The sequence below is a fragment of the Natrialbaceae archaeon AArc-T1-2 genome, assembly GCF_030273315.1.
Lineage (GTDB): Archaea > Halobacteriota > Halobacteria > Halobacteriales > Natrialbaceae > Tc-Br11-E2g1.
The window spans coordinates 1-57671 of the sequence record NZ_CP127176.1; the positions used below are offsets into that span (position 1 = coordinate 1).

The window sequence follows — 57671 nt, forward strand, 5'->3', positions numbered from 1 at the left end:
AATAAATTGTTTTAGAAGACATTCTTCTATCCCTGTTTAAATATACAGGGAGTAATGAAAGTCATGTTCTCATATGAAATTTGAGTACAAATGATGCAACGCACTTTGAAACTCCGGAATGGATACTAAGATCGGACTATCCGGACTAATCCCATCGATCTGGATACTGATGGTCGCCTCAATATTCGATAGAGGTCCTCAGCGGGCCAGCTTTGATCTCAAAACCGCTCTGGCCGAGGGATATGGACAGCCAGACAGCTGTAGCTTCCTATTCAGAAATATCCTCTTCGTCGAGTTCTTCATTCACAAAGTCGATCAGTTTCTGCAGTCGGTCGTTGAACTCATCCTCAAACTCAGTGTGGAGTGCGTCATCGTACATCCGAAGAGTTCGTCCCAACCCAATCGCAGCGAGCCAGTCTCGGAACTGATCGCTGTTCATGTCGTCGACGGACATACTCAGTGAATCCGTGTTCGATCCAGCTGCCCAGAGATGAAGGAGATCGAGATCATTGACCACCGCAAGACGAGCGAAATCCGCAAACGCGGCACTTATCTCTCGGGATAACTGCGTATAGGAAACAGAATCACGATCAAGTTCTCGCTCTCCGTTCAGTAGTTCATTGACGTATGAGAGCGATCGCAGTGACAGGAATCCATCCCTATCGACTGCCATCGGTGGATTGCTCTCCGACTCTGCAATCTCAGACAGTGCCTGTCCACAGGATCCGCAGTAATGGTGGACCGCCTTGACCTGGCCTCCGCAATTCGGGCAGTACGGCATACTGTGAGGTACGAGTCATAGATACTGAGACTTTGCTGGTGCGGGTAGTGTCGTATAGGAGCGAGAAGCATGGTCTGCAGAAGATTGAAGCTCGGCGGCGGTGGGTGGAAGACTATATCTGAATCACGAACGAAGTCGTGATGTCGGTATAGATGCCCTTCATCGCCCAATCGTCTGTCGAAGAGGGAAGCACTACAGTTCTTCCAGAAGAAGTGGAGGACGGTACTGACGTTGTCTGCCCAGCCTGTGGAGGTTTGATGCGACCTCGGGGACCATTTGATGATGGACGCGCCCGCCATTTCTACCACGTCACCTCTGGCTCAGGCCCCTCGACGGTCAATTGCTCCGGAGGAGAGTCGGATCCTCACCGGAAAATGAAATCCCTCGCAGTATCGGCCCTTCGACAACGGTTTGATCAATACATTCGCTGTGAGCCCGAGGGCACAGTGGAGATCCCAAACACACCGACGCTTGCTAATTCCCGCCGTGCTGATGCCCTCGTTGAGTTTGCCTCTGATAACGCAAACGACTACCTAGGACGTGGGTTGATCGTTGAGGTACAATACGCACACGAAGACAAGGACCTCGCCGCGGTCACACACGATTATCTTTCAGCTGGATATAGTGTCTACTGGGCGAGTCCTGACGATTTTACCAATGATCGATTCCGGATTAAGGAGATGGTCATCGCATTTGATCAACGAGCCGAGAACGCCTTTGCAGCATCGTGGGCAGCCCCTCCAGATATTGATCCTCCTGAAGAGTATTTAGAGCGGTTCATAAATTCTGAACCCCTCACATACGACGACCCGAATCCAGGCTGTAACCACACCTGGGAATACGGTGGGAGTGATCTCCACGACCGGAACTTCTGCAAGCACTGTCGACTTGAGCGCTGGAAAGACACTGTTGTAGATGCCCACATTTACGATGAATCAACGATCAAGACGAATACTGATCTTGCCGATAGTGCTGCTCAAGCGGCGTTTGAACAGCGAAAAAAGAGGGAGAAGAACCATCAACACGTCTGGGAACCGCGAGGCAAGAATCGCTATCGGTGCCGATGTGGCGCCCGTCTCAAAGAGCACAATGGAGAGGAAATCATCTCAAATGATCCCTTCGAGGACTTCACTGAGATGACGACCACAGATCCACGGTACTGCGACCACATTTGGGAACGCGAAGATGGATGTATGCGCTGTATTTCTTGCGGCCTCGAGGATCCGTTTTGATCGGTATTCCTATTAGCCCGGTTCTTTGCCGATGTTCTCATCGATGTCTGGTCGCCTCTCGTTTGCGCCTACTCGTTATGTAATGGGTCAAACGAAGACGGTGATCACGGTTCCAAAACCTCCAGCTTTGCTTGCACTGACCTACTGGCTGGGGGAGATTACTTGTTTATCCAGATATTCTGTGGAGATATGCCCTTTCGCGGTCGTCTTGATGGTCACCCTGTCGTCCCCGCCATCGTCGACGATGGAGAAGCCGTCACGTGTCCTGTGTGCGGTGACACTATGTATCCGCGATCGGCGCCGGGGAAGGCTCGACACTTCTACCACGTATCGGATGCCGCTGGCCAGCGGTGCTCGAGCGGCGGCGAGTCAGAGGCACACGCGCGAGCGGTCGCACGCGTTGAGGTCGCCCTTCACCAGCAGTTCGGAGAAAGCGCCCGCATCGAGACAGAGGTAGACGTCGACGTGTCCGAGGTACCGACACCTGTGACCGAACGCCGGACCGACGCACTCGCGACGTTTATCGATTGGAATCCCTATTTTGGGGAGGGACTCGCCGTTGAGGTGCAGCACAGCCACGAGGACAAGGATGTCCAGCAGGTGACGCATGACTACTTGGCTGCAGGTTACTCAGTCGTCTGGATACGCGCAGCAACTGTCCTTCTCGATACGTTCGACTACGACACGATTGGTGCCGAGTTCGAGCGTGACGACGGCTCTGGATATTCTCAGCGGACGAGCAAAGCACACCAATATACGAACTGCCAATCGCTCCTATACAGCGGAGAACACGCGTGGGAGCGAGTGCCGCCCTATGCTCACCCCCGTGGACAGGACGACCTAATCACGTACGATATCTGTGCCGGCCAGGGTTGTGAGTTGCGCCGGGTCCACAAACCCGACGGCAGTTACACCTTCACCGAGAGCGACGAGTACGGTCCGGACTTCCCCCTGAAAGCGCTCAAGAATGCGATTGTACGTGAATACGACCATGAACCGTTCTGGAAATGGGCAGGAAGCCAGTACCATTCCGCACAGGTGGAGAAGCTACTTGCTACACGACCTGAGATAGACCGCTGCTGGGGTCCGAAGGGGTTTCACGAATGGGGGCGTCGAGAAACGCTCTGGACAAATCACTCCGACCAGCCACTCATCGAACTCCATGAGTGTATGTACTGCCCCGTTCAGTTAGTGACGAATCACCGAGGGCGTTCAGGGCACAGTACCTTCTGTCTCTACGGTCGGGAACCGGACATCGACTGGGACGACGTGTACTTCCAGGCCAGCCCTCCCGAGTGTGATCATTATCTCTACGACGAGGATGCGATCGAAGATTACTGCCCTAAGTGTGGTGCGACGATGGAGACTCCCGATACAACGCTCCGCGACCACACGAGCTGGATTCCTCCGTAAGCGGAGAACCAGTCATTCATCCAAGTTCGGCTCGCCTGCTCGTACACTTACGGATTCAGCGAATCGACTTTGTGGAGTGCTTCTGTCGCCACGTCACCGAGTTCGCCAGCCTCGATATGCGAGTATCGCTCCCGAACCATCTCCTCTGAATTGTCGAGATATCGGGCCGCCACCGTGTATCCGAAGGCCCGGACGAGGACCTCTCCCATTCCCCGTCGGCCGCCGTGCGGTGCGAGATAATCGTGTTTCGGATGGTCGATATCGATCTCCGCGGCCTCCGAGAGACGTTGAAGAATCGACCGGGCGCCGTCCGTCGTGATCGAGGGCGGCCGGATGTCTTCATTGAGAGCCAGCAACAGGTCACGGGCGTACTCATTACGTCGTTTTTCGACCGCGCCAGACCGCATTCCTTGGTTGGCTAGTTCGTTCTGCACGAGCGTCGCGAGCGTCCGCTGGTCGAACGTCGGAAACACGGACCAGCGCTCCGTTGGTGGATCCATGAGCTGACGATAGCTCCGAAGCGGAGTGATCACCGGATCGGGGAGACTCGCAGCGTCCCACTGCTGTTTCTTCCGATAGACATCCATACTTCCGTCCTCAAGCGAGATCTCCTCCCACCGGACCCCGCGGCGGCGCGGGTCGTTCGGGTCTCGAAGGAGTTCACCGACGCGGACGGCGGTGTACGCAAGGACGAACACGAAGGCGCGGTCACGGGCCGCCTTCAGCGCCTCGTAGCGCGCTCGCTGCTTATCAAGGGGATCAGTATCCTCCGGGAGGGTCGTGTAAGTCTCGATAGCGTCGCGGGCTCGCTCGTTGACGTGCCGGGTGAGGACGTGGCGCTGCTCGGACGTCCAGGCCTGCTGGTCGCCGGGCTTGCGGCCATCGTCCTCCGGCAGCGGCGCCATCGCACTCGCCCGCTGGGCGTAGTGCGCTTCGAGATACCCCTCGTCGACACACCAACCACACCACGCAGAGAGATAGCGGTAATAGGTTTGTACGGTATTCTGCTTGAGTCCCCGATCGCCGGCGAGATGCCGGGCATATTCCCGGAAGACGCGTTCGTCGAGGTCCTCGAAGGTCGGCTCGCGGTCGACATCGTCAGGGACGATCCCAGTCCAGTCGTCGTCGCCGCGGTCACCGGCGGCCCACTCGGCGAACCGCTCGAGCTCGCGTGCAGCGTTGCGTCGATAGTTCCCGCCGTCGCCTCCACGGCCCTTCCCCTTGTCCTGGAGATACCGCTCGAAGGAACTCTCGAGTGACTGATCGGTGCGTTCTCGGGGTGTCATGGTTCCTCGTTCGCGTACTGGTAGGTCGGACGGACGTCCTTGAGGAGCGCTTCGACGATGTCCCAGAGGATCAGGGAGGGAGTCTCGCGTTCGAACGTGATCCCCCAGCGGTCCCCCGTATTGGCGACTGAGTACTGGAAGTGCGTCCGTCCGAGATCGGGGTGGTCCTCGTCCTGGTGCCAGCCAGCGTGAAAGCCTGTGTTCGGGTCGGTGTAGTTGATACGGAACCAATCGTGTGGCTCCTGTCGATACCACTTGACGGTCAGTTCCGGCGAATCAGGGCCCGTTGGGGGATCCAGACGGGCCGGATCGAAAGTCGCCCGCAGCTGCTTTGCCTCAATATCGTCTGGAACGTACTCGACGGCCGTGATCTGTGGCACGCGGTCAAGGACGTCTCGCTTTAGCTGGGCGTAGAGGTTCGCGTTCGGATCACCACCAGGATGCGGGACCGACATCCGTTAGCTGCTGGCCTCAGCAGGCTCTGTCGTCGGAGCGAGGAAGTCCCACTCGCGGATGGCGAAGCCGACAATCTGGATACGCCGTTGAAGGTGCTCCCACTCGCGGGCAATCTCACGGCGACGGTCTTCCTCGTCACCGTCAAGGGACTCGTTAGCGAGCGTCCCACGAAGCTGATTTGGTGATTCAACGCCGAATTCATCCTCCCAGTCGCGAATCTGCGTCTTCATATTGGCGAGCCGGTCCGTAAGCTCCTCGACAGTGTGTCCGCTATCTCGGAGGCGCATCGCCTCCTGCATCGCTTGGCGGCGGTAATCAGGATAATACGTTGTGTGAGTACCGCTTTCGTCACGGTGGAGGATGCCGTCGTCGACGAGTCGCTCGAGGACGCGCTTCGTTGGTTCGTGTGACCAGCCCGCTTCGGAGGCGATCCAGTTGGCCGTCTGTGGCTCCGACAGTTGCCGAGCAACCATCCGCACGCGGTCTTCACCCGTGGTCTGGCGTTCGATCAGGCCCTCGGAGTTCGATTTATCTTCGGTCATACAACATCGTTCGGGCTTTGTCTTAATATAGGTTGAGGTCATTAGTTCTATATCGAATCGACTTCTTCGCCATCGCCCCGATCTCAGCTGAGGGTAGCCAGAGCAAACTCGGTGCCCGGTCTTGGCGGCTCTACCCCGGGGGAAGCGCCGTTGTGAGGCGGTTGCAGCATTCGTGCTTCACCGACGGCGTCGGGGTACTTCAAAGTGGTCGTGATTACGAGAATAATCAGGACCATTTGATGTAATCGGCCTATCCCCTTGATTCGGGGGTTTGGAGCCTTCTAGCGGTGAATTCCTGCACTAATGAAAGCTATATATTGCATGTCGCTATACAAAATCTCGGAACTCATTCTGCGCGAGGTCACCCGTCACCGAGTTCCGAAAGGCGGGCCTGAATTTCCTCAGCATCCGCATCAGAGAGTGCCTCAGCACCGAACTGAACGAGTAGCGGGTAGAAGTGGCGGTTCTTCTTGAATTCGTCCTGGTCTGCCTTTCGGAGCTTTAGCTGGGACTCGAGGTAGGTATCCTCCATTTCGTCGAGGACACCGTCGGGGATGTAGATCGTCCGCCCGTTCCACTCGTCCTTGATGTTCGTCTTCGTTTTGCTCGTTTCGTTCGTTTTACTCGTTGAAGTCGCTTCGTTCGTTTCAGTCGATGAACTGGTTTCCACCGGTTCACTCACCTCACTCGTTTCGCCGGAATCGGCCTCATCGTCCTCTCCTTCATAGTTGCCCTCGATGCCGGAAGCATCGCCCCAGCCGTCGGTCATGCTTCCACCTCCTCAGGCGCGGTCTTCTCGAACGCCTCGTCGAACAGGTCGGCGATCTCGTTGAACAGGTCGCGTGCATCCTCGACGCGCTGGTTCTCCTTACCGAAGCCGAAGACGGACACCCCTTCGCCAATCGACTGGGAGAGGTCGGTCCGTTTCCGGATCTCGAACACTGGGAGGGAGTACGCCGACTTGATCTCCTCGATGGTGCCGCGGTGTTCGGCGTTCTGCTCGACACGGTTACAGACAATCGCGAGCCGATTGATGTCTCCGTACGCCTGTTCGAGGGAGCTCAGCTGCTTTGCGAAAATCTGGAGGCTGTTAGCGTTGAGCTTCTCTGGAATGACGGGGATGACGACGTTGCCGGTCGCGACGAGGGCGTTATCGGTGAGGACGTTCAGAGATGGCGGCGTGTCGACGATGATGTAGTCGTAGTCCCTATTGAGTTCGTCAAGAACCATCTCCAGTCGTTCTCGACTCTTCGGCGCTTCAAGCAACGTCTGGATGTTCTTGTTGTTCGCGAGCTTCTCGCTCGCGGGGAGGATGTCGAATTCCTCGTGTTCGACGATGATGTCATTCACCGACTCCATTTGGTCGAAGTCGAGAACGTCGAACAGCGTTGTGCGGTCGGTATCGTAGTACAGATCGTTGTAGCCAAGCGAGCAGGTGAGCCCCCCGTGGTAGTCGATATCGACCAGGAGGACGTCGTGACCTCGGGCGGCGAGTGCGCCGCCAGTATGAATGACGTCGGTTGTTTTCCCCGCGCCTCCCTTCTGATTCGCCACCGTGATTCGTGCGGTATTGGTGTCGGTCATTTTCTTCGTTTCTCTCGTTATGTTCGTTCTGTTCGTTTTGGTCGTTTAGTTCGGTGCGTTCGGTGAGGTTATTTCACTCGGTGAGAGGATTACTACGATGTTAAAACCAACTGTTCGTTTCGGTCGTTGAAGTGAGTTCACTCGTTTCAATCACTTTCTTCGTTTTGCTCGTTTTGTTCGTTTCCGATACTGAGCGATCATAGACAAACCAGTTTGTCTTGAGAGTTCAGTTCATTACCCTCATTCAGCTCATTCTCTTCGTTCCATTCGTTTCTATCGTTTCTATCGTTTCGGCAAAGGTGGTCGTCACCTTCTGTGGGGATTACGAAGCTGGATAGGATAGTCAGTTGAGAAGGTTTCTACAGGTGCTCACAAAGCCGACTTCTCAGAGGGATTAAAGCGATCGGACGGACAGACGTTTCTCGAACTCTTGGTCAGTCTTCTCTCGAATTTCTTGGCGTACTTCATCTTGATCGGATTCAATCCCGAACTCGTCCTCGAACGAATCGAATCCAAGCGTCGACAGAATATCCAGCAGGATCTCGATTCGTCGATCCTGCAGAGTCTCATAAGTCCAGAAGGAATTGAAATACGCCACTACATCGGCGTCCACATTCGAAACATCACCGCCATCGTGCTTCTCACGGAGTTTGTCGAGGGGTTCGCGATCGACGTTGCCATATTCGGCCGTGAAATACCGATTGGGGTAGATACTCGCGAAACCGTCGATCTCGGAGTAGTACTGCGTCATCTTCTCGGCGAGTGGCCGGTTGCTCGCTCCGATATTATCGGTATCACGGAGCAGGAGGAAGTTCCCGATATCGTCGATGAAACCCTGCGTGATGAACTCCAAGATGTTGTCTTTCAGTCGCTCCTCCTCTTCATCGAGATCCGAGCGCTGTACCAGTTCGATATAGCGCTCGATCTCTGACGCGATCTCGATATCCGGCTCCGAATCGAGTTTGAAAAACTCGCGAAGCCACGTAGGGTCTTCTGGGTCGCTGACGGGAGTCTGGGGTAGGACGTGTTCGAGATGGATGTTCCCCATATTCAGGTCTCGCTCGACGGCATGACTACCGTCGTCGAAGTGATCCTGGGCGATCTTCCCGAAGAGCAGTCGCGCCGTTGCAGTACTCCAGGACTGAGTCTGAACGACCGTATCGATGAACCGATCGCCAAACAGCGTTGGCGTAGAGGAACGCATCTCGGTGATGAGGTACTCTCGAGAAGCCTCGTACACACTGTCTGGAGTGGCGTCGGCGGTTGGTGCGAGGTTGAACTCCTCGACAGCCTCGATGAAGACCTCGCGGAAAATACTCGGTCGTTCAGAAATGAGGAGGCGTCGCAGGTTGAGTTTCTCGATGGTCTCTAATACGCGGTAGAACTGTGCTGCTTCCCGTTCCGATTCAGGATTGGTGTGATAGTAGAGCGCCAGGACGAATGGCCGCCACTGGTCCATCTGTTGGTTATTGAGGCGAACAAGGATTTCCCGGCACTGCTCTCGGTGACTGGCTAAGTCAAGGTCCTCAGCGGCGAGCTCCGTGGTTGTGATATCTTGATAGTAGTCGACGAGGTCGTGCGCGTAGTCGAGGAAGGCCTTCGCTTCATCGAGATTCCGGAGGCGCGGGACGACATCCGAGTCGATGTTCCGAGTGTCAAAGGCGTTGGTCAGTTCGGCGCTCGCGTCACCAATCCTGTCGATGCCATCGTCGACGATACTCAGATAGATCGAGAGGTAGTCGTCGATAGCGTCACCATCAGTTGCAAACGCCACAACGAGGTCTTCCCACTTATCGACGTACTCGTCTTTCACGTCGGTATCGAAGAAGGCGTTCACGACCGCGGCCCTAATACGGTCGATCTTCGTCAGATCGACGCCACGGTCATTCAAAATCTCGAAGATCTGCATCCGGAAGTCCGATTCCGCCTCTCGAATCAGGTACTCCCCGACATGGTAGGAGTTGTAGACGTAATTGAGGATATTCACAAGCGCACGCACTGTCTCGTCCGGCGTCTCGGCGTCGGCGACGACATCGCTGATCTTCTCGTTGTAGAACTCGTAAGCGTTCAACAACCGCCGATGTGATCGATATAGTTTGAAGAACGCCCCCAATGAGAGAGAGTTCGTATCTAAGTCCGCGAGTTCATCGTCCGTGGTACCGAACCGGTCCAGACATTCCGAGACTTGCACTGCGTCGCTGTTGTTCCCGTGAATGCTGAAGTCGGCCTCATTCTTGAGGTAGTCCACCTGGGCGGACGGCCCCATCATGAGGGCTTTGAAAAATTTAGCGTCGTGTTTGTTCAGCGTGAGCCGGGGCTCACGTTTGCCGAACGACTCCTCGACATAGAGGATATCGGTGATTCGCCCGATCCCGTAGTCCCGGAACTCCGCCAGGGTATTGTCCTCGATAGAATCCGGATCGATGTCCTCGAGGTGCTCCATAAGGACGCGCAACAGCAGGTGTGTCGTCGTTAGCCGCTGTTGGCCGTCGATGACCTCGTACACCTGTTTGTCGTCGTTGACCGCGAAGTACATCGAGCTGAAGAACACGTCAGACACCTCGCGTCGGTCAGCGACCAGGTCGGCATTAACGAACTGATCGATGTCCGACCAATACTGTTCGTGGTGGATATTCTTCCACGAGTACAGTCGCTGGTACTCTGGTACGTTGAACTTCTGATCGGTGAGAACCTCCCCCAGAGTCCGTTTCTCCATCTCGAAGTTCTCGGCCGTAATCGGCCGAACTACTTTCCCATCACCGACATTCCGGGTATCGAGATCTCTGCCATCGTAGTCGATGTATTTATCATACAAATCGTCAGCTTCGTCCGACATTATTGACTACTGTTTATAGTCCTTCCATTTACCGTTGTGGGCGGGTTTTCGGGGCGAGTGAGGTCAACCCAGAAGGTTGGCGAGTTCGTGGAGATTCTCTTTGAGATTACGCTCGAACTCGGTAGAGACGGTAATGAACTCGCCGTCGTCGCTGTGTTCCTTGTACTTTCCCAACGATAGAGCGAGCTCCCCACTCGGAGTTGCAACGAGCTTGAAAATAACTGAAGTGCTCTGCAATCCGGTTTCGAGCCACGCCTTTTCGATATCTGCCCATTCGCCAGCGGAGGTATCTGCTGAATCAACCTCGTAAGCCAAGCTGTGAACCTTACCCCGATTCCGAGAGTGTCCAATCTGAACCGGAGCGAGAACGTGTTCAGTACCGCGGATCTGCTTCCCGAGCTGAAGCATCGTCCGCCCGTCAGGCGTCTCGGTGAGTTTGAACCACTTCTGGTACGGGTCATACGAGGCACTCAACCACCAGAATCCGAGGTCGTTCCAGTCCGATTGGCCTCCCTGATCGAACTTCCCGTACTCCCATGCTCGACGAAGACCCTCGCTGTGTTCAGCTAGATATTCTCGTGGGAGGACGACGTCTATCGAGGGATTGGCTGGCTTTGGTTGTCGTAGCCAGTGGATGACGCCGTGATACCCGTCGCTGAAGTCGTGTTGGACCGCGTGAGGCCAGGTCGGAAGAATGCCAGAGAGATCGACGTTGAATCCGGAGAAGTCCGCTTCTCCCAACCAGAGGACGCTGTACTCTGCAGCGAGATACTCAGCGGTTACATTGTCGACATCCTTATCCTCGTGTTTGTGCTGTACTTCGACGCCGATGCCACGGCCCTCAGGGAACCGAGGCTGTGGAAACTCGACGAGAATATCCGCACGCCGGTCACCCAACTGCTGTTCTAGTCCTATTGTGGCGTCAGGATACTCGGTCGTGAGCTTCGAATACGCGATCGACTTCATCCGCAAATGGAGTGGAGATTCACCGCCACAGTCAGTCTCCTCTTCAGCAGCGTGGTAGAAATGCCGTGCGACGAACGACCCCTTCCGGCGATGGGAATCGCGAATTTTCAATTGATCGCCGCACTTCGGGCACTCGAGGAGATGCCCTTTCTGTACCTGATTCGGAATGACCTCGGTATCGTCGTAGAAGGCCAAGAACGGCATTTGAATTCTATATTTCTAGTGGTCACCGATATTGGTTGATGAGGTCGCGAATGTCGTCAGAGTCTACATAGAGGCCTTGGAGCCGGGTGGTTCTGTCCGCTTCTTTCAGTAGCATGTCTCCGTCTCCACCAAGCTCCTCTGCTCCACCTTCGTCGATTAGAATTCGAGAGTCAGACTGCTTTGGAAGCCGGAAAGCTACCCGAGTGTCCAGATTAGCACGGAGGTCCGTGTCGATAGCTTCGTGTGAAGGTCGCTGGGTAGAGATGACGAGATGGATACCCTGTGCCCGTGCAATTTGGGCGATGCGGCGCACGTTGTCCTCGGTGTCGTCAGCGTCTTCTCCAAGTTGCTGGAGGAGGTCGCTGTATTCGTCGATGATGACGACGATCGGCTTCATCTGGTCATCTGGGTTCTGCTCATTGTACTCTCCGATGTCACGGCAGACGCTTTTCCGCAGCAGTTGTTTTCTATGTGGGATTTCGTCCTCGACGAGCCACTCGAACAGATCGGCAGCATCTTCGGCGTCAGTGATCACTTCGCCGTTAGAAAGGTTCGGCAGAGCATCGAAGAAGATGAAGTCAGTCTCCTTCGGATCAACTAAGGCGAACTCGACGTTGTCTTCGCCTTTCTGATCCATGAAGTTCATAATCAAGGAGTACAGGAACACGGTCTTCCCGCTGCCTGTTGCTCCGCCAACCAACATGTGTGGTGCTTCAGAGAGGTCAGAACGGTAGACATCGCCGTCTGGTGTAACGCCTGCTAGGAAGGGTAGTGAGGATGTCTCGATCTCGTCGGACGGCTTGTACCGGTCTCTGTAGTCGCGTTGAGGTACCACGACGTTGTTCTCCCGAGGAACGTCCAGAGCTACGTACTCTGTTCCAGGCAGTCGCTGGACGATCGGTTCTTTCTCGAACGCCATTTCCCGGGCGATGTCCTCTGTCCGTTGCTCCAAGGAACTCTGTTTCTCGCCTGGTGCCAGACGGATCTTGAAGCGTACCACGTTTGGTCCGACATCGATATCGTCGGGATCGATGTTTCGGATGTTGATCTTGAACTCGTTTAGAACCCGTTTCAGGGTTTCTACCAGGTTGGTGTATTCTTCGGGATCGCCGAACCGGTCAGCAGATTCAGTGTTGATGTCTGTCTTTTCGTCGTCACTGACGGTGTCTTCCTCTTCCCCACCGGTTTCCTCCTCGTCGACTTCGTCCGTTTCCTCTTCGACATCCTGTTCTGGCCGTTGGTCTTCCCGGTCTTCAATGCCGCTGACAATCAGCCGCTTGATTGACTGTCGGGGAAGCTTGTCGACCCTGATGGACTGGGCGTTCGGAGTTACGCCGTCAATTCGTTCGTCCGAAGTGGCTTCGCTGGTGACTTCGACCGATACGATCCTCGGGTTGATCTCGATTTGGGCATCCCCGTTGAATACGTCGTTAATCCGGTCTGCCCACTCCTGCTTACCCTCCATCCCTTCTGCGGAGGTCAATTCGTAGTACAGTTGTTCGCGGAGAGCCTCTTTCCGGGGCGACGTGGTGAGATTTTTGTCGCCGGTGAACAGGCCGCGGATTGTGTCTGTCGTCTCGAATACTTGGTCGACGGCGTTTCCCTCCACGACCTTGGTGCCATCTTCGTCTTTGACGGTGTAGGCGCCGCTAGTTTCTTCCAGAGTCTTGATTTCGATGATGTCGAGGATAAGGCCGCCGTCATCATCGAACTGGACAGTAAGGATGTCGGCCCGGCTTTCGATGTCTCCCAGATTCAGCCATTCCCGGGTACGTGGGTTGTCGATGGAGAAGATTAGCTTGGGGTCGGCCAGCGTCTGCTGCAGCCACTGGACGGCGATAATCGAGCCAAGCAGGCCCTTTGTGTTTCTGGATTTTCCGCTGCCGAGGGTTTCCCGGGTGATGAGACGGAGAAGGCCGCTTTGTTGCAGGTCAGCGATTCTCTCCGCGATATCCTCTAAGTCGGTGTCGTCAGGCGCAAGACGGTATTCGGTGATGATGCGGCGGAGGACTCGTCGGAAGTAGTCGATATCCTCTGAGTACGTGGCGAAGTCGCGTTCGCCGCGTCGTTCTCTGGAAATCAGGTTGTCCTTCCAGAACGGGTTGCCGTTCATCGGCGGTGAGGAGATGGAGACCCAGATCGCGGAGTCGAGGAGTTCGTCGATAGTCTCCTTTTCGACGTTGAGTTCGTTGACCTCGGCGTTGTGGATGGCCTGCCGCTGATTATACAGCTGGTTGATCAGGTCCTGGTACTCGGAAAAGAGGACTCCTTCCTTCGACGGCGAGATATTGATTTTGTCCTCAAGCAGGTCGTAGTCGAACTCTTTCGGGACGTACAGCGGGTGGATTGTGGTCTCAGTATCACGCTCGAAGGTCTGGATGCTGAAGTCGCTCTGGTCGTTAATCAGAATGAAGTGCTGTGGGTCGCCTTTCAGGTCCTCGGCGTATGAGTCGTAGCTGGGATGTTCGGTTGTAACGATCTCGAACTCCCCGGAGTCGTTGTCCGGACCGAACAGGTTAGTGATATCCTCGGAGACGCTTGGTGAGGCAGTACCGTTGAGGACAGGTTTCTCTTCGTCCTCGATGAAGGCGAACTCCACTGTTGCGCCTTGGATTTCTTCTTTCTCCGCTAAGTCAGCGATATCAGAGAGGAGGTCCACAGGATCTAGGGGATCGATGACGCAGATCTTGAGGTGGCGTCGGGACGGTGGGTATGCTGACGTGAACTTGTCGAGGACGTAGTCGTAGAACTTGGAGTTCGTGCCTTCTGCAGCATTCTCGATTCGGGTGTAGACTGGTAGCCTGTCGAGTTCCGCGGATTGTACGAGATAGGTCTCATCTGCCAGTCTGTAGTTCCCGCCGACGTGGATGCTGCGGAGGACGTGTGGCTGTTCTTCGACGCTGTTGATGAGGAAGTTGCGTTCTTCCTCGGTCAGCGACTCTTTTTCGTCCTTCATCTCCCGCGCCAGTTCGGAGTACTTCCAGAGGTGGAGCGGGTGGAGTGGGGAAAGGACGAGTTCTCTATCGTCTTCGTATTCGAGAATGACGGTGTCGAATAGGAGGAAGTCGGAGAGAAGTTTGGAAGAGCCTTCGGAGCTAACGTCCTGAATCTCCCGGTACTTCTTGTCCAGTTTGTCCTGAACCTCACGGTATGCCTCTATGTAGTTTTCTGCGGATTCGAGCAAGTCTTCGTCTCCGAGAAGCCGGATGAGTGGAGCGGATAGTAGTCCTGGTAGGGCATCGACGAGTTCGCTGCGAGCGGTTACGTATCGGTCGATAGATGCAACTAAGTCCTCGAATTTGCCGCTGTTCTCAGCCACTCTACGGAGTTTTTCGAAGCTGCTGTCTTCGCCTCGTGGCAGGAACTTCCCGGTTCTCAGGGCCTGGAAGTTCTTGATCGCGCTCTGCCTGTCCTCTGGGTTGTGGATGATACCACCGAAGGAGTCCTCGGTGACGAAGTGCTCAATGAAGTAGTAGAGGTCGTCGTTGACGTCGAAGGCCAACTGCTCATCCCCGGTGAACTCCATGTCGACCCGGTTTTCTTCTTCCTCTACGGCTTCTCGGTATTGGTCATCGAACTCTTCTGAAAGCCGTTCCAGTTCTTCGTCGTTGTCGTCGAAGACTGCTTCCACGCTAGCGGATTCGACGTCTCTCCGGGTGCTGGTGGTTGAACGTCGCTGGCTGGACTGGCCGGAGGTGGAGAATATCTCGTTGACCTCGTTGTACGTCAGGTCGGCAAGGATCTCCGAGTCACCGGTTCGTTCGAACCGTCGAAGCTTGGCTACGGAGTGTTCCCGTTCTTCCCTTTCGCTGTCGTCGACTTTGGTGACGCTGTTAGTGAGGCGGCGTCGATCCCTATTCGACATATGGGAGACCCGCAGCACGAGGTCCAGGTTGTCGGAAAGCCTGTCAGGGATTTCGTCGGGGTTGTTAAGCCCGGGATCGTTGAACAGCCGCAGTCTGTAGAGTTCGGTTCCAAGGGCGTCGAGTGAAGCTTGTTCTGATCCTTTGAGCGTCGAGGTTGCGTAGTCAGCAACTGCAGGGATTTCGAACCTGTCGTAGAGGTCGGAGCCAAGGGTTTCCCAGATAGCTTGGGCTGGGGGACTGTCGGCAAACTGTTTCTGGGCCTGCATCTGGTCGGTGATTTCTCGCGTGATTTCTGCCAGAGGCAAGTCGACCATACCCTCGAAATCTTTCATCGAATTCAGGCGGGCGTGATCTCCCCGAACCAGGATCACCAGTTTCTCTGGTTCAATGCGTCCGTCCCATTCGAATCCGGTGTCGGTGCCATTCCGCCAGTTGACGGCGACACTAACTTTGTCTGTGAGTCTGACGGAGGAGTCCTCTGTCCGTGACTGGAGATCGTCAATGTCTGCTTCATCGATGCTGACCATAGCGAGGCCGACATCGTACCGTGCGTTACTGCAGAGAATATCGACGAACTCCTCAGCGTCGAACCAGGGTGGCGATTCGATTATTACACCGATGTTTTCCTCGGTCAGCTGGTCGATTGTCTCGTTAGCGATTGCTTTGCCGATCAGATCCTCGTTGCTCTCGTATGAGCTGTCTTGTGTCTGTGTGGTTTCGCTCATATTTCCTCCTCGGGGACAGAGACGATGGTAACGCCGTCCGCGTATTCCTCGGCATATCCAAGACTTGATACTGCTTCTTTGAAGCCCTCGTAGTTCTGGTTGTTCAGCGGATCACTTTCGGATGCGCTGGCACCGAGGCGGATGTCCCACTCCGTCAGGTGGCTACGATCCTGTTCAGTTCCGCCCACGATGATCCCGTACCGTTCCCGGAGTTCTTCTGAGAGATCTTGGAGAGACATGCTCGTGCCTGGTTCGATTACGGAGAGTAGGATGGGTTCCAGCATCTCAGGGTCGGGCCGATACCTACGTTTGTTCGCCCGGTTCCCTCGTGGTTTAAGGATCCCGGCACGCCAGGCGAAGGTCTGGGCTGTGGACTGCGGTGTGTACGTGTCGAACCGATTCGAGAAGTCGTGGATGACGTTGCTGACAGCATCCACTAGCCTATGAAAGGTGGTATTCTTCTTGGGGTCTCGTGAGGCTCGGAATACCTGCTCGAATTTTTCGTAGTCCTGCTCAATCTTGTCCTCCTTATTCCGGTTCAGTTCCAGGAAATTATGGTTCTCGATCTCTCGGAGGACGTCTTCCTCGCTGTAGTCTTTGTAGCCCTGCAGGTCAAGGACGTGCTTGACGCCAAGCCGGGTGGCTAACTGGATCTCCGACCCGACGACGCGGAATGATTCGAGGCTGGCGTCGGCTACCGGGTTGTTCCTGGTCCCGGTGTAGTTCAGCACGATTGGGACAGGTTCGTCTTTACCCCCGTCATCCCGAATCTCATTGTGCCGGTTGGCCATGAAGACGTAGAGCAGGAACCCGCCGAATTTGATGGTGCGGCGAAGGTCACGAGCGTAGTTCAGGTCGTAGTCGCTGTTGGAGTCCTTCAGGTGCTTCGACAGGGTTTCGAAGCCTTCGACGAACTCATCCGCAATCTTCCCGTCCCCGAATGCGTCTCCGAGGACAGGTTCTTCCCAGGGTGAGACCGTGACGTTGCCTTTCTCTCCGTCTTTGGCGAGTGGCCGGAAAAGGAGAGAGATAGCGTCGTGGTGATCCTGAAGTTGGTCGGTCAGCTTCTGATTGATGTCGCTGTCAGATCTGTCCAGTACTGTGTAGATGAACTGGGATGGTGTTACACCGATTCGGCGGTAGGCGACGAACCAGTTGCTCATAGAAGTCATTGCAGAGTGTTGTGGACTACTTGCGTAGAGGGCGTTGTCGTTGTCCAAGACCTTCCGCATCCTGTTCCGAAGATTGTCCATTTGTTCGTCACTGAGATCGCGGGAAGACTCGAACAGGCCGTGGTATTTCTCGTCCAAGTCGCTGGAGGGGGTTTTCCCGGGTTTCTCGACAAATTTGAACAGGTCCTCCGACTGGTGAGTGGATCCCAGGACGTTACTGAAGACGACCTGAGAGAGATGCACCGGTTTTAGGGAGGCGGAGGTTGCTTTGAATCCGAATGCGGCTTCCGATGCATCAGAGTTTACATCGTTGAGTCTCATTGGCATCGGTGTTCACCTCCGCTCCATCTGGTACCGATCATCGTTGACTGACAGGATCTCGAGTTCGCCGGTTTCCGTGTCCATAATGTGGATGGTGCCGTAGTCCTCATCGTGGCTTTCCCTGTATTCGATTTCCTCCATAAACTCTAGCAACTGCTGTTCTTCCTCCCTGCCACGTAGAATGTAAGGAATATTGCCTTCCAAAGCACCGAGTGTCTCGGATAGATCTGGATCGATCCGGAGTCTGACTGATGAGTCTCGGCCTTCGTATTCGAGGACGTGGTGGTCGTGATTGTAGTCCATTGCATCGCTGATTTCGGGATGGAGCTGCGGGACTCGGCGATTCAACTCGCGTTTAGGGATTTCTGTCCGGGAAATAAGGGATAGGGAGCTTTTAGATCGATAGTTGTGGGAGAGCCAGACTCGGAGATCGGAACCTTTGGAAGAATCCGGCATGAAATAGCTGTTAATCATCTCTATGACGTCCTCTTTCACGCTTTCGTCCGAACGGTCCCTGTTCCGCTGGTTATGGAAGGAGTAGTTGGTCTCGTGATAGAGGTCGCGAGCGTCGTAGTCGTTGATGGCTACGTCCTCAAAGTAGAACTGACGTTTCTTCTCGATGAATCGCTGGTCGACTTCTTCTTCTGAGTCGTCTTCGTCTCTTCGTGAAACCTCTTCTTCAGCGTCTGCCCAGAGTTTGCTGTCGATGAATGGATGGGTGAGATCGCGGGGATGGAAGTATTCGTTCAGGAGGGTGAAGATCTGCCCACTGCCACTGAACGCGAGGTTGTAGTATTTCAGATCTTCGTCAAAGTCGGTGACGCTCTCTTCTTTGGCTCCGGTGATACAATAGGCGAGAAAGTTCAGGAGGTCACGGACGGTGACGTGGGCGTCCAGATGACCGACGGACTGTAGGAGTCGGATGATATTTTCTCGGACACGATCATTCCTCATCTTGTCCATGTTATAGGCGATGTGTCCGTGGATGTCGTCGCCGTTGTTCTCTTTCAGGAACTTGTTCGAGGTCAAGTTCTCGATGGCCTGGCCGATGACCTTGCGCGTGAGGATGTTCCTGTTATTGAGGTCGATGACGACGATAGAGTCGAAGTCAGCGTTGTCGGCTTGTCCTTCGCCGTAGATGATCTGATTCTGGAACTGGCTTCGAACGTTTTCCAAGAAGGGATAGTCGTCGGCGTGCTGGGTGGTCATCTCGTAAAGAGGGCCGTCGTTGATAGCGAGGATACCAGGTCGGCCGTCGTCAAGGGCGTCTTTCCATTTGTCGAGTAGGACAGTGTAGTCGTCGTACTCGGAGGCATCAGAGAGATAGAAATAGTTCGGCTCCGGGTACTCGGGCTTCATCTGCAGGATGTACTGTGTTTTCCCGTCTCCAGGGTTCCCGGTGAGAACGACCTGCTTCCCGTCTTTCAGTGCGTCTTGTAGGTATTCCTCACCGTCCAAGCGGGTTGTTATATGTATCTCTCTGCGTTGCTCGTCGGTGAGCTGTTCAGCGAACCCTCCCTGTGCCAGCTGTGAAAGGAATCGTAGATTCAGTGTCGATGCTTCAATTCCCATATTTATCGTTGGTGTTGGTGACCGAATGTTCCCGCCATGTTAACTGTTGCTTATAATGAACTCACTGAGACTGGCTTGTCGTTTGTCGAAATCGATCTCGCTGCTCAATTTGAATTCTTGCTTGTCAAATCCCCTAATATTCTCCAAGACATCTTGTTTCTGAACTCTCATGCTTGCCCACCGATCGATCCAGTACTGGTAGATTGACTCCTGTTCTTTCTGTGGGTCGTCGAACTCCCAGTAGTATTCTGGGTTGTCGTCGATTCCAAGCAGGTAGTCTTGGGAGTTCTCCGCCAGATCGATTCCGTACACAATCCGCCTGGACTCGTGTTTCAATAGGTCAGTCTCTAAACCGCAGTTCGTCAGACCGCGCCGGATTTTCCGGATTCGAGGAGAGACACCTTCTCCGAACCGACCTCTGACGACCTTGCGACCCTCCTCTAACTGTGTGACTTGGCTAAGCCGTTTCCGTGTCTCGGGGCCGAACTGGATTGAACCGTAGCCTTCAGTGTACCCGATCTGGTTGTATTCGATTTGTCCGTTTTTGTTTGGAACCCGGATACGGTCGTACTGGGCACTTCCGATCTCGAACAGGCCGGTGGTGTCGAGGAAAACCAGTTCGTTCGGTTTACTCACTGCTTCGCCTTTCATCGAACTGGCGATTTCGCTCTGATAGTCGCCGTACTTGTCTTGGTACATGTTAATGACCTTGGGACCGGTCAACGCCATCGCCACGAGTTTCCCACCGAGGATACGGTTGTAGGGAGGGATAGCGCCGCAAACCATAATGTTCATCATGCCGGCCCCGACCCTCTCCTTCTTGATCTCCTTCAGGGCGGTTTTGATGGCTCGCCGTCCAGAGTCGTTGTTCAAACCGGTTCTGATGAACTCGACATCGTCTTCGTCGCTGTGTTCTTGGAAGTATTTCCGGTCACGGAGAAGTTTTTGAAGCGCCCGAGCCCGTTTTTTCCGGAACAGGGCTGTCTCACTTTTTCTCTCCCAGTCTTCCATCTTCTCAGGGTTCTCGTCCTCGCCTCCTTCGATCGTCTGTTCAGCTTCCTCTTCTATCTCCTCGAGTATCTCGAGAACTCGTTCATCCGGGTTGACGAAGCTTTCATCGGAGAGTTCTAGATGTTCCTCGGCGAAGTCGTCATACCGGATGTTGGATATCGCGTTCTCGATGGAGTTCTCCAGAGCCTCTCGTATATCAGAGCAAAACTCGTTGATCCGCTCTTCATACTCTTCCTCAGTTTCTAGCCATTCCGTGTTGGTGACTGACCGAGTCTTCTTGTCAGGCGTCTGCTTCTCCTCTGGTAGTTGTTCCTCGTATTCATGGACCCGTTTCTTCCGCTGCAGTTTATTTTCGACTGCGTCGATCGTCCAGCCGATGTGGTTATCCCTGACTGACAAGTTCATCATAGGGCTTGCTATCGTCGCAATCCCCATCACTGGATCTTTCGGCTTAGCTCCATTTCTAATAAGGAAATTGATGTTTCTTCCGGGGACCGTATTGTATGGTGTCAACCAAGTATAGCGGAAGTACCGCCAGATATCCATCAAATCCAACTCGGTGTGTTCGCACTTCTTCCCTCTCTCTACTTTCTGTATGTAGGGTTGAACAACACTTTCTAGATCTTCGGCTATTGTATCTTGACTCTGATCCTGAAGTGGGGCTAAGTCCTGGTAGAGTTCTTTCCCACCAGTTATTAGTTCAAGGACGCTTCGCCCGCCATTGGTGTTTCGACGGGTGTCACGCTCCATTTTCCGAACGAACTCACGGACGCTTTCCTCTCTGAATTGCGCCCGTCGTTCCTTTTGGAGGATAGTTCTCTCTTGTTCTTTGAATTGCTCTGGGTCGTCCTTGTAGCGATCCGGGTCTGGACGAACGACGTGTAATTCGGAGTTTTTTCGGATGTCATAGTTGATCTCAATGAGGTCCAGAAGAACTTCTAACGCTGCGAGATATCGAATCTGGCCTTCAGTTATCCCATCCTCAATTTCGCTCTCAATATAGCGAATCTCGTCTTTGATGGCAACCTCCCGGTCGAGATCTTCCTGAAATTCGATCAGTTCATCAGTGAGAGCCTCAAATCGCCGTTGGTACTGGCCTGGGAGATCGGGCGAAAAATCCACTTCTCGTTCAGAATTCGCACCCATAGTAATTTGGTTAACGTAGCAAATCGTTGTCTGCTGCAATTCAAAAGAGTATCGACTCGACTCAGGTCAGACCCCTAGACGGTCTAGCAAAACGAGCCATAATTATTTGATATATAATATGTGCGCATTTATTCAATAGGTTTAAATTATGTGTCGCTCAGGATTGATAACATATGAGTAAGGGAACTATCAGGAATAGAATTGGCGGCCTTCAGATCACCCGTGAGTAAACTTTCTATCCCTTTCGGGCTTGATCCAGGGGGTACAAAAACTCCGATCGAAGAGGCACAACGGAAAACAGACTACTATCGATGCCCAGAATGTGGTGAGTTCCTAACCCCTCGGATTGGCTCTCAACGCCAGTATTTCGCTCACAAGCAAGGCGTCCTGGAGGACATTTCCTGTTCACTCTCCAGTGACGAGGGTGTCGAAAAGATGATCCAGGATCTCCGTACTTCGGACATCGAAGAGGATGAACGTCAGCGGTCAATTCGAACCTATCTCGGTCAACGATATGATGGCGGAATCGAATTATTTGGCATCGTTCCTTCACTCGATTGGGACCAAATCCAAGAAGATGAGGACGTAGACACGCTCTTAGAAAAGGTCGAAATCGAGGCAGAGGGAATTACACATCCACCTGTACCCAGTAACTTCCACCCATCGGAGGCAGAGGTCACGCTTGATCTCGATCCAACAGCAAACAGTTACGAACTCCAAATCACAGGTCCAGATGCCCTCGGAAGTATCACCGGCACTTGGACTACTTCAGGGCTCCAACACGGTAATCTCTTTGTTGGTGATGAAACTCGGGCGCAACGATATAACTCGGATCACCAGGTGCGCAAAGATATGTGGGTATATTTGGTCTCAAAGAATCCCCCAAAATCCGAAGTGTCGTTCGTTGATGTCTACGACTTCGCGGATGTATCCTTAGTCGGGTTCCGGGCATCCGAAAAGACGGAGCCTTTTCTCGACCGCTATGGGGGAGGCCTTAGTACAGAAAACTACGGCTTCGATGCTGACGTTGTATTACCCGCACACACAAACCCAACCGTTGAGGCACCCCTATACGCACCACCAGAGGAACCAGTTCTCGTCGGAGTTACTCCCTCCGAGGAAGTCGACCCAATATTCGAGGTCGTTTCCATCCCCAAAGATGCAAACGAGACAGTCGAAATCGACCGGACTGGAGCGGGAAATCCTCGTTACTACACAACTGAGGTACCTTCTGATGGATCGCGCCGTGTGAGTATCCACCAGCGGAACTCCGATCGGCATCGTCTGATCCACCTCCACCCATCCGAAGAATCGACGATCATAGACGCTACCGAGCCAGAATCACGGCGAATTGGTATTGAAATCCAAGATGAGGAACACCGTGAATTTCTCTCACCTATCGAAGGCCCGTCTTCGAAGCGTATGCCCGTTGGTTTCAATCCTCATTTATTACATACCAACCTCGAATATGTCGGGCCAGAAGACCTCGAACTGGAAGTAATCGCTACATTTGCTGAAGGCGCATCGCTCGGTCCGACAATCAGCCGAGACGTAACAGCAATCAGTGACATTATCTCGGAGGTCGTCCACTGGGTAGAGAGCGGCTGTAATGAACTCGAGATCCGGTTCAATGGTATTGGAACTATATCGATCTGCTTTCCGCAGGGGGAACAATGAGTCTGGAACCCGGTGACGAGTTTACAGCGGAAGTAGACAAGATTACGAAACGGAGAACTTGCACCGTCAAATACGATGGGGAAGGGATTAATATCGGCCCAGTCACGTGCGAACCCGGTCGTTCGGTTCGATTGCGGTATCTCGGGGCAGATTCAGTCGCTGGAACATCGATACATTTCGCACTTTGTCTGACCGAGGAAGTTCTCGCGGACGATTACAAAGATCACATTCGACGCCATGTAAGCGGCCTTCTTCCTGACCAACCTCCACAAGAGGGAGAACAAACCTACATAGAGGTGGATAAGATCGACGAGTACGGCCTCGGACTCGCAGTTGCCGGAGGTGAAGTCGTCGAACTCGGACCAGTACAAGCAGACGAGGGCGACTTAGTACACGTTGTCGGACGCGAACCGGGATATGCAGAGATTCTGAACGCAAGAGCACGTGGGAAACGCTACAGGATTCGCTTCAATATTCTCCGTGAGCGCTGGGACAAACTCCCTATCAAAAAGGGCGAGTCATTCACGGCAACGATAGATGACACTGATGGCAATAATCTCATCGCGTATGTGGACGGGTTGCCTGTCCACTTCTCTGGAGGCAAAGCCCGAATCGGACAAAAAATCGAAGGGAAACTCATTAGATTTCACCGAGACCGCGGAGTTGGCAAAGTGACAAAGGTCTATGATTCGGTTGGTGATATCGAAGACCACGGGCACGATACTCGGATGCAGCAACTTCAGCAAGCGGGATTCGGCCAAGAACCGTTTCGTGCATTTGCTACGCAGTTTACTGGCGTGAGTGGTGACCAACTACCATCGACTGAGATCGGTATCCGAGACGCCATAGTCGGTGAGGCAATCCGACTCGGTCTTGCTGAGAAAGCTGAATCGGGTGGCCAACAGTATCCACAAGCACACATCACCGCAATCCGCCACTGGGTTGTCCATAAGCTGGCAGCTGTTCTCGGACAGCCAGTCACTGGTGCCGACGAAGTATCCGATGATGTCGGGTGGTTTCGGGCAGCATTAACAGAGCGTACCGGCCCCACAATCACGTTCCTCGGTGATGTGATCCAACTCTCACAAGGGTACTATGCTCCAGCACCGACGCGATCTGTAATGATCTCCGAATCTGAGGCCGTGCTCGTTTCAGGGGATCCAAGTCGTCCATTCATAGAGTCCGGTCTTGATATCGAATTTCGGGGGTTGACGCGGATTCTTACTGACACCAGTGAAGCAGAATTGCGTTCGAGAGAAATCCCCGTTCAATCTAAAGACGAATACATCGGTCTGGACGAGGCGCCGATTACGACGCCAGCCACACTACGTGAGTACATCGAACAGCGACCGCAGGAGTCGTGGGAACCGGAGGAAGATTGGGCACCATACACTGGACAGTACTATGGATTTACCGTAGACGGTGAGCCGCTCGTCATTGAAGAGGCAGACGGAACTGCGATCAGCTTGTGGCGAGTTCCAGTCGAATACGGCGCCGATACCTACCAGTTAAAGGTTCAATCGGGCGACGACAAAACAAGGGCCGTCACTGTTTCGCCGAAATACCGCAAGCATGCGTGCCTAATCCTTGACTCAATGGCTGAAGACCCACAGACAGTTGAACTCACCGCATATGACGAGGAGGTCTTATTAAGTTGTGACTTTGCACCGCCGCGGGCACAGATGCGTTGGCTGTACGCAGTCGGAGCAGAGTGGCTTGAAACATCGTCGTATCAACTTCAATGGCGAATTTCGGACACCGATGCTGATTCAGTGCGAGAGGTCTTCGACGAACTGCCCGTGACCATCATCGATAATACATAATATGAAATCAATCAAAGAAGTCTCGGAAGAGCTCGAGAACGATCTTCAACAGTACATCGAATCACGTTACCACCTCCATCACCCGCGGCTTCTCAAGGAACGTCGTGCCCTGATGGACGAGGGAGAGACAGCCACCGAACCATGGGTCGAGGCAACACCGACCTATGTTTCGGGTGAACCCCTCAGAGAATTGGGCCTGCCGAGCGAAGTTGTCGATTTGTTAAAAGATCTCGAAAGCGACGATCTCAACATCTTCGATCCGCCGTACAAACATCAGGCCGACGCCCTCCAATCGTTCTTCAACGAAGAGGACGATCTCATCGTATCCACCGGAACAGGGTCCGGAAAAACCGAGATTTTCCTCTACTCAATTCTGGGTCAGCTCGCCCAAGAGGCAGCGCGAGGAGAGACAGCTGACCAACGTGGGATACGGACATTAGTTCTCTATCCGATGAACGCCCTCGTCGCGGATCAACTCTCCCGGATGCGCCTACTCTTTGGTGACAAGGACGGGGCAGATACACTTGAGGACTACATGGGCCGGCGTGTACAGTTCGGGATGTACACGAGTCGTACACCCTATCACGGGGAGTACGACAAGAGTAAGAACGATAATCTGGTCAAGCCGGTCATCAATCGGTATCTCAAGTTAGAGGAAGAACAGCCGGACCTCTACGAACAACTCAAAGAAAAAGGCCGTATTCCAGCCAAGGATCTCGAAGGGTTCCGGAACAAGAATAAGAAAAAGGAGACTCACTTCCGTACTCAACCTGGCGACACCGAACTGTTCACGCGTCAGGAGATGCACACCCGCGATGGAAGCAATCCCCATGGCGGGACGCCGGATCTCCTGATCACGAACTATTCAATGCTGGAGTATATGCTACTCCGGCCGATCGAACAACCCCTCTTTGAGGATACCCGTGAATGGCTGGCCGAGGACGAAGAGAACGAGCTGAATATCGTCCTTGACGAAGCTCACCTCTACCGAGGCGCCCAAGGAGCAGAGGTGGCGCTCCTGTTGAGCCGCTTGCTCCAGAAACTCGGGATATCTCGCGAACGTGTGCGCTTCATTCTCACGAGTGCGACGATGGGTGAAAACGTAGAGGAAGCAGCCCCAGACTTTGCGGCCCAGCTCACAACCGGAGATCCGGACGATTTCTCAGTAATCACCGGTGAGCAGGTGGAGTACGAAGGCGGAGAACCGAGCGAGAAACGCATGGCGCAACTCCTAGAGCGAATTGGCTACCAACTCGATGATCCATCGAAGATTCGCAACGTTGCGAGCGAACGAGGCTGGGATCCTCTTGAAAGTGATGACGTAGAATCGATCCGTTCGTACCTTGCTGACCAGTTAGTCGATGACCCACTCTTCAGGTTAGCACACGAACACCTTCGTGAAGAGCCACTGCGCCTATCGGCGCTTGCCGAAGAGTTGTTCGAGGACATCGATCAGGATCTGGCTCGTGAGGCGACGGGCAATCTTCTGTATCTTTGTACCGAGGCCCGCCAGGGAGAGGACCAGGCGTTGCTTCCGACGCGCCTGCATATGTTCCTCAAAGGGCTCCCCGCCCAGTATGCGTGTGTCAATCCTGAATGCAGCGGCCGCCGGGTTACAGAGGGAGAGAACCTCCTCGGGCGCATCTACAGTAATCCGCACACGACCTGTGAGTCCTGTGGCAGTCGTGTCTTCGAACTGATTAGCCACCGCACCTGTGGAGCAGCATATCTGCGCGCGTATCGACGCTCTGACGACGACCGCGGGCCGACGTTCCTGTGGTCAGATCCTGAGAGCAGCGAGGACTTGGACGAACTTCATCTCTTAGTTGAGGAACCTCGGGATGACCCAAATCCAGACCACGAACACGGCCGTTCGCTCGCCGAGACGACGACCTCACGAAACCTCTCGATTGCCTCCGGCCATCTTGTTGATGATCGGCACGTGGACGACGAAGGGGCGACCACTCATATCGAGGTTCAGGTCCCGACTAAAGAGCCGCCGAACGAGGACGGTGCGTGGAGTTGGACTCAATGTCCGGCGTGCGGGATCAAAGAGCGACGCCGTCCGAATGGCGACACGAAGGTCGAAGATCTGGTCACCAAAGGTGAGGAGCCATTCGCGCACAGCGTCCGCTCGATGTTCGGTATCCAGCCGACCGACCCACTCAAAGAGGAGTTCCCCAACGAGGGGCGCAAGGTATTGTGCTTCTCTGACGGTCGACAGAAGGCGGCCCGCTTAGCTCGCGATCTCCAATCGAACGTTGAATCCGACTCGTTCCGCGAGGTTCTAACCGACATTTTTGGATCCGCGGACGGTGAAATCACGATGGATCGGTTGTTCGCCGAGTTCGCAGTCTACTGTGCGAAAAACAACATCGTATTCTTCGACGACAGCGACCAATACACGAATCAGTCGGGCGTCGTGTATAAGGGTTCACGCTCCCACTTCGAAGATATTCGTGGGAACCTGTCCGACATTGTCGATGAGTACTACCTTGAGTCCATCGACGATATTCCGGAGGTGCCAGCCGCACGCAATGCGTTGTCGGAGCGTCCCCGCCAGTATGAGGAACTTCTCCTCCGATCGTTGGGCGATGAACAGTACTCCATCACCGGCGCTCTCGTCGGGTACATTGCGCCGTCCGAGGAGGTATTTGAGAAAATCGATGAAGCCGTCCCTGAAATTGAGACAGACCAACTCAAGAGCATCCTCATCGAGGCGCTTCGTCATGCCTGCGAGGAACGGGCATTTGATTCAAATATTGAAGCCAGACGACGTTCGAACTCCTATCCCTATCAAAATTGGATTGACCCGGACGATACAGGGCTCCCCCACAGCGAAATAATCCCTGAATATGTTGTAGAATCACTCGACGACGAAGTGCCAGAAGAGGCGTGGTATAGTCTGAGACGGGCGTTGATGACGACAGAGCCTGTGTTGTTTGGGGCCTCCCACGGCAATTACTTCGTCAATCCGAAAGCAACGACAATCGATCTCCGACTCGACGACGATTGGTACCGATGCGAAGGATGTCGCCGGTTCTCGGTCGTGTCACTCAATGATTCGTGTCCCTACGATGGGTGTCGCGGAACTCTCAGTCCGGTTAGTGACAATGACATCCATCTCCAGGCACGGAAGAACTTCCTTCGGAACCCGCCACGCGAAGTGCTCCATGGCGAACGGGACCCGCTCACGCTGCGTTCAGAAGAGCACTCTGCACAACTGAGTGCAAAGGACAACTCCGAGGCATTCGCACGCTCCGAAGAGTATGAACTCCTCTTCCAGGACATCCTCGTCGGGGACTCCGAGGCCGATCAGCCGATCGACGTGTTAAGCTGTACGACTACTATGGAAGTCGGGATTGACATCGGGAGCCTCACTGGCGTGGCCATGCGGACGGTCCCGCCAGGACCAGAGAATTATGAGCAACGTGCTGGTCGGGCAGGACGTCGCGGAGCCGGCCTCTCGACGATCGTCACCTTCGCGGACAACTCCCCTCACGAGTCACACTACTTCGAGAATCCTGAAGAGATGATCACGAGCGAGGGTAACGCACCGGTCATCTACGCCGGCAACGAAAAGATCGCCCGACGGCACATCAACGCCTCGCTGCTTGCTCGGTTCTTCGATCCATCGGCCGTCGAGACGGAAGCTGCCGTATTCCGCTCGCTCAAAGGTACAGCCGAGTTCTTTGAAGGAGAAGGCGACCAAACCCTCGCCGCGTTCGAAGACTGGCTGGACGAAGAGATCTTCGCCGATTCGTCGTCGACGCTCGAGCAATTGGGTGCCCTCCTTCCGGATGCACTAGGAGGGGGACGTTCATCCGACTGGGAGGTCGCATTAGTCCGCGACGCCGCTACAGAGTTCCTGAGCGAACTTCAGGAGCTAGAAGCCAAGACAGAATGGGAAGAGCAATCCACGGAGGACGACGATTTACTTTCCGTCCTTCTGGATGCAGCCCTACTTCCGACGTTCTCGTTCCCAACTGATGTGGCCGATTTCGTCGTGCGCGAAAATGAGCCCGGGTCGTCACAGCCGAAGAACAAGTACCAGATGTCTCGGGATCTGAAACAGGCACTCTCAACGTACGTTCCAGGCCGAGAAATCGTCGTTGACAAGAAGACCTACGAGTCCTACGGTGTCTATGTCAAATTCCCAGACAACCCGAAGAACCGAGTATCTGGCGAAGACTGGGGAGACCTCGATTGGTTGAACTGGTGTGATGTCTGTAAGACGGTCTTTGACGAGCATGATGAGAGTCTCGCAGCCAGGGATATGGAGTGTCCTGTCTGTGAGGGAGCGACCGTCAGTTCCCTTCAAATGTACACCCCGGAGGCATTTGCACCGAAAGTCGATGAGACAGGTGCAGCTGAGAAAGGATCAGACTACAACGAGAACCGAGCCTACGCGACACAGCCGAAATACCCGCTGACGTCGACTTCTCACGAGAGTGAGAACGCTAGCGAGATGGCAGAGGAGAAATCTATTGGCCATTCGATAGTGGGGAAGATGAATGACGAACAGCTTCTTGTCGCTAACTTTGGGGCTGATGAGGATGGATTCGAGGTCTGCACCGATTGTGGGGCCGTTAGCCGCGAAGGCCCGCTCTCGAACCCACACGCCCGTCCATACCCCAAGGATCTCCGATTTGTTGGGGAATATGACTGGGATGACCAGTGTACCGGCTCAACAGTCACGACGAGTTTCAGCCACCGCTTCCCCAGTGATTTGACCGTCCTCCAAATCCCGTTAGGTGATGAGATGGAGTTCGTTCCATCCGAAGCATGGTTCGAGACACCAGGGCAGTCGTTAGCTGAAGCATTAGTCATGGGTGCATCTCGTGCGCTGGGTATCGAAGATGACGAACTCGAAGGTGGGTTCCGTACTCGTTCGGCAGAGCACGCCGACATCGACGCACGGGGCGTTATCGAGGTCTTCCTCTTCGACACAACCGCCGGCGGTGCTGGCTTCTCATCGCGTGTCTGGGAGGAATTCGACGCCGTGTGTGCGGAAGCCCGTTCAATCCTCGAGAGCTGCTCATGCGATACGGCGTGTCACAACTGCCTGCGCCGGTATCAGAACCGTCATCTCCACGACTCGTTGAATCGCCACGAAGGCCTGGCCTTGCTCGATTACGCACAGGCGGGAACGCCGCCAACGCTTCGTCCTGAAAAGACACAGAGCCTGATAAAGCAACTCGAACGTGCCTTGGAGTTGAAGGAAGAAGACGTTGCACTCAGGGCGATTAACGACCATAAATGGGAGATCAAGATTGACGGGACGACGATGACATTTGGTATTCGTTCTAGTCTGCGGCGTTCACGTGCCCCGACGTCGGCGACGTACGACGAGGACTACTCAGACTACGAGTTGTCCCAACGGTTGCCAGAGGTGGCTCACTCGATCGTCGACCAACTCCAATAGCCGCATGGATGGGTCAGAACAGTTTGCGCACGTAAACTGGTCGGCGTCGGCAGCACAGCTGTTCGAAGAGTGCCCCCGGCGGTTCTTTTATCGATACCAACATACCGAGTCTACCGAGGACTATAGTGAGGATACACCGTCGCCAGGGGCCTATCTGGGAACTGTCGTACACGAATCTCTCGCGGGGCAGGTTGCACGATGGGCTCGGGGTGAGAACATCCATCTCCAGACTGCAACCGATTATGCGAAAGACGAACTTGAGAGATATGTCGAAGCGAATACTGAGACGATTGCAGATCGGATTGACGATACGGATGGGAAAGCCTTCGATAGCGATTCCTTCACGCGGTCATTAGTTCGTACAGCCCGAAATCACATCAGGCAGTTCTTCCGGGTGATTTGGCCCCATCTTGAGGACCACCGCTATATCGCCCACGAAACGCGCCAAACGTTCGAAGTTTCCGAAGAACCCGTCACCGTCCAACCAGATCTCTGTACTCGAAACCCAGAGGGAGACTTTGTCGTTACTGACTGGAAGACAGGTTCGTATGACCGGTTCAGTAACCCGACAATACAGATGCAAGCATATGCGCTCTATGCTCACGAAGCGTATGAACCCGAACTCAGTCGGATTCGGATCCAATTAGCCCATACTGGAAGTGGGGAGTTCGACCGAATGGTGCCGACCACGGAAGACATGAGACAGATCCGAGACCGGATTACGAATGATAGGGCCTTCTGGACAAGTAAGGGAGACATCGAATCCTACAAGACAAATCCAGCGGTCCAGAAGTGTAGCCAATGTTCGTACCTTCACCGGTGTACAGATGGACAAAACGTCACGGGTGAAGAGCCAGAACCAAACTAAGTAGTAAAGTGCGAATTAGGTCGTCTTATACATCATCTACTGCATACAAAGCAAATCGGATTATGGCACAGTTCAATCACGCAATTGATAAATCCACTTGCGACGAACAAAATCGTCAACTGAGGACCGGCCTTCGCGCGACTGCCAACTATCACCTTGGGCGTTCTCTTCCCGAGCTAGCTTGAAACCCGCCGCGGAATAAATCGTCCCCTTGTTACCTGCTACTCCAGCGTGAGCAGAGATCCGTTGATACCCCTCTAAGAACGCCCACTTTCGGGCGCAAGCGATAAGCCACGAACCCGTGTTTGATGGTCTTTCAGGTCGCGATCCGAACCGCGTAATTGAGATTTCTTTATTTTCATCGACCATTCGAGCCACAGGTCGGCCGAGAACACAGACTGCAATTAGATTAGACTCATAACGAGCTCCGAAAGCAGCTTTCCATCCAGGGATACCTCCCAATTTGTGGTCTACCATATCCGACTCGAGGAAATCGTTGATCTCATTTCGGCTTCGCTCTCGGGTTAGTTTGAGATTCGATACAGAGTCAGGTACTGATATTGGATCTTTCATCGTTTACCTGAGGCAACTTGCGCCTCACCCAATCAGGCGCATAAAAAACAGAACGATACCACCAGAATGGACCCATATTCCTGCGTTAGTACGTCCGAATCAAAGATTATCGAGAGACCTCACAACTCGTAGAGTAGACGAGTCGTGAATGCTGATCATCTAGAAATATCTCTTTCCGAGAACATCCCTATTGAGAGAGATATTAGTGAAACTCAGGTGCTCTTAGAAGCTATCAAAAAAGCGATCAAGCAGAAGTAATGTAGACCTTTCCGGAAACAACCCAATCAGGCTTTTATGACCTGACCGAACATCTGTCAGAATCAAATGATCCGCGATGCTCGCGTACTCCGGGTCGGGTTCGTCCCTCGGGAAGTTGAGCATCGCGACGCCGAAGTCAACCACCTCTCCAGCGTCCTCGGACCTATTACGAACGGTGAACCCGCCGACATGGCCATTGTCACCGGGCCTAGCGGCGCCGGCAAGACCTGTATCTCGAAGTTCGTCACCGAACGGCTCCGGGAAGAGGTCCTCAACGTCGAGACGACCTACGTCAACTGCTGGCGCAACTACACCCAATTCCGGACGCTCTACCAGATCCTCGACGACCTCGGCGCCACCATCGACATCCACCGGCAATCGACGCCTCACGACGAACTCATCGACCGCCTCCAACAGCACGACGGCCCTCGAACCGTGGTCATTCTGGGCGAGGTCGACCAGCTAGAGGACCCGAGTGTCATCTACGATCTCCATAGCCTGCCACAGTTCGCGGTCATATGCATCGCGAACGAATCACCGACGACATCCTCCTGGACGCCGCCGAGGATGCCCGGTCCCAAATCAAGCAGAAGAGCCTCGATTCACTCACCCCGCACCAGCGGGTCGTCTACAACATCGTTCATGACTACGGCCCGGTCGGGCCTAGCGAGATACACGAGCGCTATACCAAGGACGTTGACGACCCGAGGTTGACGATCCACGGACGAAACGGACGGTCCGAACCTACCTCTCCAAGATGACCCAGTATAACCTCCTCGAGGTGGAGGGAACGAGTCAAGATCGAGAATACTCGCTCGTCGATTCGGCGGCCGCATCGCCGATGCAGTGACGAGGGACTCCGTCACCTATCCGGAGGTGAACTCACCGAGCCCCGATTGCTCGTGGTCCAGCGGCTCGATGACCTAGGGATCGTCGTTTCCGGGGTTGTTAACCCGCGTCGAGATCTCGTCGGCGTCCAAATTATCCTTCGGATACGGCTGGCACAGGTCCTTGCGGGTATCCGGGCCTGCGGAGAGCCATTCGGTCTCAGCGTTCTGCGGGAGGACGACCGGCATCCGGTCGTGGATAGGGTTCATCAGGTCGTTCGAGTCCGTCGTGAGGATCATCACGCACGATATCGTCTCGTCGTCGCCCTACCAGACGTCTCAGAGCCCCGCCATCGCGAACGCAGGGTCGTCCTCGCGGTAAATCCGGTAGAGCTGTTTTGTCCCGGCGTTCGGTGCCTTCCACTCGTAGAAGCCTGACGAGGGGACCAGACAGGGGCGGGATTCCCACGCCCGCTCGAAGACGCGTTTCTCGTCGGCAGTCTCGGAGCGAGCGTTGATGATGCCCTCCTCGGGCTGGTCCGCCCAAAACGGAATCAGTCCCCAGTGGTAGGCACCGATCTCGTCTGGAGCCTCGTTCGTGATGATGTGGATCTCGTCGCCAGGCGCAATGTTGTACCGGGGTGTGTACCCGCCGTCCGTGACGACTTCGGCGTCGAAGCGAGCCTCGAGGTCGGCCTGATCGATGAAGAGGGAGTTTCGGCCACACATACCGAGGAGTTCGGAGGCAAGCATCTTCAACGTGGTCGCACAGGAACCCCATCACGTCGACGTTCTTAACCAACATATTGTCCCAGCGAGCCAGGGTTGTTGGTTAACTACGGCAGCGATCTTCGAGCCAGATCCTGGAAAACAGCCAGACATCGACGTCGCTGCTAGTGCGTGCCCGACAGGTGAATAGTGGCCAACGGGGGCGGAGAACCTCCTAATGACAGACGGCACACCTAAACAAACGATAGAAGAGGCTACACTAACTACGCTCATACAAAATGACCCACATACTTGCCGTATCTGACTGGCGCTCTCAACCGATTGACGATCTCTACACCATTCTCGAAACTGTAGAACCAACTCCAGATCTACTACTGTATGCCGGCGACGACCTCTCACGTTTCAAAAACGCCGATACTGACACAGATCATCTTGCAGAACTTGCTCGCCTCACGAAGCACCAACAATCACTCTATGTCCGAGGAAACGACGACTTCCCCCCGTCAACCGGTCCGCAATTCGATACGGAATTTACCACCGACCTCCACAGGACACCATACACCTACGAGGACCTCGTGTTCATCGGTCAGGAAGGATCAACCCAAGGTCCTGGTCTCATCACCTATTCCGAGGACGACGTCCAACAGCACCTTTCCGAACAACGCACCGCTTGTGAAGACAGAACCCCGATTCTTGTCACTCACACCCCTCCTTTCGGCATTCTCGATATCGGTAAGCGATTCGGTCAACAACATATCGGGTCGAAGGCCGTCAGGAGCTTCATAGACGACATCCAGCCCCCAGCCACCGTCTGCGGTCATTGCCATCAATTCGGAGGCAGAGTTGAAACCCTCGATTACGGCACGGTGATCAACATTGCATCCCACGACGGATTAGACGACCCAGGAAGATACGCACTCATCACTATCGACGCCTCGAACGAGTCTATCGAATACGAGTTCTACGACACTCGCCATCTGCTAGGAAGCCGCCTGACTGATCTCGTCCAGATCGGGAGAAACCGAGTGGAACAGTTCAGTGAGTTAGGAATCACTAGCCCAGATGAGATTACCGAAGAACGGCGTGCCGAACTCGAAGCCCTCCCTGGAGCCTCGTCATGGCACGTGGACCGGTGGATTGCTCATCGAGAGGCTTTCGAAAACGATGAGGTCGTGATTCTAAACAAGTCCGCCTTCGACGACCTTCACGATACGGAGCCTCTCCTCTTGGACATAGAAACGGACCTTCAGCAGGATCGGATCTGGCTGGTCGGCACCTACAGCTACCAAAACGATGCGTACCGACAATTCTTCGATCCGGACGAGGAGTCAGGACTCCTTCAGGAGCTGTCTGAGTACCTTGATGATCATGGCTCCGAGCCAATCATCTATTACGGAGGGAACTACTTCGATGAACAGTGTCTAAGTCGAAGGTTCGACGAACACGGCATTACTGAGGGGATCAACCATCTGGAGCGAGCACACGACCTCGGGATAACTGCCCAACAGGAACTCTTCGGGCCCTTCAATCGGTATAAATTGGACGTCGTATCGAATGCACTGGGGTTTGAATATCAAGACCCGACCGTCGATGGATTTGTGGTCGGGAGCAAGTACACGCGATATCTCCTTGACGGCGAAGAACCAGACTGGGATCGACTCAAACAGTACAATATCGACGATGTAACGGCGCTGAGAACAATCGTCGGTCACATCAGATCGTAGGCTCGGAGGGTGTGCGGGGCCGTCAGCAGAAATGTCATTTCGAGAGTTCGATGTCACCAAGGGTTCAAGCAGTCTTAACCAATAATTGAGCTTGATTCCCCGAACTGTTGGTTAATCTGACGATGCTATCCGCCTTCCACTCTGGAAACGTTCTCGGAAACGGTCGAACGATGGCAGAAATCCGTTGCCTGAGTCCGGTTCTACATACCTTCCAGCCCTTCCCTAAAACATGGAAGGGCCACGGTGCGGCTTATCGGGAACGTAGAGCCGACACGGGGGGCTGACCGCAATCGGTCCCTCAATGATCAGGCCGATCCGGCTACGGATGAGATGCTGCTGCCGCAGCTCGACGACGGCATCACGCTGCTCGACGTCGAGGGAGGCCGGGGCGTTCCGATCCTGCAGTCGCTCGTGCTCGACCACCTCCTCCTACACGATGGCCCCGCCTTCTGTGACGTCCAGCGGGACTGTCTCGACCGGCTCGATGCCACGCGGTCACCGGACGTGGTGCTCGGATGTCTCGAACGAGCAATCGACGAACTGCAGGCGGGAAACGTAGCGGTGGAGCGGACCGTCGAGCGAAATCGTGTCTCCAAGCCGCTGGAAGGCTACTCACAGAATACCCAGAACGTGGCGGCCTTGAAACGGGCTCGCGAATAGGATCTTGCCGTCCATCCCAGACAGGATATCGAGTACGCCGTCGTCGACAAGAAATACTCACGGGACCGCGTCGCCCTCGCCCCGTAGAGATCGACACCTACGACACATTGTACTACGAGACGCAGCTGGTCCGAGCTGTCGAGAGCATACTGTCTCCCTTTAACTGGAATTAGAACCACATCCGACGCGAATTCAATGGAACACGTGTAGTTGATATCACGGACTGGGCCTAACGAACCCCCTCCCCCCTTTTTCGAGTTGTAAACTCGTGACGACGGGGAGGGGGTGAACAGGAAGAGGGGCTGCAGAACAGCCGATTGTGGCAGATACACGTGATAGAAGACCTGAACATCCATTTCTCTAACTTACAACTAGGAATGCGAAAGTTTATGTTGCGCGTTATCTAACCATATCCGCAATGGGGACAAAAGAAAGAAATCTTCTAGTCCAGCTAGAAGATTGGAATCTCTGGATATAGAGAATCTCCTCATCTCGCACATGGTCCCAATCGCGAGAACTATCAGGTTTCATCGCCTCTACGTCCTGTTTTGTGAACTCCATTCTCACTCCATAGGGTCTGGAGTGGTCTGCACCCGGCGACTTACAACTCGAAAAAGGGGGGAGGGGGTAGAATGTTCGAGTACACCACACGAACTTCACCAACCATTATGTTTGTAAAATGGTATGACTCTCATTTGTGAACTGCTCCTACGAGCGTTGCCCTTTCGCGACAATTCTGGTGCTTACTACTCGAAAACGGGGGGTGTGGGATACACCGTTTCACCCTAAGCATCATTCGCAAAATTCAGCCGATATAGATCTGCTTCTATACTCAGTGCGACTCACTGTTACTTACAACTCGAAAATGGGGCGGGTGGGAGAATCGAACCAAGTGTGATGACGCTCCTCGAAGTCTTACAACTCGAAAACGGGGGGTCTGGGTCATCGAGGGGGTTCGACGATAGAGATTCCTGGTGATCCCTTACAACTCGACAACGGAGGGTGTTAGATGCCGAAGACGGTATCTGACTCGTTTCGGGAATACACGGCTGTAGTTGTTAGATAGCCTGTTTTCACCCGGTTACAACTCCACAAGGGTCCACATTTTTATACCCAGAGTTCGAGGGGGTTCATAATGGGACGAAAGGGACGTAGAGCAGGTTCGAATCATCCAGAAGGTGAAAAGGATCGCAAATCCTCCTCTGCTGCTCCTGATAATCCCGAGTCGATGGGTGAGGAGATAGATACGTCACAGTCGACGTTTGAGGATGGCTCGGAACTCGCCAATTCTTCTCAAGAGGCAACAAACGGTGGTGGCATCTCAATCCGGGATCGACTACAAACTGAGTCGTCTGGGGGGGTCTTTGCGAACAAAGACCTCGTTCGGTCAGATACCATCATCGACGAGGATCGTATCGTCGGTCGTGATGACCAACTGGGCCGTGTCGTCGACAATCTGAAACCTGTGCTCCAGAACGAAGGCATCCCAGATATGCTTCTGAGTGGTCCCTCTGGAACTGGGAAGTCGCTCATCATTCATGCAGTCTGCAAACAGATCGTCGAACTGTGTGAATCCCAAGGCAAGACCTTCGGGGTCATTTCAATCAACTGCGAGGGGCCGAAGACTGCAGATCGGGCTGTCTATCGGTTAGTTAAAGCTGCTGCCGACGACCTCGGCGTTGATCCTGGTGTTCCCCAAACCGGAGTCTCAACAGATCAGAAGCTGGAGCGACTGTACGAACTGATGCGCGAGTACTATGACGGTGTCATCTTCATTCTCGATGAAATCGATATGCTCGAGGGACCGTATCAGGAAGCAGAGTACAATTCTCTCATCTACCAGCTTTCACGGGCTCGAAAACTCGCCGATTTTGATGGGCCGATCTCACTCACAACTATCACGAATTACGCCGATTTCATGAAGGACCTCAACAGCCGCGCACAGAGTTCTTACAACCCTGACGATATCTTCTTCGACGATTACGATGCGAACCAACTCCGTAGTATTCTCCACAACCGACGAGACGCCTTCAAGCCAGACTCACTCACAGATGACGTCGTTCCGCTTGTTGCTGCGTTCGGATCCCAAACGCATGGAGATGCACGGAAAGCAATTGATCTCCTCAGATGGGCTGGCGAATTAGCCGAGCGGCGTGGAGCTGACACTGTTACCGAGACTGATGTCCGTGAAGCCCAGGAGAAATACACCGAAAATCGCAAACTACGCCATATCAGCGGGATATCCACTCAAAAGAAACTCTCCATCTACGCTGTGGCGGCTACTGCCCACTACGCAAGAGAACATCCTGAGTGGATACCTGCTGGACCTACGTTCAAGACGTACCAATTCATTGCTGATACGATGGATTCGGATCAGTACAGTCGCGAGACGTTCGTAAATCACGTCACAGAGCAGAGTACGTACGGGGTATTGGACTCCGAGCGTCGAGGCAAGGGGCGAGGCAGAGGAGTGCATATGTATTTCTCCCTCTCCGAGGACCCGGAAACGATTATGGAGACGATTCGTGAGGATTCCCGGTTCGAAGATCTAGCTCACGAAGAGGCGACTATCAGCGCGGTTGTCCGCGAACGGCTGAAGCAGTTCCGGAGCAAGAACTAATCTCGCTCAGATTCTCCCCGCACTTACTACTCGAAAACGGGGGGTGTTCGCGGCCCGGGTGATGGTTACAGCTCGAAAATGGGGGGTGTCATTTGTCGGGGTGTCTCGTTACTACTCGAAAACGGGGGGGGGGTGGGTGACCTTAGAGATACGACGTTGTATAGCATGTTGATGTGCTGTCTCCTCTCCCTCTCCGATTTACAGCTCGAAAATGGGGGGTGGATCCCACGATTTTAATCGTCGTCGGTCTCCTCGATGAGGACGTCGTGGAGAAACCTCCTACCGTTCGGGGACTTCTGGTGTTAAGAGCTTCTCAATCACGGCACCCCTGGTGGTAGACCATTCACACTGAGGGGTGTCGGTAAACCGATCCCATTCACACTCTGGGGGGTGTCGTCTGCTGAGGGTTCAATGGTGCTGAAACAAACCTTCGGCTCTGGTTCAATCTCGTCTACTCGTCGGGACTGACGGGGCCTTTATATTGAGATCGGATTTTTTCTCCGTCTCGCCACTGCCAGTAGTAGTAGCGATTGTCGTTGATCTCCTTGATTGTGATCGTCGCCTTCGAAGGAACGTCATCGGGTAGGTCCTCTGGTCGGTCTTCGACCTCCTCATCCTCTTCTTTTTCAGCTAGTCGTGCTTCTCGCTCGCGATGTTCGGCAAGCTCCTCGGCGAATCGAGCGATTTGCCGAAGCACCTCTGGAGATTGTTCCTCGAGCTTCGAAGCGATGTCAGGTGGGACTTCGCGAGGTGGGTCTGGTGGAGAGTATGACATGGGTCACGGCTCTGTTAACCAACGTTGTTGGCCAATATCTTAGAACTGTTGGTTAAATTTCTCGTCTACTGGATCGAGAACTCCTCGATAACCGCTGCCGTAGCTTCGAGTTCTCGTCGTCGCTCCTCTCGTTTTTCGATCTCTTGGTCCAACTCATAAATTTCTGCTGCAAGTTGTTTGACCATGTCCATCGTCTCCGGGAGACGGCCATCGGTGCGAGGGACGTTCCCATTCCGAATTTCGAGATCGGCTCGCCGTAGATGTTTACACCCACCGCTTGGATCCCGCTTCGTGAAATCTGGACACGTACACGTCTTACTCGCGACATCGATCTCGTAGATGTTTCCTGACTCCGATTGCACCTCATAGACTCCTCCCTTCTGCAGCAACGAGACGTCCATCTCTTCGGTTCGAGCTCGTTTACTGCGGGGCTCGAGTTCCTCCTGACACGGGTCTTCGCCAATAGTGGGTTGCTGGAGAGCTTCAGCAGATGTCGAAGCTGCAGGAGTCGATGCTATAATTCCACCATCTGTTGAATACACTCGCTCATCGTGTTCTGTTTCGCCTTCGTTCTGTGTTTCGACGATGTCAGTTCGTTCGGTCATGATTTCGGCTGAATCGACGTGACGAGTTCGCGCACGCCGTCGCCCTTCGACGGCGTGAAAAATCGTTTATATCGCACTTGGAACTCAATTAGCTCTGACTGTGAGTACTGCACCAGAGGTTGTCGGAATCGTCACTCCTCGAGTGACCCAATTATTTCTCGAGCGGTGGAACTGATTCGACCGAGGCGCTCTTGAATTGCTTCCGGGTCTTCGCCCTGCCACGCAGCGAGATAGAACGCAGATCCGCTCGTGTCGAGTCCGAAATACTGACCGACGATGTACGCGACGGCTTCTGCTTCGACCTCCCGCTTTGCCCGTTCGGGTTCATCCTCGATATCGAAGTGGAGCAACGCGTGGGCATACTCGTGAACCAATGTGACTGCAAGATCTGCTAGATTCGCTCGGGCTTTCGCCTCGACGACTGGCTGGAGGTCGTGCAGGCTCCGGTACTTACAGATCCCCTTCGCGTCGCCATGATCCCATTCGTCAGCATCGACGATGCGTACCTTCACACCGAGTTCATCAGCTGCCCCTTTGAGCGCTAGCACCAAGTCGTCGGCGTCGCCCATCGCTGCAGTCTCCAGTTCGGGAAGCGGCTCTCCTTCCGTTTGGGACACGTCGAAGACTGGCGCTGGTTTGAACCCGACGAGTCCTTTCGACCATTCATCCGGCGACGTCTCGTTGTACTCACAGCCGATTTTCTCGTGGTAGCTGGGAGAATTCTCACACTCGGGACATCGCTTGGTGATGATCGGAGCCCAGATCCAGATGGCCTGTTCGCCTTCCTGGACATGCCGATCGAAGTCGTTTCGCCACGTGTTGTAGCCAGCAACCTTCGTTGCCTCTGGATACTGCAGTTTGATGAGGAGCGTATTTCGGTGCGAATAGTCGTGGAAGCGACTCTGGATGTCTAACCACTCCTGAAACTCCTCACTTGCTTGTGCATCGTCGACGCGGTCGACGAGGTCGTCGATCCACTTTTCGATGGTACTGTGCATCTCGTCGTGTCGGGTGTCGGTCTCCTCGAACGAGACCGATGAATCACTACTCGTAGCCATGGTTTTCAGGACTTGAATTATCGCAACTGCGCCGATTCAGAACGCGCCGCACCCTTCGGGGCGCACAAAAAACTCGCGTCGGCAGTCACCGGAGGGCTGCTTTCTCGTCAGCGAAGCCGACCGCGACGAGGTAGTCGAGGAACTCATCGAACTGTTTCACGTCGCTGGGCGTGTCCCTCGCCAGATGTCGCACCCATTCGATAGCCCACCGGAACGCAGGGTCGGTCCCGCCCTTCCCGTGGATGTACCACCACCGAGCCGCTTTCAGCACGACCAGCGGATTCGTTGGTGGGTGCTCACCGGCGAGTCCACGGGTGATGGACTCGATTTCGTCGGGGACGTCGCTGGGATTAACCTCGCCTGATTGCGTGTTGTCGATATCGACCGGGATGTCGTCTATCGAGACGTTATCGGCTCTCTGTTGTTGACTCACTGGAAGTCACCTCTGAGTGAGGGCTTTCGGAGGAGCCCTCGCCCTCTCCGAGGGTTCGAAAAACAGAACGTTGTGTTACGCCGGCGGGGAGTGGACATTATGCTCGTCGATGACGAAGCGGAGGGCGTGTGAGAAGATCGATTAGCTGCATCTGATGGCTTCCTATTCACAAGGCGGAACGTATTTTCCCGTAACGGTGGATCGGTGGTGTATGGAGATAGGGTTGGTGAGCTGTACGAAGGCGAAGGAGGACTCGGCGTCGACGCCGAGGGAACTCTACGAACCCTCCGCGCTGTTCCGGAAGGCCCGGCGTTACGTTGAGGAGAACCACGATGTGTGGTACGTGCTTTCGGCGAAGTACAACGTTCTTGATCCAGACGGCTCGCCGATCGAGCCCTACGACGAGACGCTGAACAACGCTGGCGTCGAAGAGCGACGAGAGTGGAGCCGAGCCATCGTCGGACAGCTACGGGAGCGCGACCTGCTCGCGGAGGGGAACACTCTCGTCATTCACGCTGGGAAGGCGTACTACGAGGAACTCCTGCCGCTGCTCCACGAGGAGCCCGTCGACGTCGAGATTCCAACCGAGGGACTACGGATGGGCGAGACGCTGTCATGGTACAATGAACGAATCTAGGTTCTACGCCGCAGATTGGCTCGGAGTAGTGTGGTCAAATTGGGGGACTCTCGATCCCGGCGGCGACCACCTATCCACGTTCTCCACTGACGAGGGGCTCTACCGCGTTCGCCACCCCGCCCGCCCCGGTCTGGAGTATATCGGCGAGACTGGGCGCAGCCTCCGTGGTCGAGTCCGTGCGCTCGCCCACGGGGCGTTCGCCGAGGAAATGCCTTATCGCGATCCACACACCGCGGCACCATGTCTCTGGGCTGTCCATCAGGAGGAGGCCGAGAAACTGGAGGTGTCGGTCACGACGCCGACGCTCGCTGAGGACAAGCAATCTCGAAAGGCGTTCGAGGACGCGCTAATCGCAGTCTGCCGCCGTGAAATGGGCGAGAGTCCGACGGCGAACTTCGGCCGGATTATTGACGGCTATCGGCAGTCGACGTACCGCAGCGGCGAGGAACGCGGCGGGCCGCTCGAACCAGGCCAGACGGTGTCTAACACCGAGGACGGTGTCGGCCCGCTGGATTGGAGCCGGAGCAGCGACGTGCTCTCGGAGGACTGGATGGGGCTCTTGTGGTCGTCTCCGCGACCGCTAGCAGACGCGGACACGTCGATTCCGACGGATGATGGGCTGTACCGGATCTGGCGCGAGGGCGAGGCACCGCCGCTGGAGTACATCGGGCAGAGTTCGAATCTCAAGTCACGGCTGTATCGTCACCGGCGAAACCGGCACGAGGCGTTGCTGTTCTCGTACTCGGAACTGGGGGATCACGACGCCCAACACAAGCGCGAAGAGGTTGAGACGGAGCTTATCGGCGTTCACTGGCTGGAAGTTGGGGAGAGTCCACAAGATCAGTTCTAGATGTCATACCCCTCTACCCTCATAGCCCATGTGTAGTTCTGGAATAAGTTTTTGTCCCCGGGGCTGAATCTTCTTGCAACTAAACAGAATCCCAGATGGAGAATGAAATAGGAGTTCCTTGGTCAGAACATACCGTAGTCGAGAAGTCAGAACTACTGGACAACCTCTCTGATGCTGGTGAATGGCGTGAAGACAAGATTAAGACGTCCTCTTTCATCGTCAGTCCAAGTTACGGAACCCTGGATTATGACGGCTTCGTGAGTTTTCTTCGGAACAAATTCATGTTCTTTGCGCTGTCGGAAGAGGAGATTCAGGAGTCCGAACGCCCTCATCTTGAAGCACAGCAGCTCTCAGATTACAGGGATGATGCTAAGATGGATGGCAAGTGGGGAGAGCTGATTCTATTTACAATGGTTGAAGGTTTCCTTGACATCCCCATGATGTCGCACAAGCTTGGGTGGAAACAAAACCCGACTGATCAGGTTAAGGGATCTGACGGCCTCTTCTTCGGGGAATACGAAGGATCCCCAACGTTAGGAATTGGTGAGGCGAAGATGTACACCGATTTGGATGATGGGATTGAGGAAGCTCTTGACAGCACAGATCGATTCCACGGAGAAGATAGCCAACTCCGAAATCAGCACGAGTTAACGGTTGCTATGGGTAATCCGAGCGATAATCTCTCGAAAGAGAAGATCGAACTGCTCTCATCCCTTTTCACGGGGGAATCCCAAGATTACCAAATGCTACACCCCATTTTCGTCGGATATGAGGATGAAGAGCTGGAGGAATTCCAGACAAAGCCGGTCGAGGACGATCAGGAACTAGTAGACCAGCTCCAAGACCATGTCGAGGATACTGACTTACTCTCCAAAGTAACCGACTCTCTGGAGGGTGACTACAGTCACCTTCGAAAACACTGGTTGACATTCTTTTTCCTCCCACTAGAGGACAAAGATCGATTTGTAGAGAACGTTAAAGCGGCTATCTACCCCTGGACAACGAACCACTAATGTCTACATACGAAAACGCAGCGGACCTAGAGTTCTTCAATGACTGTCTCGATACACTGATAAAAGATCTGCTCTATAATGATCTCGGCGTTACAGATTATCGTTGGGATCAGAACTCGGAGAGTAAACTCCAAAAGAGTGCTTGGGTAGCATCACTTCTCGCTTCCAGTGATGACGAGGAACACCAGTCTAAGGCCCTTTCCTTTGCGATTCTCGCATATATTGAGAAGCGAGGGACCGATGACGAGGAGATGTACGAACGGTACCTCTATATCGTTCTCTCTCGCATTGGTAATCTTCAAACGTTCAATACCGTTCGGCGAGAACAGGCAGATGTCAGCTTCGAGGAGAGGCTCATTTCATCGCTTGACTCTGCGTTAGGCTTCGAGCTGAGTTCTGACCTCCAGCAGCACGAACTCGGTGATGGGACTGTGCTGTCCTCCTTCCAGAAGGATATCCTAAATGCGCTTCAGGCAGGGAAGGACATCGCGATATCCGGTCCGACATCTTCCGGGAAGTCATTCATACTCCGGAAATACATCCAGAGTGAGCTCAAAAGCGAGGATGGCTTCGAAGCAATCTACGTCGTCCCGACTAGAGCACTCATTGCGGAGGTGAGCGAGAAGCTCTCCAGTCTCAACGATGATATAGACGGAGAGCAAGAGATTGAGGTCAGAACCGGCGCATATTTCGAGGAGGAATCGGAGGATCTAGAAACAGATTTAAATTCGTTCTTAGTAGTTACTCCTGAGCGGTGTCTGCGGCTCATCGACGAGGACACTAGGGCGAGAATTGAGCCAGACCTGATATTCTTCGACGAGATTCAGAACGTCCAGGACGGGCAGAGGGGTGTCTTATTCGAGGATATCATTCAATTACTCAGTGAATCCTGGCCGGAAACTCAAATCGTCGCCGCAGGTCCCTATCTTGAGGAGCCACAGGATACTTTAAGCAATCTGACAAACCGAGAGGTCGTACAGATCAAAACCGCATTTACACCGGTTCTTCAAATGAAGGCGATTATTCGGTTCAAGAGAGCAAAAAACCAATCCAGATCTATACGGATGGTTGATGTTGTCCTCTACAGTCCTTCTGGAGACAAATTAGAGTTCACGATAGCCGAACCGGACGACCTCACGTATACTACGGTCAACAATAGCAAGACTAGAGCGCTGACCACCATAATCGATGAATATGGGCAAAATAGCCAGAATCTGGTATACGCCAGCAAAACCAACCTAGCCGAGGATCGAGCCGACGCTATCGCAAACAACCGGAACCGAGAGATAACGTCTGCGAGAATCGATGATCTCACCGAATTCCTGAAGAACACGATCCACGAAGACTATCCACTCATTGACCACCTCCAAAAAGGAGTGGCCTTCCACCACGGTCGCGTACCGAAGATTGCGAGAGAGGAGATAGAAGACCTCTACCGGTCGAAAGTAGGCCTTGACACAATCGTATGTACTTCTACTCTACTGGAGGGGGTGAACCTCCCCGCGGAGAAAATTTTTCTGACTAGTGCATATCGAGGGGACAATGAGCTGTCAGAACTCGACTTCCAGAACCTCGTCGGACGGGTCGGTCGCGTTGATTCCCGGTTGTACGGTTCTATCTATTGCGTTGAGGCCGAAGATGACGAATGGGTGGATGAGAAATTGGATAGCGATACGGAGGAATCGGTCAATCCTGCTACCTCACAAGCTACGGATAACCCAAACAAACTCATCACCGCGCTCGGAAGCAACGACCTTCGGCAGCTCAAAGACGCATCGACGCGGTACACGTCGATTCTCCTTCGCTCTCGCTACCTCAAGTCCGACTACGATGTCGACAAATACCTCTCCAACAAGGGGCTCTCGGACTCAGACATCTCCTCAGCGAAAGACGAACTCGATCGGACTCTCGAAGACATCGAGATCCCGGAGAAACTGCTGAGGCGGAACCCAACTGTCGATCCCGTGGAGCAGAACACGCTCTACAGGCTGGTGATGAAGAACCCGGAAAGGTGGGTGATTGGTGAGAATACAGCAGAATACAGTTATGATAAACTCATGCGGATCACTCAGCAGTTGAATCAGGTATTCAAGTTCACCAAGGATGATGAATACGGGATCGATCCCTCAAACCGAGAAACCAAGCACGGAGCGCTGGAGCCGATCGTAGTAGTTGCGAATCAGTGGCTTCGAGGAGAGACGTACAAGTCCATGATTGATTCTAGGCAAGCGAACGTTGAGGATGAGGGCCTGAGTAAGTGTATTAGAACGATCCTTGATCTCGTGAACGACGACGTTCGATTTATTCTGGTCAAGTACTACGGGATGCTGGTCGATATGCTAGAAGAAACCGACTACGAGATGGGTAAGTGGGCAAGCAACTTCGACCAGATGTTGGAGATGGGATCGATGAACTTCGGGGAGTTGCGTCTCATGTCGAAAGGTGTAGATCGGTCGGTTGCGCTGCAGTTAGGAATCCCACCGAACGTCGATGATGTCGAAGAATTTCTTGAAAACCGTCGAGGGAAGATCCCAAAATTCTTCGCTCGACACCTAGAGTCGCAGGGGGTCCTCTAGATTATCCGCATCCCGCGTACTAACTCAGGCACATTTTCATAGACAGCTTCGGCCGATAGTCTAGCTCATCATATTTTGGAAGCGCTCGCGTAGCGCGTCCTCGCGCTCCTCTCACGGGCAAAAAACAACCACCCTTAACCAACATTCTACCCAAGAAATCAGCGCTGTTGGTTAATAACTAAGACGGCCTCCGACACCTGTCTTCAACTCTCGGACTCACTCGTCGGCTTTGCGTCGACAGCGCACCTGTTCAGGATTCGGTACCCACGGATGGTCGTCCCAGCAGTGAAGGGCGTGCTCTTGTGTCGTGTCGAACAGCGCCTCGCACGACCCACACTCGTAGGCGGTCTCGGTCCAGCGTTCCGTGACGAACATCGCCGTCACCGTCGACCTAACCGGATCTGATGCGGCCGAACGCTGAACGTAATCATTCGTAGAGGCACTGAGCGGACGCATCCTCTCCATTGAGGGTCTGCTGATCCTCGTCCGTATCAGCAAAGAGGGTCGACTGATCTCCCTCCGATGTTTGCTCAACTTCGGGTCGGTCGTCGACGCCGAACTTACTCGCTTCGGGCCGATCAAGACGCGAATCCCGGTCGCGGTGGTCCACATCAGCGCCGAAATCCTCGAGTGAGGTCTCGACGCTCGTTTCGGTCACTTCTAGTTGGCCATCGTCACCGAATGCGGTCTGTCGCTGAATCTCGATCTCTGGTCGATCACTCACCTCATTCGAGCCTCCACCCACCGAGGCTCCGACAGACACCCCCGAGTGCTGCGTCAATCGTCTTCTGTGCGGATTTCGCTGGCCCGACCTTTGAGCCGGCGAAGAATCGGGATCCGTTGCTGATTCGCGTTCTCGTAGGCGACGCACTCCCGGAGCGTCTCTATATCGTTGATCGTCACGATACCAGCGTTGATGAGTCGCGTATTCGGGGGTTCGAGCCGTTGTTCTGGTGAAAGCTCGCTTGCGTCTGTTGTTTGACCGTCTGGATTGGTCATTGATGATCGCCTCCGCGACTGCTGAGGCGACGAAAAACAACTCTCTCCGTTACCCGTCTTCTTCCTCAGGCTGGATCTGGCGAGTGTCCTCAGCGAGGTCGTGGATATACTCGCGGAGGGTTTCCATATCCTCGCGGGCGTCTTCGAGCGTTTTACCCTTCACTTTGGCCGTGATTTTGTCTTGATCGCGGGTGCCAGTACCGCGAGTAAGTTTGACCGTGAGTGAGACGCCGACATCGCTTCGCTCGACGTACTCGGTTGGTGCCTGACACTCACGATTCTGCGGCGATTCTAGGCCCGTACGTGGCTGCTGGGTGTGTTCTGACATTGATTGCTCTCTGATCGTTAGTTGACGGACGGTGCGACTGGATCGTCGACTATCTCACGAAGGGCTGCATCTATCTCGCGGCCGGTGAGTCGCCAGCAGCCGTCGGGTCCTGTACACTCTAGCTGGCTCACTACTTCGGTCTTGAACGCCTTGTACTCCGCAAGCGCCAACTCTTCGTTATCAGTGTAATCGAGCAGGAGGGCGAGTGCGAGTTGGGCCGGCCCGCTGCCACCATATCCCCATTCGAATCCCGAAGGACTGTGATTCGCCAGCTCGAGACTCCGCTCTGGCGTGAGCTGTTGTTGGTCCGATTGCTTCTCGACGATGGCGCGGCCTCGACGACGGTAACCGACATAGTTGACGTCGGGATCAGCCGAGGTCCGTGACTGTACGTGTGAGCGTGCGTCGCTAATTCCACTCATAGGTTGGTTCGCGGGAGGCTCGTTCGATCACCCCCGCACCCCTCTCGGGGGTTCAAAAACAGGACGTAGCTGCGTTCGGCAACGTGTTTGACAGTTACAACGTACTGTTCAGGTATATCGGGATGGCTGTACTGGACGATCTTTCAGGGTTCGAGTTCAAGGACGTGATAGAGGACGTCTTCCGCAATCTCGGCTACGAGAACGTCCGTCAGGCCGACCGAACCGCCGACGAGGGTCGCGCGTCATCATGGAGGAGGTCGTCGACGGCACCCGGCGCGCGATCATCGTGGAGTGCAAGCACACGGGGACGGTCGGGCGCCCGGTCGTCCAGAAGCTCCACTCGGCGATCGCGACGTTCGACTTCGACAGCCCGAAACGTGGGATGGTCTTCACGACCGGCCGGTTTACGAACCCAGCCCAGGAGTACGCCAACCGTCTCCAAGAAAACGATGGCCCCCATCTACGAGTTGCTCGACGGCGAGGACCTCCGGGAGATCGCCTGCACCAGCCACACGAAAACGGAGCGGCTGGAAGGCGAGCCGGTCTGTACGGGCTGTGCGGTGACCGAACGGTTCGTGCTGAAGACGAAGTACTTCTACGACGACTAGAATCTCGAGGTGTTCCGCGAGGAGTACGCCGCCATGCCCCTTCACGAGAAGGCGATGGAGAACAAGATGCTAGCGGGAGGTAGTGTGGTCGCGGCACTTCTGGTGGTCATCGGCCTACTCGTGGTCGGCGGCGTCATTTAGAACGACTGCACTCTCACGTAGGCTCAGCGATAGAGTGTCTCTGTTCAGCAAGTCTTTCTGTAGATATGATGGAGGGCGGAGAAGCCCATTACGAATGGGTGCTATGCCGCTGAAATGAAACTAGAGGGTAGATTAATTGCCGTAAAATTCAAGCGGCCCCCTTCAGTGACCGTTTTCGACAGGTCGAAAATCGAACTCGCGGCTGTTCGCCGGTGCGTCATCGGGGACCTCGTTGTGATTGAGCAGGTACTCGGGCCACGCCTCATATGCGAGTCCGACGAGTAGAGGCTCCACTTCTGCGAGGTACGCTGGATAGCCGTACGGTCCTGGATATACTTCTGGATCCCAGGCGCGAATCCACAGATACGTCTGTTCTTTGAGTTGGTGCGTCCCTTGTTCGAAGAGTTCGCTCGCCCAACTGAGTTTCTTCGACTCTTCTCCGAATACTGTCTCCGAGAGTTCTCCTACGTGCCAATAGCTTCCGTCACCCCAACGAGCGAAACTCCGTGTCCCGCTTCGGTCTTTCGCAATCTCCTCGAAGTTAGCACTCAGTTCGTTCTTTTTCCCGTACGCCTCACCTTTTCCGATGTACCGTGGGACAACATCTGTTGGGGAGGGATTCACAGAGTTGAGTTGAAAGAGGACATAGAGTAAGCCACTCTCTCCCTCTTTCACGCCGTTCCTGTGAACACATCGTTTTCCCTCTCGGCGAATCCGTTCGTCAATAGCGTCGCTTCGCTTGAGCACTGTCGAGGACCCAAGTGTCTTCGTCTCGACAACGAGGTCTTCGTCAGTCTCGAAGAGCGGTATCGGATCTGCCACCTCGGAGTCGTTGATGTCTCGACAGATGGTCTTCTCGACCCACTCGTACCAGAGTTCGATCTTATTTTCGGCAGTCACCTTCTCAGCGGGGAGTTCAGCGAGTCGTGCAGTTTCCTCATTCAACGATTTGTTGTCCTCGTCAACCCATTCGTGACCTACTTTCCCCATCTCGTGGGGGACACGGTTGGGGACGAAGTCGCGATTGGCGAACACACGGTCGAACCGGGAAAGTGAGTGAACCAGACCGACCATCTTCCCCTCGAGTTCGTGCCGGTACGTCGGGTACCCGTACGGACCCGTCTCTAAATCGTCGACGTCGACTACCCACGCGTACAGCTGTGATGCCGATTTTTCATAGACTGTTGCGATGTGGTCGTACTTCCCGTAACTGCCCCACGACCCATCGTCTTCCCACTCCGAAATGGGAAGGGCGTCCCGGAGCTTTCTGAAGTGGTTCATCAGTCGACTCGCGACGTTGCTTGTTTCGCCGATGTACACCGGAATCACGTCGAAAGGTCCGTCTACGGGCTCGTCAAGGAAGTACAACATATACAGATAGTCACCACTCCCCCGACCCAGGCGATACGTATCGTAATCGTCGGCCATCGATAAGTCCGAGCCGCTGTCGTTGACCATCGGAACCGGATCCGGAGTTGCAGCCGACTGGATGTCTGAGAGAATTGCCCTCCGCACAAATTCATCCCAGACCTTCTCTTTTGATCGTCTATCCGACATTGCCGGGAGAAGACAACATACGATAATAAAGTTGGTTGGGACGATTTAGAGCAATACCCGATTTCCAGTTGATCTCCTAAAAGAGCCCACAGGAGACTATGCCAGATGCGACACTTCGTCTGGCTCTTCGACGTCGTCGAACTCGCCGCGCTCCACAGGTTCCCAGTCCTCATCCGGATCTGGACTCCACCAGTCGACTTCGTAGGCGCCCGGTGCGCCGAAAACCTTCACGCGTGCCGACCCATCGGGCAGGTCGCGACGCAGTTTCTCGTCGACGTGGAGATTCCAGGTCGTGGTTGTATCGAAGCAGGCGAGCACGGCCTCCTCGTAGCCGCGTGTCTCTCGGGACTCCTGAAGTTCGACCTGGGTGTTGCAGTTCTTGCAAAACACCCCTTCGAAGGGAATGTGACTGAAGACCTCCTGCCCGCAGACGGGGCACCAGAGGAACTCGAACAGTGCCTCACTGTGTTGGTTGAGTACTTCTAGACTCATTGTTGGACCGACCCGGTCGAACCGGGTCACCCGTTCTACTCGGATGAAAAACAGCACTACGGGCGTCCTCTCAGATACCACTTGGTGCCGTAGACGATGCGCGATGGAGCTTCGTACCCGCAGTCGTGGCAGTCGAACCAGCGCTGGACTTTCGCTCCGTCTGCTGACTTCTCATCGACGAGGATGTCCTCGTTCTGGATTCGGGACAACTCAATTCGGGCGCTGGCCGCTTCCGGAGCTCGCCACGGAACGATTTCGCGTCCTTCGTCTCGTACCCCCGCGACCACACTGGGTGGCCGTCGACGAGGATTGCGCCACGCCACTTGTAGCGGTAGGAGTCTGGCGCTCTGTACAGGACAGCCCGAGCGCCAGTCTCGGTGTTCCGATGCGCCAACGTTGGCGACCGGCTCTCGCGTCGCCAGCTGGTGATTCTGGGCATTGTTTAGAAATGGACATCAACGGGCACGATCCAGAGCTCCTCGCTCTCCTCGAGGACTCGATCCAGCTGCCCTCGGTGCCAAATCCCGCAACCGCATTCGTCGTACAGGAAGATCGAGGGACCGTCGTACGCACCGACTTGATGGAAGGCATGCCGGGCGAGACCTCTATTACGCATTATCTCATCATCGCTGAGTTTGTCGAGCGCTTCCCGTACTCGTTTGAGGTTCCGCTGGAACTTGCTCTTCGTCGCGTCCCAACCGCGCTCCAGGGGTTCCTGGACTTCGTCAGAGTCTACCCGCGTTGCAACTGGGGAGTCGCCCCAACGAGCATTCTCTGCCACCGTCGAGCCTTCTTGATCGAACGTGACGAAGTAGTCGAATACGGTGCCACCGTGCGGATCGGCTCTAACCAGCCGATCGAGCACTGCTTTGCCGGTGGCTACTGCGTCGTTTCGCGTCGATGCCTCTACCAGGGTGTAAATGACCATGTGCGTCGGTATTCACCTTTGCCGACGCACGCAACTTCGCTCCGTATCACTGCTTGATGCGCCGGCCTCTATCGCCCGGTGATCGATAACCACCACCAAATGCGCGCTCGCTATATGTCGTCTTTCTTCGACCCTGTGGCATCCATGACGGTGATCGTCAGGTCGCCGCTCTCGTAATCAGCTTCGAAACCGACGGCGATGGAATCCAACATGCGAGCCGCGTAGGAGGTGCGGTGCCGTTTGAGCAACTCTATCTGCCAGCAGGATTAATTAACCGCTATAACGCAGATAGTCGCAGCTGCAGATGGAACTATTCTTCAATTCCGTCGAAGGAGATTCCTCTGATGCGATATTGATGTTTCCCTTCGATGTCTTTGCGACGAGTTGCCCGTTCTGAGTCGGTAATGATGAGTACTGGACTTGAGCGACCGTCTCGCCGGGCGTAATTCTTAAGATCTGGAATCGCCGCCGACACGGATGTCTCGACTTCGATTAATGACAGAGGAAACTTTCCGAAGAAATCTGCCCCCAACATTGAGAAATTGCGTATATCCACAATGAGGTCTGGTGCTCCTGATTGTCCGTCGAAGTGGCGGCGATCAACCGACAAGTCACCGAGTTTTTCTTCGGAACCGTTTTTCCGAACTACTAACTCCGCGTCATCGTACTTCTCTTTCAGACATTCGTACGTATTCGCAACGATCTCGTTGTGCTCGTAGGTATCAGTCATGTTACGCACCCTCGATCGAGATGGAGACTAAGCCTTCATCCTTGAGGTCATGAATGACTCCAAGAACCTCCGTCTGGTCCATCTCTAACTCACCAGAAATCGACTTGATTACATCGCTGTTCGTACCCTTGTTTGCTTCCCCATCTAATATGAACTCGAATACACTCGCTTGTGTTGGATCGAGATGGTCTTCAGTAATGATGTCCGTAATCTCGGTGCGGATCGTTCGGCACTCCCGTGCCTGTTGCACGAGGTCTTCGACAGTCTCTGCTCGGGATACGGCTAGTTCCACTTCATTGAGTGACTGGGCTTTTTCGTTGATCCCGAATATCTCGGCCAGTTCTTTCCCGGTTTGGATTTCATGTTCAATTCTATTTCTGAGGCCCTTGAGTTCCTGTTCTGCCTTTTCGATCAGCTCGGAGAATCCCTCCTGTGCTTCGTCGTAGTCCTCTATATCCCCACTGAGTATCCTGTCACGGGTGGTGAGAAGGTCACGATGTTTAGTATCGATTCTCGATAAGGATGTTCGGATAAAATCGAGGGACTCTGTCGAGTTATCTGGTACTCCAAATCGACGGACAGACTCGGTAGCAACGTCGTTCATCACATCAAAAATAGAGAGGACCTCACGACAACCCGTGACTACATCATTAACAGTTTCGGCGGCTCGTAATTTGTTTTCAAGCTCATCTTGCCCGGTGTCGGTTGGAGAACCCACTGACACTTCGGTCAGTAACTCGTATCGTTCGTGGAGCTTAGATACGACATTCTCGGCGTCTGAGAGAGTCTTCTCTGCTTCAAGGACACGCTCGCGAGCCAGTGTTGTGAACTGCTCGAAGGCATTCGCGTCGTCGACAATTGATTGGATCCGGTCGAAGAGTAAATCATCAATACGGGTACGAACATCTGACCCCAACGGCTCGGGGAGGTCACTGTTCCAGGGATACGGCCAACGCCCTGCAATATCTTCCAGATCATCCGCGATATTATCAATCTTATCAACGCTACTTACATCGGCCAGTTCTCCCTTGACCAACCGAGCTACTGAGGTGTGTACCGTTCCATCAGCATTGATTGACTGCAAGGCGGTTTTTGCAGTATCAATGGCCGAGTTAACTCGATCGACATCTTGTTCGACGACCTCAATCAACTCTTCTCTGACATCCTCATCCAGGGGACCTGTCCCAGCGTTAACCAACCAATCTTCGATATCTTCGACCGTTTTTTCAGCCTCGGGATGATGAAGGACACTTCGAAAGTCTGCCACAAAGTCCTCAAGATCGTCTTCGAACTCACCTGGTTTGAACGATGCGGAGCCTGCAACGAGATTCTCGAAGAAATCACCTAATGAGCGATCGAAGGCCTCTCGCACCATCTTCTGCTCTTCTTCGTCGAGATTATTCAGTGTCGACCTTGTTTCTTCGTCCAGCTCGTCGAGGGTGTCTTCAAGATCGTCCAATGCAGTCTTCTCGTCGTGGATGTCTTGCTCTACCTCTAGCGCCTCCTCAAGAGTGCTGAGAGAGTCTGGACCAGCATCACTCATTGTTGACCTCCATGTGTTCATTCAGGGACTGAAGCTGGGTTCGCCTGCTTTCACGTTCCGTTTCGAGTTCGTCAATTTCACCAGCGAGCCGTTCCAGCTGATCAACAACTTGGAATACCTCATCAATGTCTTGACGTGCATCCGTTAACATTTCATCCCACTCTTCCTGAATATCGCGGATATTATCTGCTCCATTCGAGAAATCAAGGCCAGGGAGTTCTGATTTCACATCTTCGAGAACTGTTTCACACCTTTCCTCGACTGTATCTTTTACAGCATCTTTTGGTGGGAGATCGACATTCACCGAACTGGCCTCGATCGTCGCATATGCAGAGTTAATGTCGTCTATCTTTGTTTTTGTCCGGTCGGCGAGACTCTGGAGACGATTCGTGTGTTCGCCGAGGTCTGTTTCTCGGGATTCGAGTTCTTGACGCCGGTCGTCGATATTCTCCTGAAGAGTTGAGTACAGACTAGAACGTCCCTCACGATCGTATCCAAGCACGAATTTTGCAGTGGGTTGTGAAACCCGATCAGCGACCCGACAGAACTCTCGAAGATCACCGACGACACTAGAGTCGTGTTGTACTTTCCCACTGGGATACACCGAGCTATGATCTTCAATACGGTCGTATACTGCATCGAGCTGATCAATCGTCTCATCAAGAGATTCTTTTGCTTTCTCGTACTCGATATTGATTTTATTCTCTTCGTCTTGAATAACCTGGATCGCATCGACCATCCGAACTAGTAAGTCTGCGAGATCAGATCCCGTACCGTCGTATTGATTCGAGAGAACTCGAAGGAGGCCTGGCTCTTGCATGTACGTCGTTGCCAAATCTGCGCGAGGCGAAAGCCGGTTGAGTTTCGTTCGGAGATTTAGCGTATCGGCCTCCTCTGCCTTTTGAATCGCCGTGGTGAATTCCGAACGAAAGTCGTTCTGCCGCTGATCGTATCCATATTCAATGATACGCGTGTAACCACCACCACCCCCCGAAATTGGGCCCAGGTATTTTTTAGAGTCTAGACCTCGATCACGCGCTGTCTCAAAGAACCTAAGACACCTATCTCGTTCTTCGGAAGCGGCACGTGCTAACAGGAGATAATCGACACGGGCGTTCTGGGAGGCTGTCAACCGATTCTCGAACATATCGAATAGCTCTGTAGAGCTTTGATCTCCCAAGGTGACGGGAAAGAGCGTTTTGAGATTCTTCTGGAACTCGTCCGTCTGCTGTTCAATCCTCGTTGCGAAGTACTCGTTGAGCTTTTCGATGTAGTAATCAATTTTCCGAACGCCCTCGTCGGCGATGTCGTCTCGACTGATCGTCTCCGGGATGGGAGCAGTCTGATCAAGTTCTAGTAGATTGTACAGAAGGCTGGTCGCAAAGGTGTCCAACCGTCGTTCGTCAAGTGTTGTGACTTGGAGTTGATCAAGTTCGGCGGCTACTTGAATACGTTCGTCGCTGCTGGAAATGAATTCTTGGGTAGCAGTCTCGACATCCCGGATGTCGTCATCGTTCCCAAGGAGTACGATCGTGAATATACAATTCGGCTCAAGCGCGTCCTTGGCAACTTCATCCTGTAAAAATGGCTGAACTAGGGGTTCAAGCGCCGACTCTTCGGCCGGAAGGGGATAGAGTGAAGTGTTCATCGGGGGTCCTCCTGAATAGTGTCACCGAATTCTTGCAACCGATCTGATGCAGCCTGCATATTCTCCAGCATCGTAACTAGCTCCTGATACTGGTCGTCCGTGTTCGTTTCGTGTCCTGCAAAACTCAATCGTGGATTCGTAATGAGACTTGGGAATGCTAGACTCGGCGTCTTCAGGCCAATCGATACGTAAGAATCCATCGTGGAGGATTCGCTTGTCGAAAAGAGGTCGAAGAAGTCAGCGAAGTCTTGATATATATCTTGTGCACTCATTTGATCAAGACTCTGCGTGACATCATAGAGGAACTCGATAGTCTCCTCTTCCCCGTTACCTAATTCTTCAAGAGCAATATCGTGCATCCGGCGAACGAGCGGACGAAGGATCATATCCACAGCCCTATCTCCTTGTGCTGGGGCTGGACTCATGTTCTGCCCGAAGACCATTTCTCCGTCTTCGTCAGCGATACTTTGGAGTACCCGCTCTCCAAATTGTGAGAGCTGCGAATCAGATACTCCAGAGTGATACGCATCAAGGTTCGTTAACCCCTGTTCAATTGTCTTGTATACCTCTCCGACAGGTGTTAGATGTGCGTCACAAAGCGCGAAATCGGTAGCTTCTGACTGGAGTGCGGACTGGAAGGCCGCTGGTTCATCAAATTCGCTAAGTTGATGTGGTGAAGGTGTGGTGAGGAGGGCCGCGATACGGTCGCGTGATTTGTTGCTGAGGTCGTCGAGATATGAGTCCAGACTCTCTCTGTCCAAGACTTCAACACGGGAAATTTGTTGTGTTGCAATATCGAAAAGACGGTTGTAGTTGCCTTCAACATCGTCTCCGAGGTTGGCTTTTGCATCGAGAGCCGATTGTAGCCAGCCAGGGCGTCCTCGTGAGTGCCACCAAGCGTAGTTTTCGGTCCCGGCAGACAAGTCACGTTCGAGGATTTGGTGAACTTGTCTCGGACGGATAATCGGCAGATTGATGCTCTGGACTCGCCGCGCTTCTGCTTCACCAAGCTCGTGAGCGCTGGCGTAGCCAAACGCGCCGATCATGTATACTCGGGAAGTCCCTTTATCAATTTCGTCGACGACCTCTCGGAGAGGTCCCGTCGTTCCTTCCGTGTGTTCATCAAGCCGTTTGTATCCCTCTTCCATCTCGTCAACAAGAACAACGAGTTCGTTTTCCTTCGACGCAATCTGTTCAGGGTCCTCCACTCCAAGTGCCGAGAAATACTCGTCGGGAGTGGGTCGTTGGCGGGCTCTCGGTAGGTAGTCGTCGGTATCGAAGGGCTTGTTCTGTTCGATCTTGTTGCATATCTCTCGGAGCCTCTCGATACAGATGTCCTCAAAGTATCCATGGAGGTTCGATTGATGGATGACATCGTGTCCGTCGGCTTCGGCTCGTTGGATAAGTTCGTCAATAAGATCACTAAGATCAAGATAGATAGCTGGCTTGGCCTGGTCTTGCCAAGCATATCTGAATCCGTGTAGGAGCAGCAAGCTCTTGCCTGCCCCAATAGCTCCCACGGCGTATGTGGCCTCAACTGGGTCGGGGAACTGTTTGATGTTAGCTTCAATCGTTTCTCGGCACAGTCTGTGTCTCTTAGTTAGGTCTTTCCACTCGACATTGAGCGTAGCTGTACGTTTTATCCCTCTACTTTTGCTCATGCGCAATCATGTTGACAGCCTATTATAAACGTACTTGATAGCATGCGGACAATATAGCGCGACCAGATAATCCAAAATACCGCTGCTGGTGCAAAGTGCTCTCCTTTGATCGGTAATCGCACTTCATCACAGAGACTTGACCATCCGAATTCGGTACTCGGGGCATATGGTTATTGTAGAAGACGTGTGTAACCCCATCGTCAGTCGTCCAGCAATTGGGTGTTTGGTACATATAGTGGAAATTTCACCACATAGACAATAAACTCGATTTTAAAGGAAGACCCGTAACGCCGCTACTGTAGCAATCTATAGGTGTCTCCTTGGTCCACTATGGGTGGCTCTGCCGACTTCTGGGCAGCAAAACAAGGCA

The 57671-nt window shown here is 54.0% G+C and carries 40 protein-coding genes and 7 pseudogenes; 16 read left to right on the forward strand and 31 right to left on the reverse strand.

The features are described from left to right. Window positions 1-268: 268 nt before the first annotated feature. The gene (locus QQ977_RS16890) at window positions 269-781 is read right to left on the reverse strand and encodes a zinc ribbon domain-containing protein (protein ID WP_285929004.1); all 513 of its coding nucleotides are present in this window, start codon (window positions 779-781) and stop codon (window positions 269-271) included. Window positions 782-1227: 446 nt separating this feature from the next. Between QQ977_RS16890 and QQ977_RS16895 the strand changes: the two genes are divergently transcribed. Together QQ977_RS16895 and QQ977_RS16900 are read left to right on the forward strand one after the other, a co-directional pair. Next, window positions 1228-2013: a hypothetical protein gene (locus QQ977_RS16895; protein ID WP_285929006.1), complete on the forward strand. Its 786-nt coding sequence runs from the start codon at window positions 1228-1230 to the stop codon at window positions 2011-2013. A gap of 189 nt (window positions 2014-2202) precedes the next feature. After that, on the forward strand, window positions 2203-3426 hold the full coding sequence (locus tag QQ977_RS16900) for a hypothetical protein (RefSeq protein WP_285929007.1): 1224 nt from the start codon (window positions 2203-2205) through the stop codon (window positions 3424-3426). Window positions 3427-3473: 47 nt separating this feature from the next. Here the strand turns inward: QQ977_RS16900 and QQ977_RS16905 are convergent, their stop codons facing one another. The 11 genes from QQ977_RS16905 to QQ977_RS16955 all read right to left on the reverse strand — a co-directional run bounded on the left by QQ977_RS16905 (window position 3474) and on the right by QQ977_RS16955 (window position 21113). Further along, on the reverse strand, window positions 3474-4712 hold the full coding sequence (locus tag QQ977_RS16905; RefSeq protein ID WP_285929008.1) for a phage integrase SAM-like domain-containing protein: 1239 nt from the start codon (window positions 4710-4712) through the stop codon (window positions 3474-3476). Further along, the gene (locus tag QQ977_RS16910) at window positions 4709-5167 is read right to left on the reverse strand and encodes a hypothetical protein (protein ID WP_285929009.1); all 459 of its coding nucleotides are present in this window, start codon (window positions 5165-5167) and stop codon (window positions 4709-4711) included. The genes QQ977_RS16905 and QQ977_RS16910 overlap by 4 nt, the downstream gene beginning before the upstream one ends. Before the next feature lie 3 nt (window positions 5168-5170). Continuing rightward, a complete protein-coding gene (locus QQ977_RS16915; RefSeq protein ID WP_285929010.1) occupies window positions 5171-5752 on the reverse strand; it encodes a DUF7342 family protein in 582 nt (193 codons plus the stop codon). Between the two features lie 319 nt (window positions 5753-6071). Further along, complete coding sequence (locus QQ977_RS16920) at window positions 6072-6479, reverse strand: hypothetical protein (RefSeq protein ID WP_285929011.1); 408 nt, start codon at window positions 6477-6479, stop codon at window positions 6072-6074. Beyond that, window positions 6476-7294, reverse strand: a complete 819-nt coding sequence (locus tag QQ977_RS16925) for a ParA family protein (RefSeq protein WP_285929014.1) — start codon at window positions 7292-7294, stop codon at window positions 6476-6478. The genes QQ977_RS16920 and QQ977_RS16925 overlap by 4 nt, the downstream gene beginning before the upstream one ends. Window positions 7295-7688: 394 nt before the next feature. Continuing rightward, window positions 7689-10130: a DUF262 domain-containing protein gene (locus QQ977_RS16930; RefSeq protein ID WP_285929015.1), complete on the reverse strand. Its 2442-nt coding sequence runs from the start codon at window positions 10128-10130 to the stop codon at window positions 7689-7691. 63 nt (window positions 10131-10193) lie between these two features. Continuing rightward, window positions 10194-11300, reverse strand: a complete 1107-nt coding sequence (locus QQ977_RS16935) for a hypothetical protein (RefSeq protein WP_285929017.1) — start codon at window positions 11298-11300, stop codon at window positions 10194-10196. Between the two features lie 22 nt (window positions 11301-11322). After that, window positions 11323-15891 (reverse strand): DNA translocase FtsK, encoded by a 4569-nt coding sequence (locus QQ977_RS16940; protein ID WP_285929018.1) that lies wholly within the window; start codon window positions 15889-15891, stop codon window positions 11323-11325. Continuing rightward, the gene (locus QQ977_RS16945; protein ID WP_285929019.1) at window positions 15888-17384 is read right to left on the reverse strand and encodes a hypothetical protein; all 1497 of its coding nucleotides are present in this window, start codon (window positions 17382-17384) and stop codon (window positions 15888-15890) included. The genes QQ977_RS16940 and QQ977_RS16945 overlap by 4 nt, the downstream gene beginning before the upstream one ends. Before the next feature lie 12 nt (window positions 17385-17396). Continuing rightward, the gene (locus QQ977_RS16950) at window positions 17397-18956 is read right to left on the reverse strand and encodes a hypothetical protein (RefSeq protein ID WP_285929020.1); all 1560 of its coding nucleotides are present in this window, start codon (window positions 18954-18956) and stop codon (window positions 17397-17399) included. 39 nt (window positions 18957-18995) lie between these two features. Further along, entirely contained in the window at window positions 18996-21113 is a 2118-nt protein-coding gene (locus tag QQ977_RS16955) for a Druantia anti-phage system protein DruA (protein ID WP_285929021.1), read from the reverse strand. Window positions 21114-21548: 435 nt separating this feature from the next. Here QQ977_RS16955 and QQ977_RS16960 point away from each other — a divergent pair, with 435 nt between their 5' ends. The 4 genes from QQ977_RS16960 to QQ977_RS17370 are packed head-to-tail and all read left to right on the forward strand — an operon-like array spanning window position 21549 to window position 30906. Continuing rightward, the gene (locus QQ977_RS16960) at window positions 21549-22790 is read left to right on the forward strand and encodes a hypothetical protein (RefSeq protein WP_285929022.1); all 1242 of its coding nucleotides are present in this window, start codon (window positions 21549-21551) and stop codon (window positions 22788-22790) included. Beyond that, a complete protein-coding gene (locus QQ977_RS16965) occupies window positions 22787-24613 on the forward strand; it encodes a hypothetical protein (RefSeq protein ID WP_285929023.1) in 1827 nt (608 codons plus the stop codon). The genes QQ977_RS16960 and QQ977_RS16965 overlap by 4 nt, the downstream gene beginning before the upstream one ends. 1 nt (window position 24614) lies before the next feature. Then, on the forward strand, window positions 24615-30038 hold the full coding sequence (locus QQ977_RS16970; RefSeq protein WP_285929024.1) for a DEAD/DEAH box helicase: 5424 nt from the start codon (window positions 24615-24617) through the stop codon (window positions 30036-30038). Between the two features lie 4 nt (window positions 30039-30042). Beyond that, window positions 30043-30906, forward strand: coding sequence for a PD-(D/E)XK nuclease family protein (locus tag QQ977_RS17370; protein WP_430540860.1), 864 nt, complete (start codon window positions 30043-30045; stop codon window positions 30904-30906). A 72-nt stretch (window positions 30907-30978) separates the two neighbouring features. Here the strand turns inward: QQ977_RS17370 and QQ977_RS17375 are convergent, their stop codons facing one another. Next, window positions 30979-31479: an XF1762 family protein gene (locus QQ977_RS17375; RefSeq protein WP_430540861.1), complete on the reverse strand. Its 501-nt coding sequence runs from the start codon at window positions 31477-31479 to the stop codon at window positions 30979-30981. A 324-nt stretch (window positions 31480-31803) separates the two neighbouring features. On the opposite strand from QQ977_RS17375, the pseudogene QQ977_RS16975 reads away from it, so the two are divergent. After that, window positions 31804-32587: pseudogene (locus QQ977_RS16975) on the forward strand (Cdc6/Cdc18 family protein). Between the two features lie 73 nt (window positions 32588-32660). On the opposite strand, the pseudogene QQ977_RS16980 reads toward QQ977_RS16975, so the two are convergent. Next, window positions 32661-33293: pseudogene (locus tag QQ977_RS16980) on the reverse strand (SOS response-associated peptidase). A 278-nt stretch (window positions 33294-33571) separates the two neighbouring features. On the opposite strand from QQ977_RS16980, the gene QQ977_RS16985 reads away from it, so the two are divergent. From QQ977_RS16985 to QQ977_RS17000, 4 genes and pseudogenes are all read left to right on the forward strand, one after another. Beyond that, window positions 33572-35017: a ribonuclease H-like domain-containing protein gene (locus tag QQ977_RS16985; protein WP_285929025.1), complete on the forward strand. Its 1446-nt coding sequence runs from the start codon at window positions 33572-33574 to the stop codon at window positions 35015-35017. Window positions 35018-35260: 243 nt separating this feature from the next. Continuing rightward, window positions 35261-35467: pseudogene (locus QQ977_RS16990) on the forward strand (hypothetical protein); the annotation flags it as partial. Next, a pseudogene (locus QQ977_RS16995) lies at window positions 35459-35850 on the forward strand (type B DNA-directed DNA polymerase); the annotation flags it as partial. The pseudogenes QQ977_RS16990 and QQ977_RS16995, both read left to right, overlap by 9 nt. Before the next feature lie 1055 nt (window positions 35851-36905). Further along, the gene (locus QQ977_RS17000; RefSeq protein WP_285929033.1) at window positions 36906-38297 is read left to right on the forward strand and encodes a Cdc6/Cdc18 family protein; all 1392 of its coding nucleotides are present in this window, start codon (window positions 36906-36908) and stop codon (window positions 38295-38297) included. A 451-nt stretch (window positions 38298-38748) separates the two neighbouring features. On the opposite strand, the gene QQ977_RS17005 is transcribed toward QQ977_RS17000, so the two are convergent. From QQ977_RS17005 to QQ977_RS17020, 4 genes are all read right to left on the reverse strand, one after another. After that, the gene (locus tag QQ977_RS17005; protein ID WP_006065881.1) at window positions 38749-39072 is read right to left on the reverse strand and encodes a hypothetical protein; all 324 of its coding nucleotides are present in this window, start codon (window positions 39070-39072) and stop codon (window positions 38749-38751) included. A 65-nt stretch (window positions 39073-39137) separates the two neighbouring features. Next, window positions 39138-39677: a hypothetical protein gene (locus tag QQ977_RS17010; RefSeq protein ID WP_285929027.1), complete on the reverse strand. Its 540-nt coding sequence runs from the start codon at window positions 39675-39677 to the stop codon at window positions 39138-39140. A 131-nt stretch (window positions 39678-39808) separates the two neighbouring features. Continuing rightward, complete coding sequence (locus QQ977_RS17015; protein WP_285929028.1) at window positions 39809-40735, reverse strand: ArdC-like ssDNA-binding domain-containing protein; 927 nt, start codon at window positions 40733-40735, stop codon at window positions 39809-39811. Window positions 40736-40820: 85 nt separating this feature from the next. Next, window positions 40821-41168 (reverse strand): hypothetical protein, encoded by a 348-nt coding sequence (locus QQ977_RS17020; RefSeq protein ID WP_285929029.1) that lies wholly within the window; start codon window positions 41166-41168, stop codon window positions 40821-40823. Window positions 41169-41379: 211 nt separating this feature from the next. On the opposite strand from QQ977_RS17020, the gene QQ977_RS17025 reads away from it, so the two are divergent. From QQ977_RS17025 to QQ977_RS17040, 4 genes are all read left to right on the forward strand, one after another. Further along, complete coding sequence (locus QQ977_RS17025; protein ID WP_285929030.1) at window positions 41380-41805, forward strand: DUF6884 domain-containing protein; 426 nt, start codon at window positions 41380-41382, stop codon at window positions 41803-41805. Further along, the gene (locus tag QQ977_RS17030) at window positions 41792-42655 is read left to right on the forward strand and encodes a GIY-YIG nuclease family protein (RefSeq protein WP_285929031.1); all 864 of its coding nucleotides are present in this window, start codon (window positions 41792-41794) and stop codon (window positions 42653-42655) included. The genes QQ977_RS17025 and QQ977_RS17030 overlap by 14 nt, the downstream gene beginning before the upstream one ends. 95 nt (window positions 42656-42750) lie before the next feature. Further along, the gene (locus tag QQ977_RS17035; RefSeq protein WP_285929032.1) at window positions 42751-43668 is read left to right on the forward strand and encodes a HamA C-terminal domain-containing protein; all 918 of its coding nucleotides are present in this window, start codon (window positions 42751-42753) and stop codon (window positions 43666-43668) included. After that, a complete protein-coding gene (locus QQ977_RS17040) occupies window positions 43668-46244 on the forward strand; it encodes a DEAD/DEAH box helicase (RefSeq protein WP_285928962.1) in 2577 nt (858 codons plus the stop codon). Before QQ977_RS17035 ends, QQ977_RS17040 begins: the two co-directional genes overlap by 1 nt. Window positions 46245-46460: 216 nt before the next feature. Here the strand turns inward: QQ977_RS17040 and QQ977_RS17045 are convergent. The 5 genes and pseudogenes from QQ977_RS17045 to QQ977_RS17065 form a co-directional block, all read right to left on the reverse strand. Beyond that, window positions 46461-46676: pseudogene (locus QQ977_RS17045) on the reverse strand (hypothetical protein); the annotation flags it as partial. After that, window positions 46672-46968 carry a hypothetical protein gene (locus QQ977_RS17050; protein ID WP_285928964.1) on the reverse strand — a complete coding sequence of 99 codons (297 nt, stop codon included), beginning with the start codon at window positions 46966-46968 and terminating at the stop codon, window positions 46672-46674. The pseudogene QQ977_RS17045 and the gene QQ977_RS17050, both read right to left, overlap by 5 nt. A gap of 53 nt (window positions 46969-47021) precedes the next feature. Beyond that, window positions 47022-47243, reverse strand: coding sequence for a hypothetical protein (locus tag QQ977_RS17055; protein ID WP_285928966.1), 222 nt, complete (start codon window positions 47241-47243; stop codon window positions 47022-47024). Between the two features lie 49 nt (window positions 47244-47292). After that, window positions 47293-47571: a DUF7389 domain-containing protein gene (locus QQ977_RS17060; protein ID WP_285928968.1), complete on the reverse strand. Its 279-nt coding sequence runs from the start codon at window positions 47569-47571 to the stop codon at window positions 47293-47295. A gap of 17 nt (window positions 47572-47588) precedes the next feature. Further along, window positions 47589-47993 (reverse strand): DUF6166 domain-containing protein, encoded by a 405-nt coding sequence (locus tag QQ977_RS17065; protein ID WP_285928969.1) that lies wholly within the window; start codon window positions 47991-47993, stop codon window positions 47589-47591. 122 nt (window positions 47994-48115) lie between these two features. Between QQ977_RS17065 and QQ977_RS17070 the strand changes: the two are divergent. After that, window positions 48116-48742, forward strand: a pseudogene (locus QQ977_RS17070) (restriction endonuclease). Window positions 48743-48904: 162 nt separating this feature from the next. Here the strand turns inward: QQ977_RS17070 and QQ977_RS17075 are convergent. The 8 genes and pseudogenes from QQ977_RS17075 to QQ977_RS17110 all read right to left on the reverse strand — a co-directional run bounded on the left by QQ977_RS17075 (window position 48905) and on the right by QQ977_RS17110 (window position 57301). After that, window positions 48905-50299, reverse strand: a complete 1395-nt coding sequence (locus tag QQ977_RS17075; RefSeq protein ID WP_285928971.1) for a GIY-YIG nuclease family protein — start codon at window positions 50297-50299, stop codon at window positions 48905-48907. 96 nt (window positions 50300-50395) lie between these two features. Next, window positions 50396-50791: a DUF7567 family protein gene (locus QQ977_RS17080; RefSeq protein WP_285928973.1), complete on the reverse strand. Its 396-nt coding sequence runs from the start codon at window positions 50789-50791 to the stop codon at window positions 50396-50398. Window positions 50792-50847: 56 nt separating this feature from the next. Next, window positions 50848-51230: pseudogene (locus tag QQ977_RS17085) on the reverse strand (DUF7568 family protein). Between the two features lie 3 nt (window positions 51231-51233). Next, window positions 51234-51719 (reverse strand): hypothetical protein, encoded by a 486-nt coding sequence (locus tag QQ977_RS17090; RefSeq protein ID WP_285928974.1) that lies wholly within the window; start codon window positions 51717-51719, stop codon window positions 51234-51236. Between the two features lie 310 nt (window positions 51720-52029). Beyond that, complete coding sequence (locus QQ977_RS17095) at window positions 52030-52449, reverse strand: hypothetical protein (protein WP_285928975.1); 420 nt, start codon at window positions 52447-52449, stop codon at window positions 52030-52032. Between the two features lies 1 nt (window position 52450). Continuing rightward, window positions 52451-53992, reverse strand: a complete 1542-nt coding sequence (locus QQ977_RS17100) for a hypothetical protein (protein ID WP_285928976.1) — start codon at window positions 53990-53992, stop codon at window positions 52451-52453. Further along, complete coding sequence (locus QQ977_RS17105) at window positions 53985-55640, reverse strand: hypothetical protein (protein ID WP_285928977.1); 1656 nt, start codon at window positions 55638-55640, stop codon at window positions 53985-53987. Before QQ977_RS17105 ends, QQ977_RS17100 begins: the two co-directional genes overlap by 8 nt. After that, window positions 55637-57301, reverse strand: a complete 1665-nt coding sequence (locus QQ977_RS17110; RefSeq protein ID WP_285928978.1) for a hypothetical protein — start codon at window positions 57299-57301, stop codon at window positions 55637-55639. The genes QQ977_RS17105 and QQ977_RS17110 overlap by 4 nt, the downstream gene beginning before the upstream one ends. Window positions 57302-57671 lie beyond the last annotated feature (370 nt).

Bases quoted from the DNA above. Each gene is read 5' to 3' on its own strand.
- QQ977_RS17035 (WP_285929032.1), top strand. From the start codon at position 42,751: ATGGAGAATGAAATAGGAGTTCCTTGGTCAGAACATACCGTAGTCGAG.
- QQ977_RS17010 (WP_285929027.1), bottom strand. From the start codon at position 39,677: ATGACCGAACGAACTGACATCGTCGAAACACAGAACGAAGGCGAAACA.
- QQ977_RS17370 (WP_430540860.1), top strand. From the start codon at position 30,043: ATGGATGGGTCAGAACAGTTTGCGCACGTAAACTGGTCGGCGTCGGCA.
- QQ977_RS17040 (WP_285928962.1), top strand. From the start codon at position 43,668: ATGTCTACATACGAAAACGCAGCGGACCTAGAGTTCTTCAATGACTGT.
- QQ977_RS16920 (WP_285929011.1), bottom strand. From the start codon at position 6,479: ATGACCGACGGCTGGGGCGATGCTTCCGGCATCGAGGGCAACTATGAA.
- QQ977_RS17090 (WP_285928974.1), bottom strand. From the start codon at position 51,719: ATGGTCATTTACACCCTGGTAGAGGCATCGACGCGAAACGACGCAGTA.
- QQ977_RS16890 (WP_285929004.1), bottom strand. From the start codon at position 781: ATGCCGTACTGCCCGAATTGCGGAGGCCAGGTCAAGGCGGTCCACCAT.
- QQ977_RS17060 (WP_285928968.1), bottom strand. From the start codon at position 47,571: ATGTCAGAACACACCCAGCAGCCACGTACGGGCCTAGAATCGCCGCAG.
- QQ977_RS17015 (WP_285929028.1), bottom strand. From the start codon at position 40,735: ATGGCTACGAGTAGTGATTCATCGGTCTCGTTCGAGGAGACCGACACC.
- QQ977_RS16905 (WP_285929008.1), bottom strand. From the start codon at position 4,712: ATGACACCCCGAGAACGCACCGATCAGTCACTCGAGAGTTCCTTCGAG.
- QQ977_RS16945 (WP_285929019.1), bottom strand. From the start codon at position 17,384: ATGAGACTCAACGATGTAAACTCTGATGCATCGGAAGCCGCATTCGGA.
- QQ977_RS17065 (WP_285928969.1), bottom strand. From the start codon at position 47,993: ATGAGTGGAATTAGCGACGCACGCTCACACGTACAGTCACGGACCTCG.
- QQ977_RS17030 (WP_285929031.1), top strand. From the start codon at position 41,792: ATGAACGAATCTAGGTTCTACGCCGCAGATTGGCTCGGAGTAGTGTGG.
- QQ977_RS16910 (WP_285929009.1), bottom strand. From the start codon at position 5,167: ATGTCGGTCCCGCATCCTGGTGGTGATCCGAACGCGAACCTCTACGCC.
- QQ977_RS17005 (WP_006065881.1), bottom strand. From the start codon at position 39,072: ATGTCATACTCTCCACCAGACCCACCTCGCGAAGTCCCACCTGACATC.
- QQ977_RS17025 (WP_285929030.1), top strand. From the start codon at position 41,380: ATGGAGATAGGGTTGGTGAGCTGTACGAAGGCGAAGGAGGACTCGGCG.
- QQ977_RS17105 (WP_285928977.1), bottom strand. From the start codon at position 55,640: ATGAACACTTCACTCTATCCCCTTCCGGCCGAAGAGTCGGCGCTTGAA.
- QQ977_RS16965 (WP_285929023.1), top strand. From the start codon at position 22,787: ATGAGTCTGGAACCCGGTGACGAGTTTACAGCGGAAGTAGACAAGATT.
- QQ977_RS16960 (WP_285929022.1), top strand. From the start codon at position 21,549: ATGATCCAGGATCTCCGTACTTCGGACATCGAAGAGGATGAACGTCAG.
- QQ977_RS16950 (WP_285929020.1), bottom strand. From the start codon at position 18,956: ATGGGAATTGAAGCATCGACACTGAATCTACGATTCCTTTCACAGCTG.
- QQ977_RS16935 (WP_285929017.1), bottom strand. From the start codon at position 11,300: ATGCCGTTCTTGGCCTTCTACGACGATACCGAGGTCATTCCGAATCAG.
- QQ977_RS16955 (WP_285929021.1), bottom strand. From the start codon at position 21,113: ATGGGTGCGAATTCTGAACGAGAAGTGGATTTTTCGCCCGATCTCCCA.
- QQ977_RS17100 (WP_285928976.1), bottom strand. From the start codon at position 53,992: ATGAGTGATGCTGGTCCAGACTCTCTCAGCACTCTTGAGGAGGCGCTA.
- QQ977_RS16940 (WP_285929018.1), bottom strand. From the start codon at position 15,891: ATGAGCGAAACCACACAGACACAAGACAGCTCATACGAGAGCAACGAG.
- QQ977_RS17000 (WP_285929033.1), top strand. From the start codon at position 36,906: ATGGGTGAGGAGATAGATACGTCACAGTCGACGTTTGAGGATGGCTCG.
- QQ977_RS17110 (WP_285928978.1), bottom strand. From the start codon at position 57,301: ATGAGCAAAAGTAGAGGGATAAAACGTACAGCTACGCTCAATGTCGAG.
- QQ977_RS17055 (WP_285928966.1), bottom strand. From the start codon at position 47,243: ATGACCAATCCAGACGGTCAAACAACAGACGCAAGCGAGCTTTCACCA.
- QQ977_RS17375 (WP_430540861.1), bottom strand. From the start codon at position 31,479: ATGAAAGATCCAATATCAGTACCTGACTCTGTATCGAATCTCAAACTA.
- QQ977_RS16900 (WP_285929007.1), top strand. From the start codon at position 2,203: ATGCCCTTTCGCGGTCGTCTTGATGGTCACCCTGTCGTCCCCGCCATC.
- QQ977_RS17080 (WP_285928973.1), bottom strand. From the start codon at position 50,791: ATGAGTCTAGAAGTACTCAACCAACACAGTGAGGCACTGTTCGAGTTC.
- QQ977_RS16930 (WP_285929015.1), bottom strand. From the start codon at position 10,130: ATGTCGGACGAAGCTGACGATTTGTATGATAAATACATCGACTACGAT.
- QQ977_RS17095 (WP_285928975.1), bottom strand. From the start codon at position 52,449: ATGACTGATACCTACGAGCACAACGAGATCGTTGCGAATACGTACGAA.
- QQ977_RS16915 (WP_285929010.1), bottom strand. From the start codon at position 5,752: ATGACCTCAACCTATATTAAGACAAAGCCCGAACGATGTTGTATGACC.
- QQ977_RS16985 (WP_285929025.1), top strand. From the start codon at position 33,572: ATGACCCACATACTTGCCGTATCTGACTGGCGCTCTCAACCGATTGAC.
- QQ977_RS17075 (WP_285928971.1), bottom strand. From the start codon at position 50,299: ATGTCGGATAGACGATCAAAAGAGAAGGTCTGGGATGAATTTGTGCGG.
- QQ977_RS16925 (WP_285929014.1), bottom strand. From the start codon at position 7,294: ATGACCGACACCAATACCGCACGAATCACGGTGGCGAATCAGAAGGGA.
- QQ977_RS16970 (WP_285929024.1), top strand. From the start codon at position 24,615: ATGAAATCAATCAAAGAAGTCTCGGAAGAGCTCGAGAACGATCTTCAA.